Origin of the sequence: Blautia pseudococcoides (assembly GCF_001689125.2) — a bacterium.
Classification (GTDB): Bacteria; Bacillota; Clostridia; order Lachnospirales; family Lachnospiraceae; genus Blautia; species Blautia pseudococcoides.
Genome location: NZ_CP015405.2, coordinates 3,717,843 through 3,775,513, shown reverse-complemented (window position 1 = coordinate 3,775,513; position 57,671 = coordinate 3,717,843). Strand labels below are relative to the sequence as shown.

General features: G+C 47.8%; 43 protein-coding genes (1 of these 43 only partly in view). 30 read left to right on the top strand and 13 right to left on the bottom strand.

Annotation, left to right across the window (positions count from 1 at the left end):
* A protein-coding gene (locus A4V09_RS17785) for a GNAT family N-acetyltransferase (RefSeq protein ID WP_065543514.1) crosses the window boundary here: on the top strand, positions 1-314 show its 3' portion. 139 nt of this gene lie to the left of the window's left edge; the window shows 314 of its 453 coding nt (coding positions 140-453); its start codon lies off the left edge, out of view; the stop codon is at positions 312-314.
* A 190-nt stretch (positions 315-504) separates the two neighbouring features.
* The gene (locus tag A4V09_RS17780; RefSeq protein ID WP_065543513.1) at positions 505-1,599 is read left to right on the top strand and encodes a KamA family radical SAM protein; all 1,095 of its coding nucleotides are present in this window, start codon (positions 505-507) and stop codon (positions 1,597-1,599) included.
* Positions 1,600-1,666: 67 nt separating this feature from the next.
* On the opposite strand, the gene A4V09_RS17775 is transcribed toward A4V09_RS17780, so the two are convergent.
* Entirely contained in the window at positions 1,667-2,329 is a 663-nt protein-coding gene (locus A4V09_RS17775; protein WP_065543512.1) for a Crp/Fnr family transcriptional regulator, read from the bottom strand.
* Between the two features lie 101 nt (positions 2,330-2,430).
* On the opposite strand from A4V09_RS17775, the gene A4V09_RS17770 reads away from it, so the two are divergent.
* The 5 genes from A4V09_RS17770 (at position 2,431) to A4V09_RS17750 (ending at position 7,714) form a co-directional block, all read left to right on the top strand.
* Positions 2,431-2,982 carry an ATP-binding protein gene (locus A4V09_RS17770; protein ID WP_065543511.1) on the top strand — a complete coding sequence of 184 codons (552 nt, stop codon included), beginning with the start codon at positions 2,431-2,433 and terminating at the stop codon, positions 2,980-2,982.
* Between the two features lie 84 nt (positions 2,983-3,066).
* Entirely contained in the window at positions 3,067-4,659 is a 1,593-nt protein-coding gene (gene hcp, locus A4V09_RS17765; protein WP_171286889.1) for a hydroxylamine reductase, read from the top strand.
* A 47-nt stretch (positions 4,660-4,706) separates the two neighbouring features.
* Positions 4,707-5,162 carry a pyridoxamine 5'-phosphate oxidase family protein gene (locus A4V09_RS17760; RefSeq protein WP_065543510.1) on the top strand — a complete coding sequence of 152 codons (456 nt, stop codon included), beginning with the start codon at positions 4,707-4,709 and terminating at the stop codon, positions 5,160-5,162.
* Between the two features lie 282 nt (positions 5,163-5,444).
* The gene (locus A4V09_RS17755; RefSeq protein WP_065543509.1) at positions 5,445-5,972 is read left to right on the top strand and encodes a DUF8052 family protein; all 528 of its coding nucleotides are present in this window, start codon (positions 5,445-5,447) and stop codon (positions 5,970-5,972) included.
* 65 nt (positions 5,973-6,037) lie between these two features.
* Positions 6,038-7,714, top strand: coding sequence for a carbon starvation CstA family protein (locus A4V09_RS17750; protein WP_065543508.1), 1,677 nt, complete (start codon positions 6,038-6,040; stop codon positions 7,712-7,714).
* 90 nt (positions 7,715-7,804) lie between these two features.
* On the opposite strand, the gene A4V09_RS17745 is transcribed toward A4V09_RS17750, so the two are convergent.
* A complete protein-coding gene (locus A4V09_RS17745) occupies positions 7,805-11,080 on the bottom strand; it encodes a DUF5107 domain-containing protein (RefSeq protein WP_065543507.1) in 3,276 nt (1,091 codons plus the stop codon).
* A 205-nt stretch (positions 11,081-11,285) separates the two neighbouring features.
* Here A4V09_RS17745 and A4V09_RS17740 point away from each other — a divergent pair, with 205 nt between their 5' ends.
* Both A4V09_RS17740 and A4V09_RS17735 read left to right on the top strand, forming a co-directional pair.
* The gene (locus A4V09_RS17740) at positions 11,286-12,194 is read left to right on the top strand and encodes an AraC family transcriptional regulator (RefSeq protein ID WP_242963861.1); all 909 of its coding nucleotides are present in this window, start codon (positions 11,286-11,288) and stop codon (positions 12,192-12,194) included.
* Between the two features lie 245 nt (positions 12,195-12,439).
* The gene (locus A4V09_RS17735; protein WP_065543506.1) at positions 12,440-14,488 is read left to right on the top strand and encodes a beta-galactosidase; all 2,049 of its coding nucleotides are present in this window, start codon (positions 12,440-12,442) and stop codon (positions 14,486-14,488) included.
* Between the two features lie 3 nt (positions 14,489-14,491).
* On the opposite strand, the gene A4V09_RS17730 is transcribed toward A4V09_RS17735, so the two are convergent.
* Positions 14,492-15,550 (bottom strand): aldose epimerase family protein, encoded by a 1,059-nt coding sequence (locus A4V09_RS17730; protein ID WP_065543505.1) that lies wholly within the window; start codon positions 15,548-15,550, stop codon positions 14,492-14,494.
* Between the two features lie 247 nt (positions 15,551-15,797).
* Between A4V09_RS17730 and A4V09_RS17725 the strand changes: the two genes are divergently transcribed.
* The 3 genes from A4V09_RS17725 to A4V09_RS24600 all read left to right on the top strand — a co-directional run bounded on the left by A4V09_RS17725 (position 15,798) and on the right by A4V09_RS24600 (position 20,808).
* Positions 15,798-17,159, top strand: a complete 1,362-nt coding sequence (locus A4V09_RS17725; RefSeq protein WP_065543504.1) for an ABC transporter substrate-binding protein — start codon at positions 15,798-15,800, stop codon at positions 17,157-17,159.
* A gap of 198 nt (positions 17,160-17,357) precedes the next feature.
* Positions 17,358-20,627: a carboxypeptidase regulatory-like domain-containing protein gene (locus A4V09_RS17720; protein ID WP_065543503.1), complete on the top strand. Its 3,270-nt coding sequence runs from the start codon at positions 17,358-17,360 to the stop codon at positions 20,625-20,627.
* A 28-nt stretch (positions 20,628-20,655) separates the two neighbouring features.
* Complete coding sequence (locus A4V09_RS24600; RefSeq protein ID WP_157123522.1) at positions 20,656-20,808, top strand: hypothetical protein; 153 nt, start codon at positions 20,656-20,658, stop codon at positions 20,806-20,808.
* 99 nt (positions 20,809-20,907) lie between these two features.
* Here A4V09_RS24600 and A4V09_RS17715 read toward each other — a convergent pair whose 3' ends face one another.
* Entirely contained in the window at positions 20,908-21,546 is a 639-nt protein-coding gene (locus A4V09_RS17715; RefSeq protein ID WP_065543502.1) for a DUF305 domain-containing protein, read from the bottom strand.
* A gap of 143 nt (positions 21,547-21,689) precedes the next feature.
* Between A4V09_RS17715 and A4V09_RS17710 the strand changes: the two genes are divergently transcribed.
* The 5 genes from A4V09_RS17710 (at position 21,690) to A4V09_RS17690 (ending at position 26,418) form a co-directional block, all read left to right on the top strand.
* A complete protein-coding gene (locus A4V09_RS17710; protein WP_084043654.1) occupies positions 21,690-22,676 on the top strand; it encodes an alpha/beta hydrolase in 987 nt (328 codons plus the stop codon).
* A 132-nt stretch (positions 22,677-22,808) separates the two neighbouring features.
* A complete protein-coding gene (locus A4V09_RS17705) occupies positions 22,809-24,086 on the top strand; it encodes a hypothetical protein (RefSeq protein ID WP_065543501.1) in 1,278 nt (425 codons plus the stop codon).
* A 2-nt stretch (positions 24,087-24,088) separates the two neighbouring features.
* On the top strand, positions 24,089-24,754 hold the full coding sequence (locus A4V09_RS17700; protein ID WP_065543500.1) for a DUF6320 domain-containing protein: 666 nt from the start codon (positions 24,089-24,091) through the stop codon (positions 24,752-24,754).
* Between the two features lie 18 nt (positions 24,755-24,772).
* Entirely contained in the window at positions 24,773-25,882 is a 1,110-nt protein-coding gene (buk, locus tag A4V09_RS17695; RefSeq protein ID WP_242963860.1) for a butyrate kinase, read from the top strand.
* 17 nt (positions 25,883-25,899) lie between these two features.
* A complete protein-coding gene (locus tag A4V09_RS17690; RefSeq protein WP_065543499.1) occupies positions 25,900-26,418 on the top strand; it encodes a cysteine hydrolase family protein in 519 nt (172 codons plus the stop codon).
* 129 nt (positions 26,419-26,547) lie between these two features.
* Here the strand turns inward: A4V09_RS17690 and A4V09_RS17685 are convergent, their stop codons facing one another.
* From A4V09_RS17685 to aroC, 6 genes are all read right to left on the bottom strand, one after another.
* Positions 26,548-27,456 (bottom strand): AEC family transporter, encoded by a 909-nt coding sequence (locus tag A4V09_RS17685; RefSeq protein WP_065543498.1) that lies wholly within the window; start codon positions 27,454-27,456, stop codon positions 26,548-26,550.
* 185 nt (positions 27,457-27,641) lie between these two features.
* A complete protein-coding gene (locus tag A4V09_RS17680; protein ID WP_065543497.1) occupies positions 27,642-29,237 on the bottom strand; it encodes a response regulator transcription factor in 1,596 nt (531 codons plus the stop codon).
* Positions 29,215-29,406: a histidine kinase gene (locus A4V09_RS17675; protein WP_084043653.1), complete on the bottom strand. Its 192-nt coding sequence runs from the start codon at positions 29,404-29,406 to the stop codon at positions 29,215-29,217. The genes A4V09_RS17680 and A4V09_RS17675 overlap by 23 nt, the downstream gene beginning before the upstream one ends.
* Before the next feature lie 321 nt (positions 29,407-29,727).
* A complete protein-coding gene (locus A4V09_RS17665) occupies positions 29,728-32,052 on the bottom strand; it encodes a sensor histidine kinase (RefSeq protein ID WP_065543495.1) in 2,325 nt (774 codons plus the stop codon).
* Entirely contained in the window at positions 32,024-32,737 is a 714-nt protein-coding gene (locus tag A4V09_RS17660; RefSeq protein WP_065543494.1) for a response regulator transcription factor, read from the bottom strand. The genes A4V09_RS17665 and A4V09_RS17660 overlap by 29 nt, the downstream gene beginning before the upstream one ends.
* 130 nt (positions 32,738-32,867) lie before the next feature.
* Positions 32,868-33,974, bottom strand: a complete 1,107-nt coding sequence (aroC, locus tag A4V09_RS17655) for a chorismate synthase (RefSeq protein ID WP_065544849.1) — start codon at positions 33,972-33,974, stop codon at positions 32,868-32,870.
* A gap of 242 nt (positions 33,975-34,216) precedes the next feature.
* Here aroC and A4V09_RS17650 point away from each other — a divergent pair, with 242 nt between their 5' ends.
* The 5 genes from A4V09_RS17650 (at position 34,217) to A4V09_RS17630 (ending at position 38,451) form a co-directional block, all read left to right on the top strand.
* Positions 34,217-35,230, top strand: a complete 1,014-nt coding sequence (locus A4V09_RS17650; RefSeq protein WP_065543493.1) for an asparaginase — start codon at positions 34,217-34,219, stop codon at positions 35,228-35,230.
* Positions 35,227-35,499, top strand: a complete 273-nt coding sequence (locus tag A4V09_RS17645; RefSeq protein ID WP_065543492.1) for a DUF1294 domain-containing protein — start codon at positions 35,227-35,229, stop codon at positions 35,497-35,499. The genes A4V09_RS17650 and A4V09_RS17645 overlap by 4 nt, the downstream gene beginning before the upstream one ends.
* A gap of 58 nt (positions 35,500-35,557) precedes the next feature.
* A complete protein-coding gene (locus tag A4V09_RS17640; protein ID WP_065543491.1) occupies positions 35,558-36,232 on the top strand; it encodes a response regulator transcription factor in 675 nt (224 codons plus the stop codon).
* Positions 36,229-37,590 carry a sensor histidine kinase gene (locus tag A4V09_RS17635; protein ID WP_065543490.1) on the top strand — a complete coding sequence of 454 codons (1,362 nt, stop codon included), beginning with the start codon at positions 36,229-36,231 and terminating at the stop codon, positions 37,588-37,590. The genes A4V09_RS17640 and A4V09_RS17635 overlap by 4 nt, the downstream gene beginning before the upstream one ends.
* A gap of 144 nt (positions 37,591-37,734) precedes the next feature.
* Positions 37,735-38,451, top strand: a complete 717-nt coding sequence (locus A4V09_RS17630) for a PepSY domain-containing protein (RefSeq protein WP_065543489.1) — start codon at positions 37,735-37,737, stop codon at positions 38,449-38,451.
* A 221-nt stretch (positions 38,452-38,672) separates the two neighbouring features.
* Here A4V09_RS17630 and A4V09_RS17625 read toward each other — a convergent pair whose 3' ends face one another.
* Complete coding sequence (locus tag A4V09_RS17625) at positions 38,673-39,539, bottom strand: class I SAM-dependent methyltransferase (protein WP_065543488.1); 867 nt, start codon at positions 39,537-39,539, stop codon at positions 38,673-38,675.
* A 310-nt stretch (positions 39,540-39,849) separates the two neighbouring features.
* Between A4V09_RS17625 and A4V09_RS17620 the strand changes: the two genes are divergently transcribed.
* The 3 genes from A4V09_RS17620 (at position 39,850) to A4V09_RS17610 (ending at position 45,780) form a co-directional block, all read left to right on the top strand.
* Positions 39,850-42,435 (top strand): cation-translocating P-type ATPase, encoded by a 2,586-nt coding sequence (locus A4V09_RS17620; RefSeq protein ID WP_065543487.1) that lies wholly within the window; start codon positions 39,850-39,852, stop codon positions 42,433-42,435.
* 259 nt (positions 42,436-42,694) lie between these two features.
* Positions 42,695-43,975 (top strand): aspartate aminotransferase type Ic, encoded by a 1,281-nt coding sequence (locus A4V09_RS17615; protein ID WP_065543486.1) that lies wholly within the window; start codon positions 42,695-42,697, stop codon positions 43,973-43,975.
* A 401-nt stretch (positions 43,976-44,376) separates the two neighbouring features.
* Positions 44,377-45,780 (top strand): L,D-transpeptidase family protein, encoded by a 1,404-nt coding sequence (locus A4V09_RS17610; RefSeq protein ID WP_065543485.1) that lies wholly within the window; start codon positions 44,377-44,379, stop codon positions 45,778-45,780.
* Between the two features lie 51 nt (positions 45,781-45,831).
* Here A4V09_RS17610 and A4V09_RS17605 read toward each other — a convergent pair whose 3' ends face one another.
* A complete protein-coding gene (locus A4V09_RS17605) occupies positions 45,832-47,283 on the bottom strand; it encodes an FIVAR domain-containing protein (RefSeq protein ID WP_065543484.1) in 1,452 nt (483 codons plus the stop codon).
* Positions 47,280-50,420, bottom strand: a complete 3,141-nt coding sequence (locus tag A4V09_RS17600) for a family 16 glycosylhydrolase (RefSeq protein WP_065543483.1) — start codon at positions 50,418-50,420, stop codon at positions 47,280-47,282. The genes A4V09_RS17605 and A4V09_RS17600 overlap by 4 nt, the downstream gene beginning before the upstream one ends.
* 248 nt (positions 50,421-50,668) lie before the next feature.
* Here A4V09_RS17600 and A4V09_RS17595 point away from each other — a divergent pair, with 248 nt between their 5' ends.
* From A4V09_RS17595 to A4V09_RS17570, 5 genes are all read left to right on the top strand, one after another.
* The gene (locus A4V09_RS17595; protein WP_162291119.1) at positions 50,669-51,577 is read left to right on the top strand and encodes an AraC family transcriptional regulator; all 909 of its coding nucleotides are present in this window, start codon (positions 50,669-50,671) and stop codon (positions 51,575-51,577) included.
* Between the two features lie 417 nt (positions 51,578-51,994).
* Complete coding sequence (locus A4V09_RS17585; RefSeq protein ID WP_065543481.1) at positions 51,995-53,026, top strand: D-alanine--D-alanine ligase family protein; 1,032 nt, start codon at positions 51,995-51,997, stop codon at positions 53,024-53,026.
* A 31-nt stretch (positions 53,027-53,057) separates the two neighbouring features.
* The gene (locus A4V09_RS17580; RefSeq protein ID WP_065543480.1) at positions 53,058-54,437 is read left to right on the top strand and encodes a UDP-N-acetylmuramoyl-tripeptide--D-alanyl-D-alanine ligase; all 1,380 of its coding nucleotides are present in this window, start codon (positions 53,058-53,060) and stop codon (positions 54,435-54,437) included.
* 626 nt (positions 54,438-55,063) lie between these two features.
* A complete protein-coding gene (locus A4V09_RS17575) occupies positions 55,064-56,200 on the top strand; it encodes a site-specific integrase (protein ID WP_065543479.1) in 1,137 nt (378 codons plus the stop codon).
* 119 nt (positions 56,201-56,319) lie between these two features.
* Positions 56,320-57,525: a zinc ribbon domain-containing protein gene (locus A4V09_RS17570; RefSeq protein WP_065543478.1), complete on the top strand. Its 1,206-nt coding sequence runs from the start codon at positions 56,320-56,322 to the stop codon at positions 57,523-57,525.
* The last annotated feature ends 146 nt before the right edge of the window (positions 57,526-57,671 follow it).

Sequence of the window (57,671 nt, the reverse complement as noted above, 5' to 3'; positions counted from 1 at the left end):
CTGTGGGGATCTACCATGGGGAGGAACTGGTGGGATTCGCTATGTACGGATTTTTCTGGGAGTATTTTCCGGCCGGGCGGGTCTGGATGGACAGGCTTTTGATTGATGAGAAATATCAGGGAAAAGGATACGGCAAAGCAGCGCTGCACCTGTTACTGGAACGGCTCACAAAGGAATACGGCAGAAAGAAAATATACCTGAGTGTTATCGGGGGAAACGATGTGGCTGCCGGTATGTATAAAAATGCCGGTTTCCGATTTACGGGAGGCAGGGACCTACATGGGGAGTATATCATGGTTTGTGAACAGAAATAGGCCGCAAAAAAAACAATTTATTTGTCATAATCATACACGAAAATATAAACATTTTGTAAATATTGGATAAAAATTAAAGGAAAAATGATGAAATCTCCAAGGAAATTTAGTACAATACTTTTATACAGTGTTTACGATGTGAAAAAAGACAGCATTCGGCTGTCAGGAAGAAGAAAGGGGAGACATGATTATGGCAGATTGGAAAGAGTTATTAAAAAACGGATACGATGATGTCAGGGAGCTTGCAGGACGCCTGCATATTACAGAGGAGGAGCTTCCTGCGCTTTGTAAGATCCAGGATATGTTTCCCATGTTTGTGAATCCTTATTATTTGTCTCTTGTGGACGAAAATGACCCGGAGGATCCCATAAGAAAACTCTGTATCCCGGCAGATGCGGAACTGAAGGCCGGAGGCGAGATGGATACCAGCGGTGAGCATGACAACACAGTTATGACGGGAATGCAGCATAAGTATGATGCCACAGTGCTGATACTCTCCACAAACCAGTGCGCCATGTACTGCCGTCACTGCTTCCGCAAGCGTCTGGTAGGGCTGTCAGGTGATGAAATCGCGGAGTATATCAGCGAAATGGCCCAGTATGTGCGGCAGCATGAGGAGATTAATAATGTGCTGGTGTCCGGCGGCGACGCGTTTCTCAACAGCAACCGGACCATTAGAAAGTATTTGGAGGAATTTTCAGGGATCGAACATCTGAACCTGATCCGCTTCGGCAGCAGAACCCCTGTGGTGCTTCCGCAGAGGATCACCACAGATCCGGAATTGGTGGATATGCTTACCGCGTATGGAAAGAAAAAACAGATTTACGTTGTCACCCAGTTTAACCATCCCAGGGAGCTGACGGAAGAGGCGGCAGAAGCTGTACATACCCTGATGCGGGCCGGAATCGTAGTGAAGAACCAAACAGTGCTGTTAAAGGGGGTAAATGACAGGCCCGAAATCCTGGGCAAACTTCTGCAGGAGACTACAGCCATGGGCATTATTCCCTATTATGTGTTCCAGTGCAGGCCTGTGACCGGGGTACACAGCCAGTTCCAGGTGCCTCTGCATGAGGCCTTCCGCATTGTGGAGCGCGCAAAACAGATGCAGAGCGGCCAGGGAAAATGTTTCCGCTATGTCCTCTCCCATGTAACCGGCAAGATTGAGATTTTAGGTGAGATGGGGGACGGTAATATGTTGTTTAAATATCACCAGGCAAAAGATGAGAAAGACAAAGGACGTATCTTTTCCAGTAAGATCGGGGAGAAACAGTGCTGGCTGGAGTAAAAAGAGGCTGCCATAAAAAGGACATTTCGCATGAGGAAGTGTCCTTTTTAGTTTACATAAATTGTTTTCAGCAGACTGTGAACTGATTCTTCTGAAATTCGATCAGTCCCTCATCCTTCATTTTATACAATTCCACAGTCATGGAGCTTCTGTCAACAGACAGATAGTCGGCGAGCTGCTGCCTGTTAAAGGGAATGGTAAAAGTTCTGGTGCCCTGAAGCCTTGTCTGCTGGGAAAAGTATTCCATCAGTTTGGCACGGATGGTGTGAGGCGCCAGGCAGTCTATTTTTCTGGAAAAATGGAGGTTTTTTTCTGCCAGCACACCAAGCAGATTTTGGATCAGTCTGGTATGAAAGCGGCAGGCTGAGGAACAGGTAGTCAGCACGCGTTTCAGATCCAGAAACAGGATTTCCGTATCAGCCGCGGCCAGAGCTGTGCCGTCAAAAGCGGCCTGAGGAACACAGGCATAAGTTTCCCCGAACAGGTCCCCCGGACCCAGCCGGGCGAGAAGGGATTCTTTTCCCCAATAGCTTTCCCTTACAATATGGACGTTGCCTTTCAATATAAGCCCAATCTGGGAAATCCGGTCTCCCCATCGGAAGATGGAGGCGTCCTTTTTATATTTTCGTATATTTCCTGACAGACAGTCCAGCATGGTGCCAAGTTCATCCTCAGTGATTCCCCGAAATAAAGGGGAGTGTTTTAAATCTTTTATGGGATATGCGCGCATAAATATTAGGATCCTTTCTTGTTTGTTGCATCTACAACAGAATTATTGTTTTTATTATAGTATATTATCCATGAAAAGACAAGAACAGAGGAGGAAATGCAATGGCAAGAAAACTGGTTCAGATAGATGAAAGTAAATGCAGCGGCTGCGGCCTGTGTGCCGGTGCCTGCCATGAGGGTGCCATAGGCATGGTGAACGGCAAGGCAAAGCTTTTGAAAAAAGAATTGTGTGACGGTATGGGAGACTGCCTTCCGGTATGTCCCACAGGGGCCATAGCTTTTGAGGAGAGTGGTTCCCGCCCTTGGCCGGTGCAGATAAAACTGGTATCTCCGGCAGCACGCTTTTTTCAAGAGGCAGACCTGCTGATCGCAGCGGACTGCACAGCATATGCCTATGGGGGATTTCATGGGGAGTTTATGAAAGACAGGGTGGTGCTTATCGGCTGTCCGAAGCTGGACAGTGTGGATTATTCTGAGAAACTGTCGGAGGTCCTGGGCATAAATGAGGTAAAAAGCGTGACGGTCCTGCGTATGGAGGTTCCGTGCTGCGGCGGCATAGAGCGTGCGGTGAAAGCAGCTCTTTCAAAATCCGGAAAAGAAATACCCCTTCAGGTGGTAACGGTATCTACCCAAGGGGATCTGCTGGAGAGATAGTGTCTCCATTTAATATAGGCTGTATCGTAAAAAAGGAGCATGGCACAATAGATGTGCCCCACAGAAAAGGAGAGGAAAACAAGGATGGAAGAAAAAATGTTTTGTTATCAATGCGAACAGACTGCAGGATGCAGCGGATGCAAAGGGAACAGAGGAGTGTGCGGGAAACAGGATACCACCGCAAAACTTCAGGATGAGCTGACAGGGGCTTTGATCGGACTTGCCCAAGCGGTGGGAGAGGATAAAGCGGAACCGGTGACAGACCGCCTCATGATGGAAGGCCTGTTTGCAACTTTGACAAATGTGAATTTTGATGATGAATCCCTGAAAAAGCAGATTGAGGCGGTGCATCAGGAGACTGCAAAGTATGTACCTGGATGTACGGCCTGTCAGGAACCCTGCGGACGGACTGCTGATTATCCCATGGAAAAACTTTGGCAGGACCAGGAAGATATCCGTTCCCTGAAATCGCTTCTGCTGTTTGGACTGAGAGGTACCGCGGCCTATGCTTACCATGCCATGGTCCTGGGATATACCCATGATGAGGTAAACGCATTTTTCTATAAAGGGATGGCAGCCATCGGCCAGGACAGAGCCATGGAGGATCTGCTTCCTCTGGTCATGGAAGAGGGGGCAGTGAATTTTAAATGTATGGAACTGCTGGATAAAGCCAACACAGAGACTTATGGGATTCCTGCGCCGGCCAAGGTGGAGATGAAAGTGGAAAAAGGGCCGTTCATTGTCATTTCAGGCCATGACCTGAGAGACTTGAAACTGCTTCTTGCACAGACAGAGGGGAAAGGCATCAATATTTATACACACGGGGAGATGCTGCCTGCACATGCTTATCCGGAACTTAGGAAATATGCACATCTGAAAGGAAACTTCGGCACTGCATGGCAGAACCAGCAAAAAGAGTTTGCCGGGCTTCCGGCTCCAATCCTTTTTACCACCAACTGCATTATGCCTCCCAAAGACAGTTACAGGGACAGGGTATTCACCACAGGTGTTGTCAGCTATCCGGGCATGACCCATGTGGGGGAAGACAGGGATTTCTCCGCGGTCATTGAGAAAGCAATAGAACTGAAAGGATATTCAGAGGACAGGACTTTTTCCGGCATCAATGGAGGAAGCACTCTGACAACGGGCTTTGGGCACAACACCATTTTGAGCGCTGCAGACCAGGTGGTTGAGGCTGTCAAAGCAGGCCAGATCAGCCACTTTTTCCTGGTAGGGGGATGTGACGGTGCCAGAACAGGGAGAAATTACTATACGGAATTTGTTCAGAAGGCGCCAAAGGATTCCATCATCCTCACGCTGGCCTGCGGAAAATACCGTTTCAATGACCTGGATCTGGGGGAGACCGGGGGCCTTCCCAGACTTATGGACATGGGTCAGTGTAATGACGCTTTTGGTGCCGTTAAGGTGGCGTCTGCTCTGGCAGAAGCCTTTCACTGTGGTGTCAATGAACTGCCGCTGACCCTGGTACTCTCCTGGTACGAGCAGAAAGCCGTAAGTATCCTGCTGACACTTCTGCATCTGGGGATAAAAAATATTTATCTCGGACCAACATTACCTGCCTTTGTATCCAAAAATGTGTTAAACTATCTGGTAGATAATTTCCAGATTTCACCTGTCAGCACACCGGATGAGGATTTGAAAAAAATCCTCGGATAGACATTTGGCTGGTTTGCGGACAGGGCTGACAGAACAGGAGGATATGTATGAGAAGAAAAGACAGGGAAATGTCACGGGAGTTTGCTTTGGAAGTATCAGACAAATGTGAGTGGGCTGTGCTGTCTATGACAGACCGGGAGGGGATGCCCTATGCGGTACCCATAACCATAGTCAGAGACGGGGATGCCATCTATTTTCACACGGCAAAGGCGGGCAGGAAACTAGATATTTTAAAGCAGAACCCAGAGGTCTGCCTGGTATGTGTGGGAGATACAAAACGGCTTGAGTATCAGTTTACCACAAAGTTTGAATCAGCCATTATCAGCGGACACGCAGAGGAAGTGACAGATGACCGGGAGAAGATCAAAGCCCTCAGGATTCTGTGTGAGCGCCACACCCCTGCAAATATGGGTGAATTTGAAGATGCGGTCAGAAAAAGTCTGGAAGTGACAGGTATCTGGAAAATCCGGATAAAAGAAGTCACGGGGAAAGCCAAAAAATAATATGGAATATAGGGAAAACACGTATGGACATAAAATCTGTGCGTGTTTTTTTCTGTCCGGAAAAAGGGGTGCGCAAGCAGTTTCGGGCCAGGCATGGAAATCCTGTAAGAGACGGTACGGAGGGACGCACTATAACTGTAAGTTATGGCAGATATGAAAAATGAAACCAAGGGGTTGTAATATTTATAATATAATGGTATATTTTATATAAATTTTATAATTACTTTATAAAGTCAATAGATTACTACTGAAACCTAATACAGCTTTTATGTGGAGAATAAAATGAATAGTGAGAACATACTGGATAAAATAGTCGATACATACAGGTCAAATTTTGATGTGGAGGAGCCGTATGAGTTTCATGGAGAGGTTTATGATGCCTATGCCGGATTCTGTATGACCAGTGCCAAATATGTACTGGTTAAACGGGCTGAGCTGTGGCGTGCCCACTGTTTTGAACACGCTTTTTTTCAATGCAGGGATGTGGTTCAGAATGGGGATATCCTGCGCTTTCAGAAGCAGCTCTTAGAGTATATGGAACCTGAGCTGGTCAGAGGCGGGGAGAAGGAGCCGGTTAAGGATCACATGTATACTTATCTGACAGGCGTGTTTATCTCTGAGAAGGCGGTCTCTGACGAGGCGGTAAGCTCACTGAAAAAACTGAGATTCAGAAAAAATTACCGGTTTGCCGTACGGGGATTTTCGGAGGAGCGTGTGGTACTTTTTGATGTGGAGAGCCACAGGGTATATGGCAATGCTGCGGCAAAGGATTTGGTAAAAGGATATAAAAAGATGTTTCCATCTTTTTAAATATCACCGTAACTGTATAGCACCTTTACAGTTACATATCATCTATAAAGAGGAGGAAAAGAGTTATGAGTGGAGTTGTGATTCTGGGTGTGGCAATTTTGATTTTCGTGATCGCCTATGTGACCTACGGTTCCTGGCTGGCAAAACAGTGGGGCGTAGATCCGAAACGTGAGACACCGGCACATACGGAGGAGGACGGCGTGGATTTTGTGCCTGCCAAAGCACCTGTACTGCTGGGACATCATTTTTCATCCATCGCGGGAGCGGGTCCTATCAACGGACCTATTCAGGCTGCTATTTTTGGATGGGTGCCTGTGCTTTTGTGGATCGTTATCGGAGGTATCTTTTTCGGTGCAGTCCAGGATTTTTCCGCATTGTTTGCATCCATCCGCCACAAGGGAAAATCTCTGGGTGAAGTTATTGAGGAGAATATTTCCCATAAATCAAAGGTATGTTTTACAGTGTTTGCCTGGCTGGTGCTGATTCTGGTTGTAGCGGCATTTGCGGATATTGTGGCGGGAACCTTTGCCGGATTCACGGCCAATGCAGACGGGGATATGGTTAAAAATGCTGCCAATGGTTCTGTAGCTATGGCATCCATGCTGTTCATTCCCCTGGCTGTGGGATTTGGTTTTCTCAACCGGAAAAACGTAAATCTGGGTATCACAACCGTTGCAGGTGTCCTTCTTCTGGCACTGTGCATCTTTGTGGGACTGAAATGCCCTATTTATTTTTCTAAGACAGCATGGCTTGTGGTTATCTTTATTTACATATTCATTGCCTCTGTAGCTCCTGTGTGGATCTTGCTGCAGCCCCGTGATTATCTGAATAGCTTTCTGCTGTATTTCATGATGATCGCCGCTGCCATTGGTATCTTCTTTACCAACCCTAATGTGCAGCTCAAAGCATTTACCGGATGGAATATCGGCGGACAGACCTTGTTCCCGTTTCTGTTCATCACAGTTGCCTGTGGTGCAGTGTCAGGATTCCACAGCCTGATCGGGTCAGGTACCACCTCAAAACAGCTCAACAGCGAGAAGGACGCCAAGCTCATAGGATATGGTTCCATGCTCATTGAGTGTGTGCTTGCAGTTATCGCTCTGATCGCTGTGGGATATCTGACTTCTGACGGTGCCTATGCGGAGATTGGTACACCACCGGTGGTTTTTGCTACGGCGATCAGTACCTTCTTTGCAAATTTGGGAATGGGGGATATGGCAGTTACAACCATGAAGACAATCATTCTTCTGGCTATTTCCGCATTCGCTCTCACATCTCTGGATACAGCCACACGTCTGGGACGTTTCCTGTTCCAGGAGCTGTTTGCGTTCAAAAAGGACGGAGGGAAGAATATCCTCAGCAACATGTATGTGGCAACCGTGATCACCATTGCCTGCGCAGCACTTTTGACAATTGCCGGATATCAAAAGATATGGGCCTTGTTCGGAGCCTGCAACCAGCTTGTATCTGTCCCAGCATTTTTGGCAGTTTCCTGCTGGCTGAAAAGGATTGGGAAAAACAACAAGATGTTCTACTTCCCTATGTTCTTCATGCTCGCAGCAACGCTCAGTACTCTGGTTCTCACATTTAAGAACAATGTGCTGAAGTTGGCGGGAGGAACCGGGCAGGCGCTCGTGGAGGGACTCCAGTGTGCGCTGATCGTTCCTATTGTAGTATTGGCTGTGATCATGGCGGTTGATGGGATTAAGACTTTATTCAGTAAAAATGTAAAGACGGCCTGACGGCTGATAAGAGAAGGACCAGAACCCTTAAAAGAGGTTTTGGTCCTTCTTCTTGGATAGAAATAAGGGCTGAACCCTTCTCTATTACTACTATAGTAATTCTCGCAGAAGCGCTTCGGCTTTAAAATGATCATTTTGTTTCCCCAGAATTTCATTCAGCAGTAATATGGCTTTTTCTTTTTCACCAAGTCCGGCTGCGCCCAATGCTCTTAAGTAGCAGCAGTATTGGGTATTCCTAAGCGGCAGGTCATCCTGGAAGACCTCGATCTCCGGCAGGGAGACGGCAAAGAAATCATAGGATACCTTATCAAAGAGATGCTTTTCCCCGTATGTGATAAGCTGATGGAAGGATTTTCTTGCCGCATTTTCCTCCCCCAGTTCCCGGTATGCAAGCCCCTGATAGTAGATATAATCAGATGGCTGGTCATTGTAATAGAGGACAGAGGAGGGTTCCTGGGAGCCTGAGGCAGCCAGGCGGAAATATTTTACGGATTCTTCTTCCTGTCCCATCAAACGGCAGGCTTTTCCCATGAAGTAGAAGGCTTCATTATCCGGTACGTTAGGCAGTTTTCCCTCTCCCAGATTTTCCGGATAGGTGAGAGAGGCTTCCAGGAGGGAAAAGGCATACTCCGGTTCATTCTCTTCCAGTCTTTCCTCCGCCAGACGTATCAGGGCAAAACGGTACTGGGCGCTTACCTTTCCTTCCCCGCCTTCCCACGGATGGAACTGCCGGGAAGTGAGGGCGGCAAGGGCATCCCTGTAACGTCCGGTACCATTCAGGAGAGTGATATATCGCAGGTATAAGTCGTCTCTCTGTGCCGTGATCTTTGGGTGGGATTCCATGGTTTCAAGGCGCTCTTTTACCGGAATACAAAGTTTTGCTGCCAATTGGTCGTATTCAAGCCACAGCCTTGGGTAAGTGCTGTCCAGGCGGCAGGCTTTTTCCATCATCTCCAGAGCCTTTTCAGGCAGATTTTTCTTATTATAGTAGGCAATGGCAAGATTGCGGCATGTCATGGCAAAATCCGGTTTTTCCGCTGCGGATATTTCCCAGTGGACAATGGCTTCCTCATACTGCTTTTTATCATACAGAAGGTTACCAAGATAGTAGTGTGCCATGGGGGCGGATTCCAGCAGGTTCACCGCATCCGTCAGAATGCCGTATTCCTGGGTCCGGTTAGGGAAACAGTAGTCAGAAGGTGCTGCCTCGGCCCTTTTTGCACAGGCAAGGGCAGCCTCCCGGTTGTCTGTCAGCAGATGGATGCTGGACCGGTAATAAAACAGCATGGGATATTCGGCCTCGCAGGCTTTCAGGATCCTCAGTGCATCTTCATACAGCCCCGCGTTTTTATACAGACAGGAAAGTTCCAGGTAATTCTGGGCTTCCCTGCGCATTATCTCTTTCCAGAACAGGAACATGCCGGAAGAGGCGGCTTTTTCATACAGACACCCCATATATAACGGGTCAATGGAAAGGCTTTCCTCCACCAGGATGGTGTTGTCCCTGCCGAGTTTTCTCATGAGAGCTGCTTTCAGGGTGCGGACTTTCATGCTGTGCCAGTTGCGCAGCAGAGCCTTTCCGGCAAATTCCAGGGCCTCCTCATATTTTCCCTTTCGGGCGGACAGGCAGGCAAGCCAGTAAAAGCCTGTACTCTGTGTCTCGGCGCTCCATGTGGATTTGTAGAAGGCATCGAATGCCGGTGCCTCCTGTCCGTCAGCTTCCAGAGCCAGCCCCAGATTAAAATAACATTCCCCGGTATAGGGGTTAGGATTTTTCCAGGTCTGTTTTTCCACGGCGGCCTGAAAGTGGCGGATGCTGTCTTTTATATGCCCTCTTCTAAAAAGCAGGAGGCCGTATCCATTGTTCAGTCGGATATCCGTGGCGTCCCGTCTGAGACCTTCCAGATAATAGGCAGCCGGTTCATAGGTGGCATGGCGGTACTGTTCCAGGTGGGAAGCCGCCAGGTAAAGTTCTTCCAGGGATCTCATATCCTGAGGAGCTTTCATAGGACTGGCAGGTTCAGGGATGGGTTTCAGCTTTTCTTCATAAACCGCATATGCAACCAGGACTCTGCCGCTGTGGGATACCGTCACCTTACAGTCCGGCATATGGACGGGTGCCGGAAATGAAACTTCATAGCATTTTTCAGGTGTCAGGTCCGCAGATGTCTCAAAGAGAGTCTGATCCTTTTCCATAACATGGATGGAGGCATGTTCATAAACTCCCGTGGTATAGACTTTTAAGGTGACGGTGCCGTCGGCGGCGGGGGTGCTGATGCTGACCATGGCCTCCTTTGTGGCGTTGCCAACTCTTCCCACACCTTTGTAAGGCATAAAATACTGGACAAAAGTCTTCTCTTCCTGGGGCTTCAGCCAGGTGAAATCCGGCTGGTTGTCTGTGAAAACCCCGGTCATCAGCTCTATGTAGGGACCGTCCCCGTCTGTCAGATTTCTGTCCCAGGTACGGCCAAAGTCCCCATTTCCCCAGGTCCACTGCTTTTTGCCGGGGGAAATGTGGTGGTCAGCCACGTGCAGCAGCCCGGCCTCCTCTTTCTCATCGTAGTTTCCGATAAAATCATAATCTGAGTGGGCAGCCATATAGGAGGTGGGAACCTTTACATTTTTATAACGGGAAATGTCCACACCTGCGGAATAGTCACATTTATAATATTCCCCTGTGGCAATGGGAAAGGTGGAGACAGCTCGTTTTCCATGGTCCATGACAGCGTTCACATCGGGTGGAAAAACGGAATAGGTATGGTCATTTACCGGGACAGCAGGGTTGGCCCACCACAGGAAAGTCTGGGGGAGGTCTGTATTGTTGTAGAGCTGTCCCTTGATCTCAATATAGGCCTTTTGGGGATACAGAGTAATGGATGCCATGCCTTTTGTACCATACATTTTATCAATCTCACTGACAAATACGGTGCAGGAGCCGTCCGGATTCTCCTTTGTGGTATATTCCACCGGGGAGTATGTGGAGGGGCGGTGGTGCTGAGGCCAGTTAAATTCGATCCCCCCTGAAATCCATGGCCCGGTAAGCCCTACCAGCGCAGGTTTGATCACATGGTTGTAATAGACAAAATCGTACCCATTGGTCTTGTCATAGGCTCTCTGGATACGTCCTCCCAGTTCGGGGAGTATCATCACCTTTAGATATTCATTTTCCAGGCAGACGGCATGGTAGGTTACGTCCTCTTTTGTGTCAGAGATTTTTTCCGTTACCGGAAGCGGATATACTTTTCCGGTGCTTCCCTGATAAGCCCGTTTTTCAATAAAAAGAGGGCTTTTTTCCGGGGGATAGACTTTGTAGGTGGGAATAACCCAGGGTTCTTCCCAGATTCTTACCGGCTTTGTTTGTGACATATGCTTAGCTCCTTTTATCGTAACGATCCAGCAGGTCTTCTTATTGACTGAACGGTTACCTTTTATTTTTTATGAGGCGGAGGTGTGTAAATCTGTCCGCCGTTCCATTTGTTCTGCAATTATTTTACTATTCTGTTCGCAGAATAGGAATATCATATTCTGGCTATTCATGGACAATATTACACTGGTGTGATACTATATTTTCATGAATATATTTGGACAGGAAATCGCAGAAGAAAGAAAAAGAGACGGATTTAAGGGGGAGCGCATGGTGGTGCTTCCCACAGAGGCTTTTCAGGATTATGTGGAGCATCCTCTTGTTCGGAGGCTGTTCCTGACAGATGTGGGTTTTTTCCCCTGTGCAACGCATCATTACAGAGAAAGAAGGGATGGAATTGAGGAATACATTTTTATTTACTGCACAGCGGGAAGCGGATTCGTATATGTAAATAACAGAAAGTATATGATCCATGAGAATGAGGCCTTCTGCATACCCAAATACTGCGGACACAGATACCATGCCTGCGAGGATGACCCCTGGAGTATTTTGTGGGTCCATTTTAAAGGGGAGGATGTGAAATATTTTCCGCTTGAAGAGTGTAAAACAGTGACATTTAATTCGGATAACGCCACCAACCGTATGATGTTTTTGTTTGAGCTGCTGTTCCGTGTGCTGGACGGAAACTATACCCTTGGGAATTTTATCTACATATCCCAAGTGCTCTCCCTGATCCTTGCTGAGACGTATAACAGGGAAAAGCACCACACCACGCTGGAGCAGAACCGCCATGTGACCAATGTGGTGCGTTATATGTACAAACATCTGCATGAGGAGCTGACCCTTCAGCAGATCGCAGAGGAATTTGAGTTGTCTAAAAGTTATCTGAATGTAATATTCCGGAAATATACCCAGCACGCGCCTATGGATTTTTATATCAGCCTTAAAATGAAGGAGGCCTGCAAACTGCTGCGTTCCACTAACCTCTATATTTATGAAGTGGCGCAGCAGCTTGGGTATCAGGACCAGTATTATTTTTCGAGAATTTTCAAAAAAGTAGTGGGAATATCCCCAAAGGAGTACAAAAACAGCGAATTTTTTCATTACAAGGATTAAGGACTATGTAAAAATACCGGATTTTGACTGCAGGAGCGCAGCGAAATCCGGTTTTTTGCTCTGTAAATGGAAAATAGTCCATCAAATAGCAGAATACAGCATTTTACCCTTGGGCATTACCGTATATACTATAACCAACATAAATCCTCCGGCGGCCAGAACAGGAAAGGATTGCAGTATATACAGTGCAGGCTATGGCACCTGTAGTGCGGCAAGTGCCCTGGAGTATACCTGAGGATGGAAGGATGGGATTTTATTTGGGATATACATATAACAAAAATTATCTGATAAAAGACGAAAATCCATGGTTTCCGGTAATGGGTGAGATCCATTACAGCCGCTTCCGGGAGGAGTTCTGGGAGGAATCCCTGCGGAAAATGAAAGCAGGCGGAATTACCGTAGCAGCTACATATGTTTTCTGGATACATCATGAGGAGGAGGAGGGGACCTTTGTCTTTGAGGGGTGCCGGAATCTGAAGAAGTTTGTGGAACTCTGCCGGAAAACCCATATGAAATTGTTTCTCCGTATTGGACCCTGGTGTCATGGTGAGGTGAGAAACGGTGGTTTTCCGGACTGGCTGATGCAGAAAGGATTCACGCTCAGGTGCGACGACGAGAGGTATCTCGCCTATGTAGAGCGGTTTTGGACGCAGATCTATGAGCAGGTCAGGGGACAGATGTACGAAGACGGCGGTCCCGTGATCGGTATACAGATTGAAAACGAGTATGGACATGTGGGAGGATTCTCCGGTGAAGCCGGGGAACAACACATGAGGACCCTGAAAGGGCTGGCTGAAAAAACAGGCTTCCGGGTGCCGCTTTATACGGCTACCGGGTGGGGCGGCGCCGTGACCGGCGGTATGCTGCCGGTAATGGCAGGCTACTGTGAAGCTCCCTGGGATCCACGGCTTACGGAGATAGAGGCAAATGAGAATTACGTTTTCAGCGGCAAAAGGAATGATGCCTTGGTAGCCAACGACCATCATGTGTGTTCTGAGCTGACATTTTCCCCCGAGGATTTTCCTTATCTGACGGCAGAGCTGGGCGGTGGTCTGCAGCCCACGGAACACAGAAGGCCTGTGCCCACGGGAACGGATATCGGAGCCATGTCTCTTGCAAAACTTGGCTCCGGTGTGGCTATGCTCGGTTATTATATGTATCATGGGGGGAGCAATCCTAAAGGAAAGTTTTCTACCCTGCAGGAGAGCAAAGAGAGTGGGTATCCCAACAATGTTCCTGTGGTAAATTATGATTTTTTTGCCCCGATCCGCCAATACGGACAGATATCGGAGTCATATAAAGAGATCAAACTGCTTGCCATGTTTCTGGCTGATTTTGGGGATGACATGGCGAAACTTCCGGAGGAGATAGCGCCTGCGGATATCAGCCCTGAGGATACCCATTCACTCAGGACTTCGTGGAGACATGATGACAAGCACGGATATGTATTTTTTAATAATTATCAGAGAAAAAGAACCATGGATGCCCACAGAGGGGTAAAGCTTACAGGAAGGTGCAGAGACACTGTGGAATTCCATGAAATGGACATACCTTCCGGAGCTTATGGGTTCTTCCCTTATCACATGAAACTGGGGGACAAGGAACTGGCCTCGGCAGCCGCAATACCTCTTTGCAGATTGGAAGGTTCGGAGACTTGTTATGTATTTTACGGTGACTATGAGCCGTTTTACTGCTGGAAGGGGGAAGACGCGGCATGGACGCTGCATCTTTCCAGGGCGGATGCTCTGAACGCATGGAAAATCACACTGGACAGAGACTATCTGATACTCTCCGATAATTATGTGTGGGAAGAGGACGGGGAGGTAAAGGTAACCGGGGCACTGCATACAAAGATAAAATGTTATCCTGACCTATCGTCCGGAATTCCCGGCTTTGCCAGATGCGGCAGGGACGGCATCTTCACTGTTTATGAGAGAAACCAGGAGAGCAGTAAGACCTCCGCAAAATTCCGTCTGATCTCTGAGGATGAAGAAAGCAGGACGTATGAAACAGAGATACAGTATGCGCAAGATATACTGGATTGTATCCTTACATTTGCATATGGAGGAGATAAGCTTGAAATATATCAGGAAGATGAGCTGCTCAATGATTATTACTATACCGGGGAGCCGGCAGAATTAAGCCTGCGGTATTTTGATTTTCCTGAAAAACTTTTGGTGAAAATTTACGCACTGCGTGAAGGCCATAAAAGGTTTCTGGAAAAATGGCCCGAAATGCGGAACGGCACAGCCTGTGAGCTAAGTGTCGTATCTGCAAGGGACGAGATAAGATAGATTTTAAAAAGAAAAGGCATAGGTGAAAGTTCTTAGATAGAGCGCACCGGGCTTTAGGATATGCATGGGAGCCAGGCCGCAGTTTGGAGTATCGGGGATATCCTGTGGCTCAAGGGCTATGGCACAGTGCGGGGATGAGAGGCATCCCCCATTGATTTTATAAGTATTTTCAATAAAGCCTCCCGAATAGACCACGATGGAAGGGGTATCCGTATAGAGCTTCAGGCTTCGTCCGGATGGAGGATCTTCCAGTACCAGGGATGGATCGGAAGGGTTGTGTCCTTTGTTTAACAAAAAGGCATGGTTCAATCCTCTGGCCCTCTGTATCTGCACATTCTGCGGGTATCTGTCCATGTTTTCCTGTATGGAGACAGGGGTGGAAAAATCAAAGGGGGTTCCGTCGGTATGGGATATTCCCACAGGTATATGTGTTTCGTCATTTTCCGCAAACGCGTTTCCCCGGACAGACAGCCTGTGAGTATGGACATTTTTGGTAAAATCCCCGGACAGATTAAAGTAAGCGTGGCTGGACAGATTGAGATAAGTCTCCCGGTCACTGGATGCACGGAAACTGACGGTCAGACGGTTGTCAGAGAACAGCCGGTAGGTGATATGAATACATCGGCTGCCGGGATAGCCGTCCAGACCATGGGGAAGCACAGCCTGAAAGGTAAGCGCTGCAGATTCCCTGTGGGTTTCCCTGCTGACCAAAACGGCGTTCTGAAAAGAAAGATTGTGAAAGCCGCCGTGGATGTGATTGGCACCATCGTTTTGGGATAATTGATAATGTCTGCCGTCAATGCCCAGGGTTCCGCATGAAATACGGCCCGCATTGGGGCCAAGGGCAGCACCGCAGTACAGAGGATTGTGCAGATAGGACGTAAGATCGTCAAAGGATAACAGAATGTTGACTCTTTTCCCTGTCCTTTTGTCAGGCACATAGATGCCGGTTAAAGCGCAGCCGTAGGAGAGGACATGGACGGACATGATGCCATTATCCATACAATATTCCTCCAGCTCCATCTGGTCTGCAGAGATAGTTTGAAGCAGTGAGATTTTCATAAAGGCCTCCTTTTTAGGCTTGCCCCGGTTAGGGGAAAGATAAATTGAGACCAATTATAACAGATAAAAACAGAAATTACCAGAAAAAATAGGTTTACATAAAATTAGAAGAAATTCAGCTGTCACTGAACAAAAGCTGTGGTTTAAGCAAATTGTGGGCAGTAATATCCGGCTGGATCAATATAATCTTCAAAATGCGCGCAAACATGTAACATGTAAACAGTAATCAGGATTGAGAGGTTAAGTTATGAGAAGAAAAGTAGTAGCAGTATTCCTGGCTTCCGCAATGGTATTTTCACTGGCAGCCTGCGGAGGAAGTGACGGAAGTACAGAGACAAAAGGGAATGCGGGAACAGAGACAAAAAAGGATGCAGGTACAGAAAAAGATAACGCGGAAGCCGCATCAGGTGATGACAATACCCTGACCGCATGGTGCTGGGACCCTAATTTTAATATCTATGCCATTGAAAAGGCAGCGGAACTTTATGCCAAGGACCATCCCGGGTTCCAGGTTAAAGTTACGGAGATGCAGTCCGATGATATTGAGACAAAGGTTACAACAGCCGTTTCAGCGGGGGATTTGAGCACACTGCCTGATATCTTTCTGATGCAGGATAATTCCTTCCAGAAATATGCCACCAATTATCCGGATGTATTTACAGACCTGTCGGATTCAGGAGTTGATTTTACACAGTTTTCAAGTGCAAAGGCAGCATACTCCACAGTAGACGGCAAAAATCTGGGGGTTCCCTTTGACAACGGCGCTGTGATCAATTGTCTGCGCACGGATTATCTGGAGCAGGCAGGATTCACCATTGATGATTTCACAGATATTTCCTGGTCTGAATTTATGGAGAAAGCGAAAGTGGTAAAAGAAAAGACAGGACAGCCGATGATAACCGCACAGGCCGGCTCCCCGGACCAGATCATGATGATGCTCCAGTCCTGTGGTGCCTCCATGTTTAACGAGGACGGTTCAATCAATATAGTAGGCAATGACGCCCTGAAAGAATGTATGGAGATCTATACACAGATGGTAAAAGACGGGACACTTGTGGAAGTGACAGACTGGGATCAGTATGTTGCATCTATCAATAATGGTACCGTTGCAGGAGCTATGAACGGCTGCTGGATCATGGCCACCGTAACAGGAAAAGAGGACCAGTCCGGAAATTGGGCGATCACAGATATGCCGAAACTGGACAAATCTGAGGGGGCAACCAACTATTCCAACAGCGGCGGCTCCTCCTGGGTTATCACCTCCAACTGTAAAAACAAGGAACTGGCAAAAGATTTCTTCAAATCCACATTTGCCGGAAGCACAGAACTGTATGACGATTTGATCAGCAAGGGAGCTCTTTCCACATGGGCACCGGCAGCGGAATCTGATATTTATAACCAGGACGTTGCCTTTTTCGGGAACGACGCGGTCTATGCTAAGATCGTAGATTTTGCCACCAAGACACCGTCAAACATTACAGGACCATTTTACTATGATGCACGAGATGCCATTGGCGTTGCCCTTTCTAATATTACACAGCAGAATGCGGACATGGATGCTGAGATAGAAAAGGCCCAGGCGACTGTAGAGTTCAATATGGGAGGCTGAGAAGAACAAAATATTTCATAGAGAGGTTTGCTGCTGCTGAGTAAAGGCAGCAGCAAATTTTGTATAAAGCGGATATAAAAGGAGGACGTACCATTCCGACGGCAGTGGTATTTTTCTGCCTGCAGAAGAGTATTGCGGAAGGTATTACGGGAGCGGTGAAGTAATGGCAGTAATATATAATGACTTAGGAGGAAAAGAATGAAAAAACGTTTATTGCTTTGCGGGATCATGGCCTTTGCCATGGCATCTGCATCAGGTGCGGCTGCACCAAAGACTGTGCAGGCCCAGTCACAGAATATAAAAAATGATATATTCTGGCATGATGTTGACGGAGATCCGATTTATTCCCAGGGGGGCGGAATTTTTAAATTCAAAAATCCGGATACGGGAAAGGACACGTATTACTGGTATGGAGTAAAGTATAAAGAGGCAGAAGCTTTTTATAAAAATCCAGCCAAAAGCTACAGCGCGACCACATTTGAAGCAGTCACATGTTATACTTCGGATGATCTGACAAACTGGAAGTTTGAGGGCAATGTGCTGACAGAGTCTGAGGTGAGCGGCGTAGAACAGACCAACGGTAATCCGGCAACATGGCTGGGCAGAATGGGCGTGGCTTACATGGAGGAGAGCGGAACTTATGTGATGGCCATCCAGCATGAGTTTGCAGACCCTGGTGATGTCATTGACAATGCGGGAGGGGATACCTCAAAAGACGGTGTAACAAAACAGGTTCTACTTCTCAGATCAGACAGTCCTGCCGGCCAGTTTAAGTGGGACCGGAGAGTAAATATGGCATCTTATACAGGCGGAACCTCCAATACCGGCGACCAGACGGTATTTACAGATGAAGACACAGGAAAAGATTACCTGCTGTATTCCTACGGCAGAGGACGGAACAGGATCTTCCTGTCAGAGATCAGGGAGAACGCGGATGGTAAAATAGAAATCGGAGAGCCTTACAAAGTATTCCAGGGGGATGGCAGGGAAGGCAATTGTATGTTCAAATACAACGGCAAATACTACATCTGCGCGTCGGATCTGTACGGCTGGAATGCATCCCATGCATACTATATGGTTTTGGACAGTCTGGAACCGGATTACCTGGAACAAAAAGGTACGGAATCTAAAATGCAGGTGATGCCGGGATGCAGTGATGACTTCTGCCATGTATCACAGACAGGATTTTTCTATACAGTCCAGGGCGGTGCTCAGGATACCGTTCTTTTCTGTGGTGACCGATGGTCTGACTTTGCAAATAACGGACTGGGCTATAACCAGTGGTGTCCATTATCCTTTGATGGTGATGTACCCTATTTCAACTCTTTAAGTTCCTGGGATCTGGATATGGCAGCCGGGCAATGGCGTGCTGCGGAGGATAATAATTACATTAAAAACGGAAGTTTTGACGCGGACCGTGTGTCGGCAGCATCCCTGGCTGGATGGAAGAATACTGTGGAAAAAGGCAGCTCTCCCATTAAAAACAGCGGGAATGTAGTAACCGGAAAATATGGGCTTGCCCTTACAGATACTGTAGATTTTGTCGGAAGTATCTCCCAGGAGGTCAAGACAACCCCCTATGTGGAACTGCCTGATGGTGAATACAACATGACGGCATATGTAAAAGGCAGCGGTGATTTCCATGTGCTGCAGATGTATGCAAAAAGCGGAAGCATGACATTTGCCTGTGATATCTCTGATATGGAAGCGGAATGGAGGCAGGTCTCTTTGGAAAATGTTCCTGTATCCGGGGGCGCCGTGGAAGTGGGATTTCTGGCTGACGGCAAGGAAAAAGCGGCCTGCTACATAGATGATATTACTTTTGTAAAGGCAGATACCACAGCAGAGCGCGGAGCAGTATCCGGAACCATACATTCGGATGCTGTGGGCAAAAATGCTTCCATACACGCTGTAAGGGAAGACGGAACCGATGTATATACCTGTCAGGTCCCCATAACGGAGGAGGAACAGAGTTTTTCCGTAAATATGCTGAAACCGGGAACTTATCTGATCTCTGCATCCTGTGACGGGTATGCACTGCAGGAGGAACCTCAGAGAGTTACGGTACTTCCAAATGATACTACGGAAGGCATTCAGTTCACACTTGCCATCAACACCGGCGATGTATCGGGGAAAGTTACGGATGAAAGCGGCGGTGCGCTTTCATCCGTAAAAGTTATTTTGAAAAATAATGATTCTGCGTTTACCCAGACTACAGACGGAGAAGGCAAATACAGCTTCAGCGCCATCGAAGCAGGCATATACAAACTGTATTTTGAGAAAAAGGGATATGCGGATCAGGGGCCTGTCCAGGTAGAGGTGAAAAAGGGTGAAACCGTTTTTGCGGCTGATACGGTTATGGAAATAAACGCAGGTACGCTTACCGGAACTGTGACGGATATAAATGGTGATCCGGCAGGAAAGGCAAAGATTTCACTGAGAGGCTGCAATACCAAAGACGATATGACAAGATATCAGCTTGAGACAGAAGCGGACGGCACATTCCGTCTTGAAAATGTGACGGGCGGGGTTTATCAGGTGATCGCGTCCGCCGATCACGCGGTGAGCGCGGTAAAGCAGAATGTTCAGGTGACAAAAGGTGCGGAGGAGACAGTTGATCTGGTGATCCCCGAACAGACAGAGATCGTGAACGGAGATTTTGAGCAGGCACTTTCTGTCGGATGGGTTAATGAGTATACCTATTCTCCTTATGGCTGTTATATTACCGCCAGAGCAAAAGAAATATACGAAGGAAAGGGAAGTTTATCTTATTACAGGTCCTCTCCATATCTGGGACATACATATCAGACATTGCATGATATCCCAAATGGCACCTACACGGTTCATGTGATGGTAAATGCGGGCGTTAAGGATACGGATGATTTCTATATGTATGCTAAAGACGGAACAGACCAGATCATTGCAAAAGAAAATATTCCTACCAATAATGTATATGAGATGATCGGCCTGGAAGCAGAAGTTACAGACAACACGCTGACCATTGGATTTTACGGTAACATGGGGGCTGATACATGGTGCCGCATGGACAATATCAGAGTTGGATGTATTGCAGCGGAAGAGCCGGATCAACCGGTAGAAAAAGAGGAGTTAAACAATCTTCTGGAAGAAGCGGGAACCCTGAAACCGGAAGATTATACCCAGAGCAGCTATGCGGCCCTTATGCAGGTAAAAGAGACAGCAGAAGGTGTGGCTGAAAATCCGGAGGCAGCACAGGAAGATGTGATGGAAGCCGTCAAAGCCTTGAACGACGCAAAAGATGCCCTGGTATCCGTTCAAGTTTTACAGGCAGCGGTAGAGCAGAAGGCAGAGCTGGCTCCGGATGGATATACCACGGAAAGCTGGAAGGATTTTGCGGATGCATTGGACCATGCACAGGGTGTTTTGGACAACCCGGATGCGTCTCAGAAAGATGTGGATGAGGCATATAAAGATTTGATCCTGAAATGAGGATGTCTTGTTCCGGGAGTCATCACTGTTGTGGCAGAGGTTTGCTCCGGAAGGCAGCCTTTTGGATATGACTTTTCAGAATACAGGACTGCAGCCGGGTGACAGCACGGATGAGCCATTGCCGCCGGACGAACCGGGCAGGAATTCGGGTGAGGCTCCCGGAGTGATTTTTTCAGGGTGAGAAAATAAAAGATATCTGCCCGGTTTGTGGAATCCGGGGCAGATATCTTTTTTCTGTGGATTATTTCCGGTGTGGCAGCACGTAAGTTTCCGGAATATCCTAATGTTTATGGCTGCCGCTGTCCGTGTTATCATCCAGATAAGACCGCATTTCTTTAATTTCTTTTTTCTGCTGTGTGATGATGTTGTCAGCAAACGCTGTAAGCTCCTCATCATCTGTATATTTAAGGACTATCTCTGCCATATCCACTGCCATCTGATGATGCATGGACATGCCCTGCGCAAAGGCTGTCTCCAGGTCGGAGGTTTCTGCCCCAGTGTGGGAACTGTGATGGTTATCCATCATGGCACGATAATCCTCCAAATAGGCAGCTTCTTTTTCGTTATCCGGGTTTTCCACTTTCTGAAAACGTTCTATCATAGTGTTCATCTGGTCAATTTCCGTATTCTGGGCACTGATTATATTCTCTGCCAGACCTTTGAATTCACCATCTTTTCCGGCATATTCCAGATAACTTTTGGACATATCTACAGCTGACTGATGATGGGGGATCATGCCGTTGAGAAAATCAAGCTCCGCACTGCCGGTATTCTGGGCGCGGTCCATTTCATCCATCATTTTATCCATAATGGCATTTTCTTCTTTCAGGTAATCTTCCGTATTGGATTTTCCGGAACCGCATCCGGTCATGAGGATAAGAGCGGCAAGGGATATGGGAATAAGTTTACATAATTTCATCTTTGGCCTCCAAATGTTGATTTTACGGATAGTGTTGCCGGAAACAGAGAAAATAATGCAGCGGCCCTTTCCTTTTTATTTCGCATTGACACCAGACCAAATATCTGCAACAATCAATATAAGAAAATAAGGAGAATCTGCTCATGAATAAAGCAATGCACCTGGTACTGAAAGCGTTGTCCGAGCCGGAGACGAAACTGGATCTCCAAAAATCCAGACGGATCATGAATCTGAAGATCTTGGATCCCTTCAAGCCTTTTTACCGGACACTGGACACAAAGATTTACAATGAAGGCAGGGAAGTGCCTGTGCGAATTTATTTTCCTAATGAGGAGTCTTACGATACGGTGGATATTGAAGCCTTCCAGGAGAAAAATAAATCTCTTGATACAGGGAAAATGTCGGATAATATATATCCGGTCATCCTCTACATACACGGAGGCGGATTTGTGACCGAAAGCGTGGAATCTTATAACCGGGTATGCTGGAACTTGGCAAAGAATACGGCGCATGTGGTAGTTTCTGTGGATTATCCATTAGCACCTGAACATAGATTCCCCACCCAGATAGAGGATTGTTATGCTGCAGCCAAGGCTGTGTTTCTGGACCGGACCATTTTAAACGCGGAGCCTGACCAGATTACCCTTATGGGAGACAGCGCAGGGGGAAATATTGTTGCGGCTGTCTGCCAGATGGCCAGGGACAGGAAGGAATTTATGCCAAAAAGGCAGATATTAATCTATCCCTGTGTTAATAATTATTATAGTGAGGAAAACGCCTATCCTTCTGTTCTGGAAAACGGCAGGGATTATCTTCTGACCAGGCAGAACATGGCAGACTATCTGGACTTTTACCAGAGCTGTGAGGAGGACAGGCACAATCCTTATTTTGCGCCTCTGCTGGCAAAAGATTTTTCCGGTCTGCCCAGGGCCCTGGTGATCACAGGGGAACTGGACCCTCTTAGGGATGAGGGGGAGGATTACGCGGAGAAAATGAAAGCGGCAGGCGTGGACGTGACAGCGCACCGCATCGCAGACGGTATACATGGATTTTTTCTTTTGGAGCCTGTATATCCGGCAGTGCGGGAAACTTATGATTACGTCAATAGATTTTTAAAAATATCTGTTTGAGATTAAAGTGTGTCTGAAATTCATTCCGGCGGTCTGCATACCCGGCTATAGGGTGGATTTGGTCCCATAAAGTGTAACGTACCGATTGCCATAAATGTGTTTCATGCACATTCCGGAAAGTGAAGTGAGAGAATGGCCCATTTCAGCAGAAAAAAATGGAGGACTCTGGAGAATACAGCAAAGATTTTTCCTGCCACCAGCGGGAAGAAGGATGAGCGTGTCTTTCGGCTTTCCTGTCAGCTTACAGAGGAGATAAACCCTGAAAAGCTGCAGAAGGCCCTTGATCTGTGTATGGAGGATTACAGCCTTTTCCTCTGTGTCCTGCGCTGCGGTATATTTTGGAATTATCTGGAGGAGTCAGAACTGAGGCCTGTGGTCAGGGAGGAGTACCGTCCGCCCTGCAGTCAGATTTACGTGAGAGACCAGAAAAACCTTCTTTTTGAGGTTACTTATTATAAAAAGCGTATCAGTTTTGAGACGTATCACGCTCTCACGGACGGGACCGGGGCGCTTCAGTTTTTGAAAAGCCTTATATATTATTACCTGATGGAAGCGTACCCCCATTGTGTAAAAGGCCCGGTTTCCCAGGTGCAGGCGGATGCCACGGATGAGGAGATGGCTGAGGACAGCTTTGATAAATACTATTCCAACAAAGAGGCTGCTGAGGATATTCCAAAATACAAATCCCATCAGCTTAAATATCACCGCCTGGAATACGGGCAGATGAGACTGGTGGAAGGCATTGTGCCCACAGATGCGCTGATAAGCACAGCGCGCAGTTTTCAGACAACAGCAACGGTATATCTCACGGCTGTACTTCTCTGTGCCATTGCAAGGGATATGAGTCCGAGACAGAAGAAGCGGCCTGTGGCCCTGATGATCCCCGTGAACCTGAGGAGTTATTTTCCCTCCTCATCCGTCAGAAATTTTTTCGGGTGGATTGATATTGGTTATAATTTTTCAAAACAGAGCGAAAAGCTGGAGGATGTCATTGCTTTTACAGCAGAGTTCTTCAAAAAGGAGCTGACACCTAAGCGGATCGCAGCGCGTATGAATGGATTTATGCGGATGGAGAAAAATCCTTTTATGCGCATTCTGCCTCTCCCGCTCAAATTGTGGGGGATGCAGGCAGGAGCCGCTTTTTCCACCTCTGCGGACACGGCTGTCTTTTCCAATATTGGGAGGATTCAAATGCCCGTAGAGTGTGAACCTTATATTGACTGGTTTGATTTTTACACCAGTACGCCTAAAATGGAGCTATGTATGTGCTCCTGGAAAAATAAACTGACGGTCAGCTTTACTTCCGGGTATGCAAATACAAGGATTGAACGAAATTTCTTCCGTATGCTGACTGAGCAGGGGATTTTGGTGGAGATCATAGCCCTTGGCGGGGAAAAAGGAGGGGATTGAGGATGCAGTATTGTAAACGGTGCAAAATTACAGTCAGAAATCCCCGCAGAAAATGTCCCCTCTGCCAGGGGAATCTGGAGGGGACTCCGGAGGAGGAGAGCCAGATGTTTCCTGACCTGAGAAGGGAAAGCTCCCGCATGGCCATGGGATTCCGAATATTTTCCTTTGTATGTATTGCAGCCTGTGTCGCTGCGGTTTCTGTAAATTGGATCTTAGGATTCCGTAGCTTTTGGTCTGGATATGTATTGGCGGGAGTGGGATGTATGTGGATTCTATCCGCGGTCGCAATTGTAAAACGGAGGAATCTGTTTAAAAATGCGGTTTGGGAGGCAGTGCTTCTGTGGGCGGTTTTTTTATTCTGGGATTATATTACGGGATGGAGAGGATGGTCTGTAGATTTTGGAATTCCCATTGTGCTGCTGGCTGTCTATGTGATTTTGTGGGTAATTGTGTTCGTTACCAGGGCACCGGTGCCGCATTATATGATTTATATGGTCATGGTGTCTGTGGGAAGTCTTGTTCCCCTGGTCCTTCTGCTGTGCGGTGCCGTCAGTGTCAGAATGCCGTCAGTGCTCTGCGTGGCAGGGGCAGTGCTGATGCTTTCTGCCTTAGCTATTTTTAAGGGGAGAGCCCTGGGTGAGGAGCTGAGGAAAAAGACACATTTATAATAGAAGGGAGACGTAAGGATGAAGGCAGTGGGCAATTACCGTGAGACCATGGGATACGATATTCTTGCAGTAAATCCGGGCTCTACGTCTACGAAGATAGCAGTATTCAGGGACAGGGAAGAACTGTTCCGGGAAGAGATTGAGCATGATGCCATTTTCCTGGACAGTCATCAGGAGATAAAGGAACAGTTTCCGCTCAGAAGGGATATGGTTCTGACCTGCCTGAAAAAGAATTTATATAAGGTGGAGCGATTGAGCGCGGTTGTGGGCAGAGGCGGCCTTCTGCCGCCTGTAAAAGCCGGAGGCTATACGGTGAATCAGGCAATGAAGGACAGGATCCTGGAGGGGCCCATCAGCCCGCATGCTTCCAATATGGGGGCGCTGATCGCAGATGCCGTTGCCGCGCCTCTTGGCATACCTGCCTATATTTACGACGCGGTGTCATCTGACGAGTTTATGGAGATCTCACGTATTACCGGGATACCGGAGGTGGTGCGGCAGAGCTTCTGCCATGTACTGAACAGCAAAGCAATGGCCCGGAGAGCAGCGGAGGAAGCAGGAAAATCTTACGGGGAAATGAATTTTCTGGTGGCGCATATGGGTGGAGGAATCTCGTTTTCCGCCCACAGGAACGGGAAGATAGTGGATGCTTTAAGTGATGACGGGGGAGCCTTTTCTCCCCAGCGTTCGGGAAGTGTGCCGATTATTTATATTGTTGATATGTGTTACAGCGGGAAGTATACAAAGGCAGAACTCATGCGGAAAATTCGGGGGGACGGAGGTCTGAAGGCGTATTTGGGAACCTATGACTGCCGGGAGATTGAGGAAATGATACGCCGGGGAAACCAAAAGGCGGAGCTGTTGTACGAAGCGCAGGCCTATCAGGTGGCAAAGGGGATTGGACAGCTTGCTCCGGCCCTGAAGGGAAATGTGGATGCCATAATTCTCACCGGGGCTATGGCTCATTCTAAGATGCTGACAGACTGGATCATGGATTATATTAAATTTTTGGGACCTGTCAGGATCATGCCCGGGGAGATGGAGCTGGAAGCATTGGCCTATGGCGCGCTGCGGATCCTGCAGGGACGGGAAAAGGCTCATATCTATCAGGACGAGCTGTATCAATAAAAATGGAGGATAAAACAATGAAGCAGTTATTAGTAGTAGTTGACATGCAGGTTGATTTCGTGACAGGCGCTCTTGGTTCCAAAGAGGCCAAAGCCATTGTGGAAAATGTGGTTAAGAAGGTCCGGGAAGCCAAAGCAGTGGGGAAAACAGTTGTGTTTACCCTTGATACCCATGAGACCAATTATATGGAGACCCAGGAGGGCAGGAACCTGCCAGTGGCCCATTGCATCAGAGGGACTGAGGGGTGGGAACTGGTACCTGAACTGAGAAAACTGGCAGACGGCTGCAGGTTGGCGGAAAAACCTACATTTGGAAGTACAATGCTGGCTCATCTGGCGGGAAAAGATGGATATGAGGAGATAGAGCTTGTAGGATTGTGCACAGATATCTGTGTTATTTCCAATGCTATGATATTGAAGGCAGCACTTCCGGAGGCGGTGATCTCTGTGGATGCATCCTGCTGCGCGGGCGTTACGGAGGAGAGACATAGAAATGCACTGGAGGCTATGAGGGCTTGCCAGATACAGATAAAATAGTTTGGATAGCTTTTTTTCATTCTAGCACACCAATTCCCAAACAGCACCAGATTTTCAGATTCACATCTAAAATCTGGTGCTGTTCCGTTGAGGGGCTAAATGGCCCCCGCAATGACGGATAGGGATTTGTTATAGAATAATGAAAAGCAGTGTCATACATATAATGCTTATGATTATGCTGATGGAATTAATTTCACTGGAAAGCCCCACATCTCCTCCGCATTTCTCTGTAAAAATAGGGTCAAAGGATGCCAGGGGTGAGAAGAGCAGGATGACCAGTGTTTTTATCAGTGTCCTGTCAAAAGGGAGAAGGAACCAGGCTGCCAGGGAAAAAGCCAGGGCTGTCAGATAACGGACACTGAGGATGCGGGTGATGGCTGAGAAGTGCCTGCGGTTTAAGGTTAGTTCCATGCCGATTCCAAGCATTGCCATTGCCAGAAATGCATTTGCATCCGCTCCGATCTCTGTAAGGGTGAGGATGCCATCGGGAAGCCTGATATGCAGAAGGCTTAAAAGTGTCATAAGCAGATAGGTCAAGGTGGGGATGGATGAAAACGTCTTTTTTAACAGGGAACCAATGGTTGGCCTGTTATGTGGGTCCTGCACACTTGAAGCCAGCGCGTAGGTTCCGCCGGTGCAGAGCAGGGCGTTGCCGATGTCAAACATTGATGCCGCGATCACACCGGAGGGTCCCACAAAACTGTGCAGATAAGGAATGGCAAAGGTACCGATGTTAAATCCGGAATGGTTTATCATCTGAAACGCTTTTTCATCCGGGCTTTTCTTTCTTGCCATAAAATATCCGATCCCGATCAAAAACAGGGTTCCGCAGAAACCAATGGGAACCAAAAAGAATAGGGAAGCGTCAAAATCCATCCGGCTGAAATTAATGATGATAGCACAGGGCAGTGTGATTTTCACCACCAGGGCGGATACCACACGGAAATCCTCTTTTTTCAGGATATGTATTTTTTTCAATGTAAAGGCCAGGGCGACCATGCATATAAGCGAAGCGGCCCTGGTTAAGATCTCTGTCATGTTCTGCAGTCCTGTAACCGTTCAGAGTCCTTACGGCAGCCGTATCGTAATGCATTCATCTGCCATAACAGTGGACATGGAACCGTTACATAGTCCTTTCTTTTTTCAATACTACTTAAATTAGCACAAAAGGAAGGTTTTGGCAATAAGCATCTGTTTTATGCAGCTAAATTCCGCAGACACCATCAGGAGGAACGTAGTGCCAAAAAGTTTTTAGGCGAGATTCCGTAAAATTTTTTGAAACATTTGCTGAAATACCCGGCATCTGTAAAACCGCACAGAGCTGCTGTGTTCTGGATGGATGGCGACTGCTGCAGCAGAAATTCTTTGGCTTTGTGCATCCTGTAGATGTTGATATAGCTGCTCAGTGTAGTATGGCTTTCCTGGCTGAAAAGTGTACTGAGATATTGAGGGCTCACAAAGAAATAGGAGGCAATAGATTCCAGTCTCAATTCAGGGTCCATATAGTGCTGTTCAATATAAAGCTGGATATCCGCAATAAGGGAGGTTTTGCCGGAGACTGTATTTTTTCCAAGGTATTCCAGTACAGAGGCATATGTATCTGTAAGCAGTTTTTTGAGCTGTTCTATGTTTTCACAGTTTTTGTATGAGTCCAGGGCATTCTGCAATCCTGTAAATTCTAAATCCGAACAGCCGCACTCAGTAATAAAGTCGTCCAGCGTTGTGATAAAAAGGGCTGCAGTCAGATAGATTTTACGGATATGGCAGTTGGATTCCTGCATTTTGTCAAAGGTGGCACAAATATATTGGACCATCTGTTCTTCCTGCTTCCTGCGCAATAACAGCAGGATTTCCTGGCAGATATCAGAGGTGATATCAATTTCAGGGGACAGGGATTCAGGGTTATAATACTTAAATACCGTCAGGTTTTTGTAGCTGCTGGTGTGCTGGACGGAAAGGGCCTCCTCGTAAGAAGCCTTTATTCCCTGTGCACCGTGTTTTGGAGTTCCGCTGAAAATACTTACAGGAATATGTACTGTTTCTTTCAGCAGTTTTATCAGGTGCTCACAAAGGTTTTCCAGATGTGTAACCTCACAGAAATTGTTCTTTAGTCCAAGGATAATATACTGGTGGAAGAGGGAATAATCCACATAGAGCAGATTTTCATATGTTTGATGAAGGACTTCTGTACAAATGTTTTCCATAATGGAATGACAGAGGGAAAGGTCAGTTTCCCAGTTCCACACAGCAGTATTGGTATTGTTCAGCTTTAAAGACAGGACCATGAACCAGTCGGTACTTTCCAGTTCAGCCTGTTTTTTTAACACAGCAAATTCCTCCGGCGGACAGTCACCGGAAATGGCTTTGCCAAAGAAATTTAGTGCCATATGTTTTTGGTAAAGGCTCCGTGTCTGATAATAATCAGATATCACACCCTGCCTGCGGCGTTCCCCGTCAATTTCCTGGCTCAGTTTATCAAGACAGTCAAGTAGTTCCCGGTTGTCGACTGGCTTTAAAAGATATTCCTTTACCCCCAGGATAATTGCCTGTTTTGCATAGGCAAAGTCATTGTAACCTGTGGAGAGGATAAATTTTGTCCGGCAGTCTGATACAAGGGAGCGGATCATTTCCAGGCCGTCCATAACCGGCATGGAGATATCCACAAGTGCAATGTCCGGTTTTAATTCCCGTATCATTTCAGCACCGGAGGCCCCGTTATTGGCTTCGCCGATGATTTCATAGTTCTCTTGTTTCTTTATGAGGCTGCATATGGATTTACGAAAAAACAGCTCATCATCAATGATTATCAAGGTTTTCATTTTTTACTCCTCCTTTGGGCAGCTCCATATACCGGAGGCTCTGTATGTAAAGGTACTGCTCTGTCAGCTCCAGTTCCTGCTTTAAAGGAATGATGAACCGGCCTTTGGATAGGGAGTTCCGGTAGAACACAGACATGGCGGCAACCGCTTTTACTGCGGTATCATTCATTTCCAGTTCAATTAAGGACTTAATGGTGCTTAAGGTTTCAGTGAAAGAAGCTGTCCATTTTAGGGATGGTTATGGAGAAGGGCAGAGATGGGATCTGTATGTTAGTATTACCGGCAAAGATGGAAACTGTATTGCGCAAAATTCCTACAGAGATATCTTTGCACTTTCATCCAGAGTCAAAGGCCATCCGGAGCGCATGAGCCACGAGACAGGAATGAGAATCTATTGGGCGTAATGAAAAAAGATAACCCCGGTACTGCAATCCGTATGCAGTACCGGGGCTGTTTGCGTTCATGGTATCAAACGTTGTTTTTTCTTATATCACGGTTTCGGGAATACAATCTCCACAGTGAACAAGTCCGCGTCCACCATGATCTGCAGGTTTCCGCCCTGAAGTTCTACAAAGCTCTTGGCAATGGCCAGGCCCAGTCCGCTTCCCTCTGTATTCCGGGAAACATCTCCCCGGACAAAACGCTCGGTGATCTCCGAAGGATTAAAGTTCAGCTCAGAGGCTGAGATATTCTTCATGGAAATACGAACCCGCTTCTCATCATTTTCCATATCCACATACACTCTGGTACGCGGCATGGCGTATTTGGTGATATTGACCAGAAGGTTCTCAAACACCCGGTAGGTTTTCTGGCTGTCAAGGGGAAGGACCACTTTATCCTCAGGCAGACGCCAGCGGAAATAAAGATTGGAAGCCTCGATCTTATCCTGAAGCTCCAGTTTCGCCTGCTGCATCAGGCTTACAATGTCTACATCCATAATGTTCAGCGTCACATTTCTGCTGGTCGCTTTGCTGATCTCAAACAGATCCTCGATCAGAAGCTTCAGCCGTGTGGATTTCTGTTCCAGCACTTCAATGTAGCGGCGTCTCTCCTCATCCGGCAGATTCTCATCCTTCAGCAGATCTACATAAGTGATGATGGCTGTCAGAGGTGTCTTCAGGTCATGGGATACATTGGTGATCAGGTCTGTTTTCATTTTCTGGCTCTTAACCTCTTCGTCCACAGCCATCTTGAAACCGCTCTGTATCTTGACGATCTCCTCCCGGAAGGGTTCAAACACCCCCAGCTCCTCAGGGATAGTTCCGTTTAGGTTGCCGTCGGCAAGCTGGTTGGTTGCATCCAGCAGCTTGTGATACTGTTTCTGCAGGTCATTGCAGTATTTTCGCATAAGGAAGAACAGTGCGATGGAGTAAATGATCAGCGCCCCGATTCCCCAGACCCACATGAGACTGATAAAGCCCAGAATGATAAAGTTGATCAGTACAACCTTGATCAGTACCTTTGTGGTATCATCCTTCAAATTTACATGAAGCATGCTGTTGTATACATTTTTAATAAAACTTTTTGCCCATGGCCAGATACGGTAGATGATAACCCGTTCCTGGATGTAACGTTTCGGTCCAATGACAAAAACACATCTCAGACAACCGGCAGCCCAATAGCACACCGCGAAGATAAATGCCCATCCGATGAATCCCCAGAAATACTGAAGTATAGAGGCAAGTTCCTGGGGAACGCCAATACTGTGCAGGACATTATAAATAGGTTCTTTGTTCATGGCGTTGCCGTCCACGGACAAGGACAGGGAGAATCCCAGTATAAAGCTGGCTATGATACAGACCAGTTCAAAAGGCGCCTGGAAGATTTTTTCATCCCCCATCTGCAGTTGTTTCATAAACGGCAGCAGTAAAGCAGCTGCGGCTACCATAGCCAGCAGGGTCAAAAAGACGATGGACAGATCATCCGTTGCCTGGTAAGTGTTGACCCCAAGATATTCCAGATATCCGCTGCCGGGTGAGCCTGATAAAAAAGTAGCCAAATTTTCGGCTGTCATCAGGTAAAGGTAGGTGCGGCCCTGTGGTTTCTGGAAAGGGGCATCCATACCGTACTGGCTGTCAAACTCAGAACATGGGTTCTGACGGACCTGTTCGTTGAGAAGCTGTGTGGCATTGCTGGCTTTTCCGGAAAAAAATTCGGCCTGTGATACATTTCCGCTCCCGTCGTACTTGACGACAGCACCGAAGGCGTACTTTTTATCCAGGGCGTCCGCTTTTTCGCCGGAGAGGAGAGGTTCCAGCTCCTCGGTGGCGTTGGAGTCCACTACCTTTCCGTCTTCGTCCCTTACCTCGTACTGCAGATAGGAGCGCAGAGTGGAGAAGTTATCTTCCCATATGGAGAATTTGCTGGAAATCTCATTGGCAGATGCGATGATGGCTTCCTCAGAAGTATAGGACTCATAGGCATCTCCGAAGGTATCTTTGTATTTGGAAGAGGGGAAATTTTCTTCGTCCAGAGTTTCCTGTGATATTTCCTGTGAGGAAGTATTGGACTTGGATCCGGAGTTACTGCTCTCTTCATTCTTTTTCGTTTGTGTGTTGTTTAAGGCAGAAGGGAAAAAGATGTCAAACGGGATCATAGCCGCCTGGTTTTCCCTCTGCTTTTCTTCCGCATAAAGCACATAGTTGGAGTGTGTAAGTGTGCTCATGAATGAGGAAGTGTTAAAATTCGGCTCAGAGTTACCCTGGCCTTTGATATAGTGCGGGCGGATGATCATCATAGCCAAAGAAGGCAGCAATATGACGAGCACCACCAGCACCAGAGCAAGTTTACGAGAATTTTTCAATTTTATATCCAACTCCCCACACCACCTTTAAATATTTTGGCTCCTTTGGGTTGATCTCAATCTTTTCGCGGATGTTGCGGACGTGTACCATGACCGTCTCCGTGTTCACGGCACGTTCATTCCACACACGTTCGTAAATTTCATCCGCGGAGAATACCCTTCCAGGATTTTTGATCAACAGCAGGAGAATTTTGAATTCCATGGGTGTCATTTTTACAGGGGCTCCGTCTACCCGCACCTCGAAGGTGCTCTCGTTTAATTCAAGCCCGCCCATAGTGTAAATACTGTCCGTATTTTCCTGTTCTTTTTGCTGTAGTTTTTCCATGAATCTTTTGTACCGACGCATTTGAGAGTTCACCCTTGCCATAAGCTCCATTGGGGTAAATGGTTTGGTGACATAGTCATCGGCGCCGATGTTCAGCCCCATAACCTTATCCACCTCCTCGGATTTGGCTGAGAGCATGATAACCGGGAAATCGTGTTTTTCCCTGAGTTTCATGGTCATGGTGATGCCGTCCATGCGGGGCATCATGATATCCACGATTGCAAGATGGATCTCCTCCCGCTCCAGCATCTCCAGCCCTTCTACGCCGTCGCCTGCCTGGAACACTTCATATCCCTGGCTTTTCAGATAAATGGCAACTGCCTCCCGGATGTCCTTGTCGTCTTCTACAATTAAAATGTGATTCATTTCCATGGTATCTCTTCTCCTGTGTTCAGGAAACCACGCATCAGGCAGCTGCCTGCCGTGTCGTTGCTCCTGCTGTTACTATACTGAGTATAGGAATTAAAATTAAAAAGTGACGTGGTATAAAACGAAAAAAATTCTAAAGATTTTTAAAGAAATCTTTGACAGCATCCATACGTGTTGTCATACTTCCAAGCATAGCGTCCAGTATCACAAAGGCAGCCATAGATTCCACTACAACAACAGCTCTGGGCACGATAATGGGGTCATGCCGGCCTTTGATGGATATTTCAATATTTTCACCCCGGCGGTTTACCGTTTCCTGGACCGCCGCTACAGAAGGGGTGGGCTTGAAGGCGGCACGCAGCACAATGGGAGCGCCGTCGCTGATCCCTCCGGTAATGCCGCCGGAATGATTGGTCTTTTTCCTTACATTTCCCTCTTCGTCCATCCGGTATGCATCATTATTATGTAAACCGTCAGAGGAGGCTGCGGCGATTCCGTCACCGACTTCAAAGGATTTCACTGCACCGATGGAAAAGATGGCTTTTGCCAGAGCGGCATCCAGCTTTTCAAAGGCAGGTTCACCGATTCCCGCGGGAACACCTTTGATGACACATTCCACCATGCCGCCGGAGGAGTTTTTCTCTTTCATGCAGTCTTCCAGATAAGCCTGGGCTTTTTTTGCCGCGTCAGCGTCAGGCATATAGAGGGCGTTGCGGCCCATCTCTTCTTTGTCAAATTTACTTTTATCAATGGTGACAGGTCCGATGGAAAGGGTGTAGGCAGTGACCTCCACACCCAGTTCCTTCAGTATTTTAGCGGCCACGGCTCCTGCGGCCACACGCCCGATGGTTTCACGTCCGGAGGATCGCCCGCCGCCTCTGTAATCCCGGAAGCCGTATTTTATATCATAGTTTCGGTCCGCGTGTCCGGGACGGTAGCAGTCTGCGATCTGGCTGTAGTCATGAGAGCGCTGGTCCGTGTTCCGCACCATGAGGGAAATGGGAGTTCCCGTGGTTTTTCCCTCAAAGACACCGGAGAGGATGTCCACAGTGTCCGCTTCCTTTCTCTGCGTGGTAAAACGTGACTGGCCCGGTTTTCTGCGGTCCAGATAAGCCTGGATATCCTCCAAAGAGAGAGGAAGCCCTGCAGGGCAGCCGTCAATGACCACGCCGATCCCGGCGCCGTGGGACTCGCCCCAGGTTGATATTTTTAATATATTTCCAAATGTGGAACCATACATAAGATACACCTCGTTTTCTTTCTTTTTTCTGCCGGTTACTAGCAGCATCCATTCTGCCACGGCGAATATACTTTTTTCCTATCTTAGCACGGTTTTTATATAAAATCCATTGAAAACTGCCATGGGTTACGTTACACTAAAATAAAATTGTATTCCCGGTGCCGGACAGGAGGGGCATGCAGATGCAGGCCGTATATAATGGCGCGTACCGGGGACAGTATAAAATATAGAGGAAGAAAATAATGAAGAAGAAAATTTTGATCATAACAACAGGCGGAACCCTGGCCTGCGTCAGCAGTGAAAACGGCCTGCTGCCCGGGCTGAACAGCAAAGATATCCTGTCATACATTTCTGATATCACAAGTCTTTACGATGTGGATTTTTACGAATTGTTCCAGCTTGACAGCGCCAATATCCAGCCGGAGAACTGGCAGGCCATGGCGGAGGCTGTCTACGAAAAGTATAAAGAATACCATGGGATCGTGATTTTCCATGGCACGGATACCATGGCATACACCTCGTCCGTGCTGTCTTTTATGCTGCTGAATATTCCTATCCCTGTTGTCATCACAGGCAGCCAGCTGTCCATCACCAACCCTCTGGCGGACGCGGTGGAGAACTGCAGATGCGCTATCCATATGGCGGGAAGCGGTATGCCCGGCGTATTTCTGGCTTTTGACAGAAAAATCATGCTGGGGACCAGGGCCAGCAAGGTGCGGACCAGAAGCTTCCATGCATTTGAGAGCATTAATTATCCGTATGTGGGCGAGGTGGATTCCAGAGGGCTGGAAATCTATAAAGATTTCATACCGGCCCCGTCAGGTCCCTGCGTGCTGGAGCGGAGACTGGAGAAGAAAGTCTTTCTCATAAAACTGGTACCCGGGTTTGACGGAAAGATATTCCAGCTTTTGTACGAGCAGGGGTACCGGGGGCTGATCATAGAAGCCTTTGGTATGGGCGGCATCCCCACCATGTCCTCTGAGGTTCTGGATGAGCTGCGCCATGTGATCGACAAGGGTATGATCGTGGTCGTGAAGAGCCAGTGTCCTTATGAGGGGAGTAACCTCTCTGTGTATGAGACAGGTAAGGCAGCCCTTATGGCGGGTGCGTTCCAGGGATACGACATGAGCACAGAGGCCATTGTCACCAAGGTGATGTGGATCCTGGGAAAACACTGGGAGAGAAAGAAAATCGAGGAAATGTTCTATAAAAATCTGGCAGGTGAGATCAAGATACCTGAGAAAGAGAAGGAATGATCAAGATAATAGCGGCCTGGCTGCTTGTGATCAATGTGGCGGCATTTGCCATGTTCGGAATAGACAAGTGGAAGGCAAAACATAAAAAGTACCGGATACCGGAATCCTGGCTTATGCTGTCAGCTATTCTGGGCGGTTCCGTGGGCGCTGTCTGCGGAATGGATTTTTTCCGTCATAAGACTCTGCATAAAAAGTTTAAACTGGGTCTTCCGCTGATCCTGGCCGTTCAGGTCCTGCTTGCGGCAGGATGGATGTGGTACAGCCGGTGACAGAACAGCGAGATCCTATCCGGAGATTGAGATTTACTGTGTGAAGGGAGGTGGCAGCATGCGCATATTGATTGCCGAGGATGAACGTGATCTGAACCGCCTGCTGGTGAAAAAGCTGACTGCTGAAAGCTACAGCGTGGATGCCTGCGCCAATGGGGAGGAGGCCCTGGACTGTCTGGCCTGCGCCCGGTATGATGCGGTGATCTTGGATATTATGATGCCTAAGACGGACGGTCTGGAGGTCCTTAAATTTATGCGGAGGAAAAAGGACACTACGCCGGTACTGCTTCTCACTGCCAGGGACAGTGTGGAGGACCGGGTGAGGGGGCTGGATCTGGGGGCTGATGATTACCTGGTGAAGCCTTTTGCCTTTGAAGAGCTTTCTGCCAGGATACGTGTCATGCTGAGGAAGCCGAAAAAGGAGAAAAGCAGTGTGTGTACTGTGGCAGACCTGCATGTCCATCTGGATACCCGCCGTGTTTTCAGGGGAGAGCAGGAGATTATTTTATCTTCCAGGGAATTTGCGGTGCTCCGGTATCTGATACAGAATGCCGGGATGGTTTTATCCAGGGAGAAGCTGGAGCAGCATATCTGGAATTATGACTATGCAGGAGGCTCCAATGTGATAGATGTCTATATCCGATATCTGCGGAAGAAGATTGATGAGGGATTTGAGCCGAAACTCATCCACACGGTGCGGGGCGCCGGATACGTTCTGAGGGAACCCATATGAAAAATCTGTCTTTGAAACAAAAGCTGACAATCCTTTATACCATTCTCATGACGATCAATATCTGTACTGTGTTTGCGGTTCTTTTTTCTCTCAGCAACAGGGAAATCCTCAGCTCTGTCCAGAATCGGCTGCGTGAGAGCGTGGCAGGGTCTTTTGATGACATTGAGTGGGAGGATGGGAGGCTTAATTTCGACACCGACCTTCTGGAACTGGAAAACGGCGTGTATCTCTCTGTATATGATGAGGAGGGTGTACTCCTATACGGTAAGATCCCTTACGGCTTTGACCAGTCCATGGCCTTTCAGGACGGCTTGGTGCGGAGGCAGAAGGCAGAGCGTGTGGAGTATTATGTATTTGATATGTCCTATGCCCCAAAAGAAGACAGGAATCTGATGGTAAGGGGGATCATATCCATAACAGACGCGGAGGAGAGCTTTCGGATAACCCTTCGTCTGGCCTTGGTTTTTCTTCCCCTTCTGGTGGTTCTCACTGCTGTTCTGGGATATTTCATGACCAGAAGGACCCTGCGCCCGGTGTCTCATATCACAGAGACAGTGCGCTCCATTCAGGAGGAGGAAGATTTGTCCAGAAGGATAGACCTGGGAGAAGGAAGGGACGAGATTTACCGCCTTGCCTCCACATTTGACAATATGCTGGAACAGATTGAGGGGAGCATGAAACGTGAGAAACAGTTTACTTCAGATGTTTCACACGAACTGCGCACGCCCCTGGCAGTTATATTGATGCAGTGTGATTCCCTTCTTTCACAGGACGGACAGACAGATGAGGCCCGGGAGGAAATTACGGTCATCCGGAAAAAAGCGGAAGGTCTTTCCAGGATGATCGCCCAGCTCCTTCTTTTGTCCAGAGCAGACCAGGGACGTGAGAAGGTGACAAAGGAAACACTGGATTTCAGTGAGCTGTCAGAGATGGCAGCGGCAGAGATGACAGCCCTTGCCGAGGTAAAAGAGATACGGCTGGAAACAGAGATCACGCCGCATCTGATGGTGTGCGGGGATGAAACCCTGCTTATCCGTCTTTGGCTGAATCTGCTCCAGAATGCGGTCACATATGGAAAAAAAGGCGGCTGCATCCGTATGAGCCTGCAGGATAAGGATGAGATGGTTGCCGGATGTGTTGAGGACGACGGAATCGGTATAAGCGCAGAAGACCTGCCTCACATCTGGGAAAGGTTCTACCGGGCAGACAGCGCACGCAGTGACAGCGGAAGTTCCGGACTGGGACTTTCCATGGTGCAGTGGATCGTCAGTGTCCACAACGGTACCATACAGGCCGCAAGCCAGCCGGGCAGGGGGAGCAGATTTACGTTTCAGATCCCAAAAGAGAAAAAAAGTTAAGACTTTTAATGTGATTTTAATCTTTCCCTGATAAACTTACCGTATACAAAGAATAATAAGTATTGCGTGTATCCGCTGCAGTATATTATGAAAGTATCGGATGGATATACGCAAGATAAAAAATGTATGGAAGGAGTTTATCTTATGAGAAAAAAATATTTTGCATTTATTATGGCAGCAGCCATCTCCGCAGCGCTTCTGACAGCCTGCGGAGGCACAGGAACAGACCAGAATGCGGGGAACGGCGGCAAGACACAAAACGGCGCCGCCCAGGATTCAGGCAGCGGAAGTACCGCACAGAATGCTGCGGGACAGGAATCCGGTAATGGAGGTACAGCGCAGAATGCTGCGGGACAGGAATCCGGTAATGGAGGTACGGCGCAGAATGCCGCAGGCCAGGATTCTGCGTCTTCTGTCTCCGAGGAGCAGGCCAGAAGCACAGCGTTAGCTGATGCGGGAGTGACGGAGGAGGAGATCACGGGGATCCGGGTGAAAAAAGACCATGAGGATGGACGCCAGGTATATGATGTGGAATTTTATTCCGGAAATAAGGAATATGATTACGAAATTGACGCTTCCACAGGCAGCATTCTGAGTTCGGATTTTGATATTGATGATGATTTTAAACAAGACGGAGAAAATGCATCCGGCCTGACTCCGGCAGTAAGCCGGGAGGATGCATCCGCGGCAGCCCTTGCAAAGGTTCCGGGGGCAGAGGAAAAGGACCTGCGCATAAAGCTGGATGATGATGACGGCAAGCTGGTTTATGAAGGCGATATCTATTATAACGGTACGGAATATGAATTTGAGATAGACGCTGCCACCGGTGATCTTCTGGAATGGAGCCAGGAGCGCCATTAAAGAACAAAGACAGGGGAGGATTTCCTGATACAGGAGTCCTCCCTTGTCTTTGCGTGTATCTATAGTTTTCTTACCGCATCATAAGCTTCATGGAAGGCATTGAAAACCTTTCTTGCCTTTTGGACAACAATTCCGTCCGGTTCTATTTTCAGCAGTTAGTGCTGGTCTGTGATGGCATCTGATATTTCTGCATTAAACCCAAGGCTGTCACTCATAACCCTTTATTTATCATCACATTCCCAGCGGCCGGAAGCACCACAGGGCAGCACAAGTCCGCTTTCCCTTACGGGCAGTCCGATTTCCTGGGAATCCACCTTCCCGTGAAAGCCCTTCAGCTCTGTAGCCAGCATATAAGTCAGCACTGCCGGCGCAAGCCCGGTGGTATAAGAATTCACCAGAAAGAAAAGCGGTTTATCACTGAGAAGCTGTGCACACAGTTTGATCAGCGGATGGATCGCTTCTTCAATCTTCCAGATCTCACCTTTAGGCCCCCTGCCATAAGAAGGCGGGTCCATAATAATGGCATCATAATGATTCCCCCTGCGGATCTCCCGTTCCACAAACTTTACACAGTCATCCACCAGCCACCGGATCGGTGCCTCCCCTAGACCTGAGGACACAGCATTCTCCTTAGCCCAGGAAACCATCCCCTTAGAAGCATCCACATGCGTGACCGCCGCTCCTGCAGCCGCAGCCGCCAAAGTAGCCCCGCCCGTATAGGCAAACAGATTCAGCACCTTAACCGGCCTTCCGGCCCCTTTGATCTTATCCGAAAACCAATCCCAGTTCACCGCCTGCTCCGGAAAAAGCCCTGTATGCTTAAAACTAAAAGGTTTCAGGTTAAATGTAAGCCTCCCATACCGGATACACCACTGCTCCGGCAGATCAAAAAACTCCCATTCCCCTCCTCCTTTCTTACTCCTGTGATAATGCCCGTTCATCTTCTTCCACCCGGCATTTTTCCTGGGCGTATCCCAAATCACCTGCGGATCCGGCCGAACCAACAAATAATCCCCCCACCGCTCCAGTTTCTCCCCATCAGAGGTATCAATAATCTCATAATCCTTCCACCCATCAGCGATCCACATACATTAAATTCCTCTCAATCCTTAATTTCTTAATCAATGAACACTTAATCCTATAAGTTTTTTGTTCCCAGTATCCAGCGGCACAGCCCTCAAACCATCCTGATTTCTTCACCCTCAGTTTCCTAATACAGCCAACCGCCCTCAAAATCTGTATCCACTTCCGTTTATCTTAGCCAGGGAGTTTGTACGCGGGAGGGGCGGGGATGGTGTTTGCATCCCCGCCCCTCCCGCGTACAAGCTCCCGTCCCATATAACTATAACTAGTCTAACCCCCAAAAGTCAAGCATACATTATCCAAGGAGGTGAAGCCATGTACGAAGCATTCACAACCCCCCAATTAGAAGAAACCTTCCACACCCACCAATCCACCGGTCTCCCCTCCGCCGAGGCCGCCGAAAGACTCCGTAAAACCGGAGAAAACATACTAGAAAAAGGCAAAGACCAGACAATTCTGGACATGGTCATGGAACAGCTCAACGACCCTATGATCTTCATCCTGTTCATGGCCGCTGCAATCTCCATGCTTCTGCGCCAGTTCAGCGATACCGCGATCATTTTTGTTGTCATAGCCCTGAACACTACCGTAGGCGTCATCCAGGAGGGCAGAGCTAAAAAAGCCATGGATGCCTTAAAGAAAATGACTGCCCCGTCCGCAGTAGTCAAACGTGACGGTATCTACAAGAAAATCCCCGCCTCCGGCGTAGTTCCCGGAGACCTGGTCAAGATAGAGGCAGGAGACCAGGTACCGGCAGATATCCGCCTGATAAGAGTACAAGGTTTCCAGACCAATGAGTCCGCCCTCACCGGCGAATCCATGCCGGTCCGGAAGACAGACACTGTGCTGCCCCAGGGAATCCCCATGGCAGAGTGGAAAAACATTGCATTTATGTCAACCGAAGCCATGAAGGGAAGCGCCGAGGGAATCGTGGTGGCCACCGGCATGGAGACAGAGCTTGGCAAAATAGCCGGAATGATCAACGACACCCCCACAGAGCTGACGCCCCTGCAGAAACGTTTGGGCGATCTTGGAAAAATGCTGAGCGTGGTGGCTGTAGTCCTCTGCGCTGCCCTTTTCCTTCTGGGCGTTGTCCAGCACCGCAACATTCTGCAGATGCTTCTGGTTGCCATTTCTCTGGCAGTTGCGGCTATACCCGAAGGTCTGCCTGCAGTGGTGACCATTGTCCTTGCCCTGGGTGTTGCCCGCATGGTTAAAGTCAACACCATTATAAGGAAGCTTCCCGCAGTGGAAACCCTCGGGTCCGTGGGCATCATCTGCTCCGACAAAACAGGCACTCTAACGGAAAACAAGATGAAGGTGGTGGAGATTTACGGTGATGACCGCAAACTTCCCCTGTCAAAAATCCGCCGCAGGGAATTTCCACGGTTGATGGAAGGGTTTCTCCTGTGCAACAACAGTATGCTGGGAAAACAGGAGATTGGTGACTCCACAGAGCTTGCGCTTCTCCACATGGGAGAGGAAATGGGGTATAACCGGGAGAAATTAAAGGAACAATATCCACGTACCCATGAAATCCCCTTTGATTCTGAACGAAAATACATGGCAACCGTACACAAAGACGGCGGCAACGAAACCGTCTACGTGAAAGGAGCCTGTGATTATCTGCTGGAGCGCTGCGCGTTTGTATCAATCCGTGGAAATGCGGTCCCTATGACAGAAGTGCAGCGCATGAAAATCCGCATGGCAATGGAGGCAATGGCCCAGGACGGACTTCGTGTGCTGGCTCTGGCGTTTAAGGAACACGTGAAAGATAAAAGCGAGTCCGCCCTCACAGGCAATCTGGTATTTGCAGGAATGGCAGGCATGATGGACCCGCCCAGAAAAGAAGTCACCCAGTCTATCCGCATCCTGAAAAAGGCAGGGGTACAGGTGGCTATGATCACAGGGGATTACAAAGACACGGCATTAGCTGTTGCAAAAAAAATCGGCATAGCAGACTCCATGGACCAGTGCGTCACCGGCGCAGAGCTGGATAACATGAGCGAGGAGCGTTTTGCAAGGAAGATGAAAGACCTGCGGGTATTCGCCCGTGTCACCCCTGCACATAAAGTAAAGATTGTCAGCCGTTTCCGGAAAAACGGGCAGATTGTAGCCATGACCGGGGACGGAGTCAACGACGCGCCCTCCCTGCAGGCCGCCGACATTGGGATCGCCATGGGCAAAAACGGAACGGATGTGGCAAAGAATGCTGCGGATATGGTGCTGACAGATGATAACTTTTCCACCATTGAGAAGGCCATGGAAGAGGGCAGAGGCATTTACGTGAACATCAAGAAATCCATTCTGTTCCTGCTGTCCTCCAATTTCGGAGAGATCATTACCATGTTTGTGGCTGTGTTGCTTTCCCTGGAAACGCCTTTGAAAGCAAGTCATATTCTGTGGGTAAACCTGATCACAGATTCCCTGCCTGCCCTGGCCCTGGGCGTGGACAAAAATGACCCGGCATCCCTCATGAGGAAAAAGCCCAGGGACCCCAATGAAGGGCTGTTTGCCCACGGAGGGTGGCTGTTCACCGTATTTTACGGAATGCTGATCAGCGCGATCACCCTCTACGCCTTTCACAAAGGAGGCCAGACCTACGCCTTTACCGTGCTGGGTGTGTCGCAGCTTTTCCACGCCATTGGAATGCGGGACAGGGATAAGTCGGTACTTCGGATGAACCATCTGGATAACCCGTTTATGATACTGGCGTTTTTCCTGGGGCTGGCCCTTCAGGTTATGGTCACAGAGGTGCCGTATTTTGTCCGGGCATTTCAGACGGTGCAGCTGTCCTTTGGAGAATGGCGCTGGCTGCTGGGGATTTCCGCAATTCCGCTTCTTATGCATGAGATTCTGCTGCTTCCGAGGCTTATCAGCGGGAATAGAAAAAAACAGTGAGGAAAATGCAGGATTCCATTTGTTAAATTGCATATAAAAAGCTATAAACCCGGTAAAAAGGGGAAAAAATTACCAAAAATGCAAGAGGGTATTGACATAAAGTCATATTCTATCATACAATACCACATAACGAAGCATAATTGTTAAGAAGCTGCACGGCATGCTTTACCGTGGCAGTAAGTATTCGCAGCCCGACTGAAAAGTTACCCGCGAAGGAACAAAACAGTTACAAATTATGAAAATCACCAGGAGGAGAGCCATGACGCCGTACAAAGAACTGAGCAGAGAGCAGCTGCAGGCTATGAAAGCCGATTTGGAAAAACAATTTGAGGAAGTAAAAGCAAAAGGACTGAATCTGGATATGTCCAGAGGAAAGCCGTCCAAGAAGCAGCTTGAGCTGGCAATGGATATGCTGGAAGAGTTAAAAAGCACTGACAAACTGAAATGTGAAACAGGTATTGACTGCCGTAACTATGGCCTGCTGGACGGTATTCCTGAAGCAAGAAGACTTCTGGGAGCCATGACTGAGGTATCTGCAGACCAGATTGTGATCTTCGGCAACTCCAGCCTGAACGTTATGTTTGACACAGTTTCACGTTCCATGACACATGGTGTCTGCGGCAGCACTCCGTGGTGTAAATTAGATAAAGTAAAATTTCTGTGTCCGTCACCGGGATATGACCGTCACTTTAAGATCACCGAATACTTTGGTATTGAGATGGTCACTGTTCCCATGACTCCTGCCGGACCGGACATGGATATGATAGAAGAGCTGGTAAGCTCTGATCCGGCGATCAAGGGCGTGTGGTGTGTTCCGAAATACTCCAACCCACAGGGCATCACCTACTCTGAGGAGACAGTGAAACGCTTTGCCAGACTGAAACCGGCGGCAGAGGATTTCCGTATTTTCTGGGATAATGCTTACTGCATCCATCATTTATATGAGGAACAGGATTTCCTGCTGGAGATTCTGGAGGAATGTGAAAAAGCGGGCAATCCGGATCTGGCTTACAAATTCATCTCCACTTCAAAAGTAAGCTTCCCGGGTTCCGGTATCGCTGCTGTTGCGTCCTCACCCAGAAACCTGGCTGATTTCAGGAAACATATGGCGATCCAGACCATTGGTCATGACAAGATCAACCAGCTAAGGCATGTGCGTTTCTTCAAGGATATTGAAGGTATGCATGAGCATATGAGAAAACATGCAGAGATCCTCCGTCCGAAATTCGAGGCAGTGGAGAATACACTGGAAAAAGAGATCGGCGGAGCGGGCATCGGAACATGGACCACACCGAAGGGCGGATATTTCATTTCCTTTGACTCCATGGAAGGCTGTGCAAAGGATATTGTTGCCAAGGCAGCGGAGGCCGGCGTGAAGATGACAGAGGCGGGCGCTACCTTCCCATATGGTATTGATCCTTATGACAGCAACATCCGTATTGCACCCAGTTTCCCCACACCGGAGGAACTGCAGCTTGCAACCGAGATTTTTGTACTCAGTGTGAAACTGGTAAGTATCGACAAGCTTCTGGCAGAGTAATGGCCCTTTAAAGGTGCAGACCTGCCAAATAGCTGCGGGAAACCACATAAGTGAGATAACAAGGCAGAACTTTTGCAGAAAAGCAGAAGGTCTGCCTTATTGTATAACGCCTTATTTCTATTTGGTTACGGAATTATCGGATAATTATCGGATGAATTACAGAAATGTGATATTTTAATGAATTTTGCATAAAACACTTTACTTCGACAATCAAAATGAAATAGAATAGAAAACGAAGGATAGGTGTAACTGCCCGGCTTACTGCGTTGAACGTACAAAAGAGCAGCGGCAGCAGGTATTTGCCCCATTGCAAAGCGATTTATAATGGGCGAATACACGTAGCGATACAGGCGACCGGATCGTTACCGATAAACAAAGTTATAACATAAGGGGTAGAGGTTATGAAAAAAAAGAAAGGGAAGAAAGGAAAGTATACGAAGGCAAAAAAGATAGTACTGGGTATTTTGATCGGATATATAGCGCTCATGGTGCTTGGGTACATAGCCGGTGTCGTATACTTTACCAAACATTTCTATCTGGGTTCCCAGATCAACGGAATGAATGCCTCCGGCAAGAGCGTGGAGGATGTGGAAGACAACATAGTGGATGAGATTGCGTCCTACACGCTGCATCTGAAGGAGCGGGACGGTAAGACGGAATCCATAGTGGCATCACAGATGAATATGCAGTATGTGGATGACGGCAAGATCCAGGAGCTGAAAGACAAGCAGAACCCGTTTCTCTGGTTCCTGTCATTTGCACATCAGAATGACTACGATATGTCAGCCACGACCACCTATGACAAAGACATGCTGTATAGTGCTATAGATGCCCTGGATGCGTTCCAGGAAGCAAATATAACACAGCCGGCGGATGCTTATCTGGGTGATACAGACACCGGATACGAGATCGTGCCTGAAGTTATGGGAAATGCCCTGGATAAGGACAAGGTAAAAGAACAGATCCTGAAAGCCATTGATGAGGGAAAGACAGAGCTGGACCTGGAAGCGGAAGAGTGTTATTTGAAGCCTACAGTATACAGCACGGATGAGAATCTGATCAAGCAGCGTGACCAGAGCAATGTATTTCTGGGTGTTACCGTGACCTTTGACTTCTCGGACAGACAGGAAGCGGTGAACAAGGATGTTATCAAGAACTGGCTTACCACAGATGAGAACGGGGACGTGGTCCTGGACGAGGAAAAAGCAAAAGAGTACGTGGTGGAAATGGCCAAGAAATATGATACCTTTGGTTATCCCCGCCAGTTTGTAACCTCCACGGGAGAGACCATCACGGTCAGCGGCGGAGACTATGGATGGCTGATAGCCAGAAACGACACTACCACAAAGCTTGTTGAGGCCATAAAGAGCGGCCAGTCCCAGACCATGGAGCCTGAGTATACTTACAGAGGCTATGTGCGGGATACCAATGATATTGGAAATACATACGTGGAGATCAGTCTGCAGGCGCAGCATATGTGGTTCTACAAGGATGGACAGCTTTTGGTGAGCACGGATGTTGTAACAGGCAACCATAACCAGGGTTGGGATACCCATACGGGAATCTACGGTATTATGTATAAAGAGAGAAATGCCACACTGGTTGGCGAGAATTATTCCTCACCGGTTCAGTACTGGATGCCGTTTTATGCGAATACGGGCATCCACGATGCAGACTGGAGAGAAAGTTTTGGAGGCTCTGAGTACATTAACAACGGTTCCCACGGCTGCGTGAATACGCCTCCGGCCAATGCGGAGAAGATTTATAATAATATAGAAAAAGGTGTGCCGGTAGTGGTGTACTGATATGTTTCATAATTTTGTGGGGCCGGCATTTTGTGGATACCGGCCCCTTTTCTATAGTGAGTGTGTGCTGTCTGAAATGAATGAACGTGTTTGTGTCCAGGCACCACTTGAGTTGACATAATAATTGTCAATCCATGTGTTTTGGGCCATAGCGCCTGAAGCGGTCAGGTAGTACCATTTGCTGCTGTCATTGATCCAGCCTGTAGCCATAGCACCTGAGTTTGTCAGGTAGTACCAGCTATTTCCAAGTTTGAGCCATCCGGCAGCCATGCGGCCTGAAGCGGTGAGGTAATACCAGCTATTGCCGTCTTTCAACCATCCTGTAGCCATAGCGCCTGAGTTTGTCAGGTAGTACCAGCTGCTTCCCAGCCGGATCCATCCGGTAGCCATGCGGCCTGATGCATTGAGGTAATACCAGTTATTGCCCAGGCGAAGCCATCCGGCAGCCATAGTGCCTGAAGCGTTCAGATAATACCAGCTGCTGTCCAGTTTGATCCATCCGGCAGTCATAGCGCCGGAGGAAGTCATATAATACCAGTCATTGCCCGGTTTGATCCATCCGGTGGCCATAGCGCCTGAAGTGTTCAGGTAATACCAGGTTTGGCCAAGTTTCACCCATCCGGTGAGCATGGCGCCTGAACCGGAGAGATAATACCAGGTACCGCCTACATTCATCCAACCGGTAGCCATGCTGCCGTTATCTCTGAGATAATACCAGTTGTCTCCGACTCTGATCCATCCGGTAGCCATAGCGCCTGAACCTGTGAGATAATACCAGGTATTTCCGTCCCGGAACCATTCGGTCCGCATATAGCCGTCCCCGTCAAACGCATACCATTTCCCTTCGATAAGCTCCCATTTTCCTGCCGGCCACTTTCCGCTGCCGTAGTCATACCACCAGCCCTTGGCATTTTTCTGCCATGTGCCTTTTACTTCCTTTTTCAGGTCAGAGACAGCTTTTGTGATGCTTTTGGCAGCTTGGTCAATGTCCTTCTGGGAAGCGTTTTTGTTGCTAAGTAATTTTTTACCTGCGTCCACTGCTTTTGTGAGATTCTTCCATGTGGATGCGGTATAGTCGTCTTGTTTCAGTTCAGATGCCTTGTCAAGGGCATTTTTTAATGCTGTTTTATTTGTTTTTGTTATCTTTCTCAGCCCGTCTATTGCCTTTTGAATAACCTCTGCAGCTTTTTTGATATCACTGTCAGATGCTTTTTTGTCATCAAATACCTTTTGGCCCGCGCTGACTGCTTCCGTCAGAGTTTTCCAGGAGGATGAGGTATAATCGCTTTCGATGAGCTTTGCTGCTTTATCAAGTGCGGATTTCAGCGCTGTTTTGTCTGCTTCCGGTGCCGCCTCCAGGCTGTCGATGGCATTTCGGATGGCTGTGGCAGCATTCGCCATATCCTGTGCAATGGCGGTCTCATCGTTCATGACAGCTGTGCCTGCATCCACCGCTTCCCTTAATACGTTCCAGCTCTCCGCCGTATAATCATGGGCAGTCAATGCTCCGCTTCTGCAATGACTGCTTCCAGTTGGGATTTGTCTGCAGTTTCCTGCTGATCCTGAAGGAAGGTCACTTTTGCAAGCTGGATATCTGTGTTCTGAACCTCTTTCACATCCCCTGATTTAAGAGCGTAGCTGACACCTTTATAGTCCGGGAACGCAACTTTCACATAATTTGTGCCTTCCGGAAGTCCGTAAGCGTCAAATGTGATCCTGGCATAGCTTGGATATGCCTCAGGGAAATTATCTACAGTCTTAATATTTTCAAACCTTGTCCAGTTCTTTCCGTCAGGTGAGGAAAATACCTGGAAATCAATATTTGCATTATCCTTCAGCGTGGTTCTGATGGATGCGCCTTTGTAGGAACCTGCCCCGCCGTCCCACTGGGCCGCATCGCTGAGGGTCTGGTAATAGGCGGTCAGATGCACATCATTTACGCCCGGGATTTTGTATACTAAGGACTGGTCCTCAGCATTTTCCTTTACAGCGATTCTGCTGTCCTCATATCTGGGCTGCCCGCCGTAATAGAAATTGTCCTTGTCCTCATAAGGTTCTTCTCCGTTTGTGAGTGCCATAAGCCCGTCTGTTGCCGAGGAAGCACTGATAAAGTAATCGTCATTGGTTCCCCCTGAAATTTTGGTCAGGTCGTCAAAACGGGTAACTGCCTGATCTTCGGTCTGGTATACGCGAACCCAGTCAACCAGGAAATCGCTGTCCTGTTTTGTGTTTTGTTTGCTGTAGTCCACATCACCGACCCAGCCGTCGCCCACCTGTGTTTCCAGAATGGGGAACATGGGGCGGGTGTGCATGCCGTCTCTGCCGTCATCCCTGGCCTGGCTGGTTTTGTGTACTTGATTGCCGTCAATAAAGAAGGTGATAGCCTCAGGGTCCCATTCTACTTCAAATACGTGGAAGTCCTGGCACCATGCCTCATAATTGTTGGTGGCAATACCGTGTGAGCCTTTATTGTAGCTCAGAATACCGAAATGATTGGTGGTCCAGGCCGACCAGGAATCCTGACCAAGATATTCCAGTACGTCGATCTCATCATGTCCGGTCTCATCCTGGCACAGCATCCAGATCGCAGGCCAGATACCCTGGGAATCGTTGGGTTTTGCACGGACTGCCATGCGTCCGAACTGGAAGGAAAACTTATTTTTGGATTCCAGGCGGCCGGATGACCATGTGACCTTGGAGGCGAGCTGCTGTGAACCGTACTGATCCCAGCCTACCGCATCAATAAGGGCCTTTGTGGATTCGTAGTTCTTGGAGTTGATGGCAAGGTAGCTTTCCTCTCCATCCTTTACTATGCTGACAGCGTCTCTGTTGTAGATGGCGGCGTGGTTTGCCATACCGTCAATAATATTCCATCTTGTCTCGTCAATGCTGTCGCCGTCAAACTCATCTGCCCATACCAGGGTGTCATATTTGGAATCCGGTGCCACGTATTCGGGCTTGGACTCATCGTAAGATTTGCCTGTGGCCCAGATTTCCACCTCTGAATATTTGGTGGGGCTGTTGTTATCCTTGTTTACAGTAAAACGTACATATCTTCCCGTAACAGGCTGGTCAAGGGTTATTGTCTGCATGTCAGCACCCTGTGTCCAGTTCTTCTGCTGGAATACAGTCTGTCCCCCATTGGTGGGGGAGGAGGAAACGGAAACCTTTACGGACTGGTATGTGCCCTCCTCGAGTTTGAAGCGGATTTCTTTCATCTGGTAATTATTTCTGTACTCAAACTGAAGCCAGCGCTCTCCGGTGCTGTTGTGTACCGCATAGTTGTCGTCAACATTGCCGTCTGTGATGGCCTCAATATTGGTTGGGGTCAGACCGCGCACGTATGGGATTTTTCCCAAGGCAATATTCTGTGACTCCTCCTCCGGCGGCGGAGCGGGAACTTCTGATTTTGGAATGCTGGCAATTACTTCGATTTCATTAAAGAGGATGCCGTTGCTGTAACCTTTCCAGGCGCTGTTGGTGTTCTGGATGTAGTGTCCTCTCTCCCAGATCCTGATGTACCGGGCAGATACGGGTTCCTCCAGAACAAGTGTCTGGGGCTGTCCTTTATTGTCGGTGGTCTCCTCATGATCAGCAGTATCGTATACGATGGTGTTCTCTGAGAAATCCTCATCTGCGGACAGTTCCACTTTGACATCTTTGAAGGTGGAGACTGCGTTGGGATAAGTGTTCCGGTACAGGTCAATTTCTTTTACGTCACGGAGCTTGCCGAAATCATACTGCAGGTACACATGGTCCCATCCGGAATAGCCGTTGTCAGCGCCTCCGGTTTCTTCTCCTGCGATTATTTTGGTGTTGTTGGAGTCATCGTCACTGCCGGATTTGACACCATCTGTTGCAGCTTCCGGATTCTTGATCTGAACCTGGGGCACGGTGGCGTCACCGCTTACAATCTGGTGCGGTGAGTTGGAGGTGGGAAGAAGACCTGTCATGATGTTGGCGTCCACCATCTCCTCATCGCCGCCGGGGTCTGTAGATTCCTCCTCAACAGAGGCAATAACCTCGATCTCATTGAAAAGGACGCCGTTGCTGTAGCCCTTCCAGGAACCCACGGTATTTTCAATGTAATGTCCTTTTCCCCATACACGAAGGTAGCGGGCATCCACTGTGTTCTCTGTCTCCAGGTACTGGGAGGTGCCTTTGGTGTCCATGGTTTCCCCTATATCTTCGCCGTCAGGTTCACCGTAAAGGACAATACTTTCAGAAAAATCCTCGGTCGTTGACAGCTCCACTTTAACGTCCTTGAAGGTGGAGACTGCGATATCATAGGTGTTGCGGTATATATCCACAGCTTTTACACTGTATACATCACCAAAATCATACTGCAGATACACCTGGTTCCACTGAGAGTAGCCATTGTCGTCCCCGCCGGTTTCTTCCCCGGCGTCGATGCGGGTATTGTTCATGTCTACATTGCTGTCAGTTTTGATACCATCTGTTGCTGCCTCAGGATTGGCAATACCTCCGGCAGCATTTGTGGTGGGAACCAGTCCTTCAAGGATGTTCTTATCCACGATTACGGGTTCTGCCTTGACTGTGGCAGGGGATAGATTTCCTGCGGTCAGGGCCAGAGCCATGAGCAGTGACAGGGACTTACGGATTTTCTTGTTTCTTTTCATACATTTACTCCTTCCTTGTTATGGATGGCTGCTGTTCACGGCATGTTAAAGTATAGCTCCGCCCCTCAGGGTGCAAAAGGCGCAGCATCCCCCGGAGAAAATAACTTACGGGACAGTAGTCTGTGAACAGTAACTATGGATGTTCGGCACATCCGTTGGTATTACATTTTCCTTTTCACCGGATAAGCATAATGCTATAATACTTATAGCTGATCTTATGGATGAGGGTGAAAAGGAGGAGATTCAAAATGGACAGCCTACATAAGGACACCGAGGTGAAATACACGGAATCCCCCAAGTATCAATGCCTGGAATTTCTCAGAAAAAACTCTGTGGAGCTTTATCTGGCTTACTGCGGCAGGGAAATCTGCGAGGCAGGGCATACTTATGGCCCTGCCGCCCGGAAGGAATATCTTCTGCATTATGTAGTAAGCGGAAAAGGCACCTTTACAGCAAATGGAAAGACCAGAGAACTGAGCGCTCATGATGCGTTTCTCATTATGCCGGAGGAGACCACTGTGTACCGGGCGGATATGGAAACGCCCTGGTCCTATGTCTGGGTGGCATTTGACGGCATCCGGGCATACGAGTGTTTGGAACACGCCGGGTTTTCTGACAGCCAGCGGGTGGTACGTTTCGAGCAGGAGGAGAAACTTACCGCCTGTGTGGATGCCATGCTGGCAGCCCACCAGCTTACTTATGCCAATGACCTGGTGCGCCAGAGCCAGCTTACCCTGTTTCTGGCAAATATTATCTGTGAGTATCAAAGTACGCACGTCTCACGGGAGCCTTTCGGAGAATATCACCAGCAGGAATATGTGGACTATGCGGTTGCCTACATTGAACAGAATTATCACAGAGATATAAAGGTCAATGACATGTGCACTTATATCGGGATCACCCGCAGCTACCTGACTAAGATATTCAAGCAGGTTCTTCACGTTTCGCCCTATGAATATCTGCTGGGTGTCCGTATGAACAAAGCATCCCTGCTTCTCCAGGACACAACACTGCCGGTCAGGCAGATCGCGGAAATGGTGGGATATAAAGACGCACTGGTATTTTCCAAGGCATTTAAGCAGAAAATAGGCATCAGTCCCAAGGCGTTCCGCGCCTCCTCCGGGACGCTTGTTCTATCTGATACAAAGAACGCATAAAAGGGTAAAATGGGGTGCCATTGGGAATCTCGTCCAATTAGCGCCTGACTTGTTGGAATGTGATAATTTTACTGTAAAATGTGCACAAAACATATGATTTTTTATGCTGTTTGTATGTCAAATTGTATTTTGTATTGAAAGTATATGTCATAAAGATCAGAAATATGGATAAAAGAGCTGGAAAAAACTGCGGGATGAAAGTTATTCTGACGGCGGGGAACTGCCCGGAATTGTTTTTTGGCAGCAGAGAAGAAGCCCAGGAGATCAGGATACGAGGAAAAAATCTGAACCGGAGGTGTCTTTTTTATTGCAGATTATGTTGTGAGACAGCAACAGCGTTGACAAAAAAGTTTAAATTGATTAGTATAAAAAGAGCAGGTTAATGAAACCAAATGGCTGTGAAAAGGGAGAAAGAGCATGAATATAGTTGTTTTAGCAGGCGGCAGCAGTACGGAGAGGGAAGTTTCCATTGTGTCCGGACAGGGTATCTGCACAGCTTTGCGCAAAAGAAATCATAAGGCAGTATTGGTGGACGCGTATTTTGGAAAAGAGGAGTGGGGTAAGGAGATGTTTCCCCTTACCTATGATATAGATGCGGAGACTGCTTATATGCAGGCAAAAAGCAGGGAACTGGAAGAGACCATGAAGAGCAGGAAAGAATTCTTCGGGCCGAATGTACTGGACATCTGCAAGGCCGCAGATATGGTTTTCCTGGCCCTGCACGGCTCCAATGGGGAGGACGGCAAGGTTCAGTCAGTATTTGACCTGATGGGCATTCCATACACCGGTTCCGGGCCGCTGAGCAGCGGGATGGCTATGGATAAAGGCATCACAAAAATGGTATTTGAAGCAAAAGGAGTACCCACACCCAAGGGTGTGACCCTGCAGAAGGGAAAATGCAGCAGTGAACTGGCTGACTATGATATGGATTTCCCGGTTATCGTCAAACCATGCTGCGGCGGTTCCAGTGTGGGCGTGTGTATTGCTAAGAACCAGGAAGAGTATGAGGCAGCCCTTGAGGAATCTTTTTCTTATGAAAACGAAGCAGTTGTGGAACAGTTCATTGAGGGGCGTGAGTTCTCTGTAGCTGTAGTGGACGGCAAGGCATATCCGGTTATTGAGATTGCGCCGCTTCAGGGATTCTACGATTATAAGAACAAATACGAGGCAGGTTCTACCATAGAGACGTGTCCCGCTGAACTGCCCGAAACACTGACCAGGGAGATGCAGAAATACGCTGAACTGGGATATAAGGCACTGGCCCTGCAGGCATATGCAAGACTGGACTTCATTTTGGACAAAGAAGGAAATATGTACTGTCTGGAGGCCAATACGCTGCCGGGGATGACACCTACCAGCCTTATCCCCCAGGAGGCAAAGGTATTGGGCATGGATTACCCGGAACTGTGCGAGAAACTGATCGAGGTTTCCCTGAAAAAATATAAATAGCCGGAAAAATATAACGGATCAGAGGTGTGCCATGAAAAATCTTACGTTGAAAAATATAGCAAAAGTCTGTGGCGGTGTCTATGTGGGCAGCCCGGAGAAGAAGGAACAGGAAGTACAGGGGATTGTCACGGACAGCAGAAAGGTGGAGGAAGGTTTTCTGTTTGTGCCTATTAAAGGCGCCAGGGTAGATGCCCATGATTTTATTGACGGTGTGATGGAAAAAGGAGCGCTGTGTACCCTCACAGAAAGGGGGCTGGGTGAAAAAAGCTTTCCTTATATAAAGGTGAATTCTTCGCTGCAGGCTGTAAAGGATATTGCAGAGTTTTATCTGAAGCAATTGTCCATCCCGGTAGTAGGAATTACCGGCAGTGTTGGTAAGACCAGTACCAAAGAAATGATTGCTGCGGTTCTGGAAGAAAAATACAATGTACTGAAGACAAAAGGGAATTTCAACAATGAACTAGGAGTTCCGCTGACTGTATTTGGGCTACGCCCGGATCACGAGATCGCGGTGCTGGAAATGGGGATCAGTGATTTCGGTGAGATGCACAGACTGGCTAAGATCGCACGGCCGGATACCTGTTTGATCACGAATATCGGGTTGTGTCATCTGGAATTGCTGAAATCCCGTGATGGGATCTTGAAGGCAAAGACAGAGATATTTGATTTCCTGGAAAGTGACGGGCATGTGATCCTGAATGGGGATGACGATAAGCTGATCACGGTCAGGGATGTGAAAGGGATCAAACCGTTATTCTTTGGTATTGATAACCATCAGGGAGTGTGGGCGGATGAGATTGAGAGTAAGGGGCTGAAAGGCATTTCCTGCCGGATCCATGCGGGAGAAGAGAACTTTAAGGTGCTGATTCCCATACCTGGGCGGCATATGGTGTATAATGCGCTGGCAGGAACGGCTGTTGGGCTGACCTATGGAATGAATATGGAGGAGATAAAGAAAGGGATTGAGAGTCTGCAGTCTTTGAGCGGTCGCTTCCATATTATAGAGACGGGGAACAGGACAATCGTGGATGACTGTTATAATGCCAATCCGGTTTCTATGAAAGCGTCTCTGGATGTGCTGCAAGATGCGCTGGGGAGAAGAGTTGCCATATTGGGAGATATGGGGGAGCTTGGTAAAGAGGAAGTGGAGATGCACCGGGAAGTTGGGGTGTATGCCGCTGCCAGGGATATTGATAAGATCATCTGCGTTGGTGAACTGGCAGGGGATATGGCTGAGGCAGCCAGGCTGGCAGCGCCAACAAAAGATATTGTATATTTTGCGGAAAAGGAAAGCCTGCTGGAGGCTCTGCCGGAGATGATCCGGGATGGGGATACCATTTTGGTGAAGGCTTCGCACTTTATGGAGTTTGAGAAAGTGGTGGAGACGTTGAAGAATTTTCCCTGTAACTGATTGACAAAGTGTTTGAATTTTGAGATACTGAATCTGATAATAAGAATAATTATAAAAGTGGAAACCCCTGCCGGTGAAGGATACGGCGGGGGTTTTCACTTTTATGATGTGATGATAAAGAGATAGAGGGGGCCGTGTGGTGCGGGGCCTTTTTTTATGTGACAAAGAAGCCCTCCGGGCGGGCTGATTTCTGCTTTGATTTACGGATTTATGGAAAGTTTTTAGGAATATTCTGTGTAAGAAAAAGCTTTTTGGGGAAGATGTATGAATAGGGGGGCTGGCGGATAACGGCAGAAGGTATGCCTCTGTGCAAGCTTTGGGGGCTGGTATATCTTTAACCATATTATTTTAGAAATACGACATCAAAAGACAAGAAAAAGTATTAACAAATATGATTTTCCGGTCTTTAGTCAAAACTAAGTTTAACGCCAAAAGCCCTTAAAGTCAATATGCCAAAAAATAATGGCAATTTTTTGTCTATTTTTAGTATATCCGGAACCACTGGAAAACTTTACGGGATATAAAATGAAAACCGAGATATTTTGGCACCATTAATAGAAAACCATTAGTGGTCAGAAAAGTGGTCTGAATTTGTGCAATAAATTCATAATTTTTAGGAGGTCAATATGTCCAGAAGAGGTGAAAATATCAGAAAAAGAAAAGATGGTCGTTGGGAAGCACGGTATGTAAAAGGACGTGACATAGACGGTAAAATCCGATACGGCTATCTGTATGGCAGGTCCTACACGGAGGTAAAAGATAAAAAAGCCAAGATCATATCCGAAAATCCAAATTTGTATCTGTACGGCAGTCAGTCCTCTACGCCACCCCTTGATGACCAGATCCGTACCGTAAGCATACAGTGGAAATCCCATATCCGCTATACTGTGAAAGAAAGCACGTATTCCAACTATGAGGAGATTCTTGACAATCACATTCTGCCCCTCCTGGGCCAAATGCAGGTTAAAAAGTTTACTAACCACACCCTCACAGGTTTTGTGCAAAAGAAACTGGAGCAGGGAATGGCATTCGGAAGTATCCATGTGATCCTAAGTGTACTCAAAAATATTCTCCGGTATGCTCAGGAATTCGGCTACTTCCCGGCTGAGCCGCTTAAATTCCCCCGTATCCCCTCAAGCAGCAGTGATATACAGATTATGAGCAGTGAAGATTACAAGAAGCTCGATTCCTACCTGTTCAACAATATAGATCCTTTTTCTTTTGGCATCCTCTTATGCATGTACACCGGAATCCGTGTAGGCGAACTGAGCGGCCTGAAGTGGGAAGACATTGATTTTACGCAATGCAAAATTCACATTCGCCGCACTGTGACACGTGTAAAAAACCTGAATATGCTCATAACAGACGGAAAAAGTCAATGCTCCCGCACACATTTGAATATCGGCACTCCGAAAACACCGACATCCATACGTTCCATTCCTTTGCCTGACAGACTTCTGGCACTGGCTGCACCTTTAAAAAAGGACAGCAGCTTTTTTGTCCTAACCGGAACAGAAAAATGCATGGAACCAAGGACAATACAACGGAGATACGCCGCTCTTTTAAAAAAATGCCGGATCCGCCACATAAAAATCCATGCGCTCCGCCATCAGTTCTCATGCCGCTGGATAGAACAAGGTTTTGATACAAAATCCCTGTCCGAAATCCTGGGCCACACTTCGGTAAAGACAACGCTTGACCTATATGTGCATATACAGCCGGATACCAAGCGCAGATATATGAACCAGCTCACAATACTATGAACCAGAATTATTAATGGTCACCAAAATGGTCAGAAGCCGCCAAACGCGCCTTCTGACTTGTCTTTTTTATCTCATGTCGTATTTCTAAAAAAATATGTCCCATTTATTGGAATAAGTGAATGAAAACAGGATACTGCATTAAGACAATTAAATACAAACTTCGCTGTTCTCACCCGGAATGGCTGACAGAAACAGAGAAATATTACAGGCAGGTGTTGGATTTTTATTTTCGGCTGCTTTTGGAGCACGAAGAAATCTGGGAATTGAATCTCCTTCAGATGCAGGGGGCGTTAGAACGCCTGACTATTGCAGGGAGAGACGGGAGAGTGCCTGAGAGGCCGCTGCCCTTTGACAAGGTTCCGGTTTATTTCAGGCGGTCCGCTATTAATAAGGCATCTGCCAGTTTGAAGAGTTATACGGAAAAGTATAAAAATTCGGGTGATGACCTGGTCTATACCATACCGGATACCATTGATGCGTCTGTGACCTACTTTAAGGGGATGTATAAGGATTTTCGGGAGAATAAGATTTCTCTGAAGGTATGGGATGGGAAGAAGTGGAACTGGATGGACTGCAGGTTAAAGGGGCAGTCGATGCCTGAAGATGGTATGATGCTTTCTCCCACAGTTGTTTTCCGGGAGAAGGAGTTTTGGCTGCATGTGCCTGTGAAACAGCAGACGGAGGATGCCAGGAACGCAAAAGAGCGGATGATGAGTAGAGAGAATGTCTGCAGCGTGCAGTTTACCAATACGGACATTTTTGCTATGTGCTGTGTGCTGGATGGGGATGGGAAACAAAAGGCTGTGTATTCCTGCAGAGGCGGGGATGCGTATAGAAGCAAATGTAAGGTCCTTTTGGAGAAGATCGAGAAATCCAGAGTTTATACGGATAAAGACAATGCTCCTCATGCGAATCACAAATATTATTTGCGTTTAAAAAACTTGTCCGAGCATTATGCACATCAGGTGAGCAGGGAAATCGTGGATTTCTGTGTGAGGGAAGAAGCCAGCGTTTTGGTATTTCCGTCTTATGATAAGGAGTTTACAAAGGTTGTCCGGTATCGTTCAGGGATGTATTCGCCGTTGTATTTAGGAAGCAGGATAAGAGAGTTTCTGAAGTATAAGGCATGGAGCACCGGTATCGTGGTTCTGGAGCTTAGTGCGGAAGGGACGAGTAGTAAGTGCTTTGTCTGCGGCGGGAAGATCAAGAAAAACGGAGCTATGTTTGAGTGCGAGAATGGGCATCAGGGCAGTCGGTTCCTGAACAGTGCGAGAAATCTTGGGGTGAAATGCCTGAAGGATTTTGAGCGGAAGAGGAAAATTTGATCAGCTAAATGAATGAGATGGATCAATTATTAAGAGAATTTAGATTTTTAAATTGACATAAGTGTGAACATTCACTCTTATATAGATGCCGGGAAACTGGCAAGAGGCTGTGCGCCAGTGACGCATAGTTTCCGGTTGAATATCGC

Excerpts from the sequence above, each read along its gene's own strand:
- A4V09_RS17780 (WP_065543513.1), top strand. The coding sequence starts at position 505 with ATGGCAGATTGGAAAGAGTTATTAAAAAACGGATACGATGATGTCAGG.
- A4V09_RS17775 (WP_065543512.1), bottom strand. The coding sequence starts at position 2,329 with ATGCGCGCATATCCCATAAAAGATTTAAAACACTCCCCTTTATTTCGG.
- A4V09_RS17770 (WP_065543511.1), top strand. The coding sequence starts at position 2,431 with ATGGCAAGAAAACTGGTTCAGATAGATGAAAGTAAATGCAGCGGCTGC.
- hcp (WP_171286889.1), top strand. The coding sequence starts at position 3,067 with ATGGAAGAAAAAATGTTTTGTTATCAATGCGAACAGACTGCAGGATGC.
- A4V09_RS17760 (WP_065543510.1), top strand. The coding sequence starts at position 4,707 with ATGAGAAGAAAAGACAGGGAAATGTCACGGGAGTTTGCTTTGGAAGTA.
- A4V09_RS17755 (WP_065543509.1), top strand. The coding sequence starts at position 5,445 with ATGAATAGTGAGAACATACTGGATAAAATAGTCGATACATACAGGTCA.
- A4V09_RS17750 (WP_065543508.1), top strand. The coding sequence starts at position 6,038 with ATGAGTGGAGTTGTGATTCTGGGTGTGGCAATTTTGATTTTCGTGATC.
- A4V09_RS17745 (WP_065543507.1), bottom strand. The coding sequence starts at position 11,080 with ATGTCACAAACAAAGCCGGTAAGAATCTGGGAAGAACCCTGGGTTATT.
- A4V09_RS17740 (WP_242963861.1), top strand. The coding sequence starts at position 11,286 with ATGAATATATTTGGACAGGAAATCGCAGAAGAAAGAAAAAGAGACGGA.
- A4V09_RS17735 (WP_065543506.1), top strand. The coding sequence starts at position 12,440 with ATGGGATTTTATTTGGGATATACATATAACAAAAATTATCTGATAAAA.
- A4V09_RS17730 (WP_065543505.1), bottom strand. The coding sequence starts at position 15,550 with ATGAAAATCTCACTGCTTCAAACTATCTCTGCAGACCAGATGGAGCTG.
- A4V09_RS17725 (WP_065543504.1), top strand. The coding sequence starts at position 15,798 with ATGAGAAGAAAAGTAGTAGCAGTATTCCTGGCTTCCGCAATGGTATTT.
- A4V09_RS17720 (WP_065543503.1), top strand. The coding sequence starts at position 17,358 with ATGAAAAAACGTTTATTGCTTTGCGGGATCATGGCCTTTGCCATGGCA.
- A4V09_RS17715 (WP_065543502.1), bottom strand. The coding sequence starts at position 21,546 with ATGAAATTATGTAAACTTATTCCCATATCCCTTGCCGCTCTTATCCTC.
- A4V09_RS17710 (WP_084043654.1), top strand. The coding sequence starts at position 21,690 with ATGAATAAAGCAATGCACCTGGTACTGAAAGCGTTGTCCGAGCCGGAG.
- A4V09_RS17705 (WP_065543501.1), top strand. The coding sequence starts at position 22,809 with ATGGCCCATTTCAGCAGAAAAAAATGGAGGACTCTGGAGAATACAGCA.
- A4V09_RS17700 (WP_065543500.1), top strand. The coding sequence starts at position 24,089 with ATGCAGTATTGTAAACGGTGCAAAATTACAGTCAGAAATCCCCGCAGA.
- buk (WP_242963860.1), top strand. The coding sequence starts at position 24,773 with ATGAAGGCAGTGGGCAATTACCGTGAGACCATGGGATACGATATTCTT.
- A4V09_RS17690 (WP_065543499.1), top strand. The coding sequence starts at position 25,900 with ATGAAGCAGTTATTAGTAGTAGTTGACATGCAGGTTGATTTCGTGACA.
- A4V09_RS17685 (WP_065543498.1), bottom strand. The coding sequence starts at position 27,456 with ATGACAGAGATCTTAACCAGGGCCGCTTCGCTTATATGCATGGTCGCC.
- A4V09_RS17680 (WP_065543497.1), bottom strand. The coding sequence starts at position 29,237 with ATGAAAACCTTGATAATCATTGATGATGAGCTGTTTTTTCGTAAATCC.
- A4V09_RS17675 (WP_084043653.1), bottom strand. The coding sequence starts at position 29,406 with ATGAATGATACCGCAGTAAAAGCGGTTGCCGCCATGTCTGTGTTCTAC.
- A4V09_RS17660 (WP_065543494.1), bottom strand. The coding sequence starts at position 32,737 with ATGGAAATGAATCACATTTTAATTGTAGAAGACGACAAGGACATCCGG.
- aroC (WP_065544849.1), bottom strand. The coding sequence starts at position 33,974 with ATGTATGGTTCCACATTTGGAAATATATTAAAAATATCAACCTGGGGC.
- A4V09_RS17650 (WP_065543493.1), top strand. The coding sequence starts at position 34,217 with ATGAAGAAGAAAATTTTGATCATAACAACAGGCGGAACCCTGGCCTGC.
- A4V09_RS17645 (WP_065543492.1), top strand. The coding sequence starts at position 35,227 with ATGATCAAGATAATAGCGGCCTGGCTGCTTGTGATCAATGTGGCGGCA.
- A4V09_RS17640 (WP_065543491.1), top strand. The coding sequence starts at position 35,558 with ATGCGCATATTGATTGCCGAGGATGAACGTGATCTGAACCGCCTGCTG.
- A4V09_RS17635 (WP_065543490.1), top strand. The coding sequence starts at position 36,229 with ATGAAAAATCTGTCTTTGAAACAAAAGCTGACAATCCTTTATACCATT.
- A4V09_RS17630 (WP_065543489.1), top strand. The coding sequence starts at position 37,735 with ATGAGAAAAAAATATTTTGCATTTATTATGGCAGCAGCCATCTCCGCA.
- A4V09_RS17625 (WP_065543488.1), bottom strand. The coding sequence starts at position 39,539 with ATGTGGATCGCTGATGGGTGGAAGGATTATGAGATTATTGATACCTCT.
- A4V09_RS17620 (WP_065543487.1), top strand. The coding sequence starts at position 39,850 with ATGTACGAAGCATTCACAACCCCCCAATTAGAAGAAACCTTCCACACC.
- A4V09_RS17615 (WP_065543486.1), top strand. The coding sequence starts at position 42,695 with ATGACGCCGTACAAAGAACTGAGCAGAGAGCAGCTGCAGGCTATGAAA.
- A4V09_RS17610 (WP_065543485.1), top strand. The coding sequence starts at position 44,377 with ATGAAAAAAAAGAAAGGGAAGAAAGGAAAGTATACGAAGGCAAAAAAG.
- A4V09_RS17600 (WP_065543483.1), bottom strand. The coding sequence starts at position 50,420 with ATGAAAAGAAACAAGAAAATCCGTAAGTCCCTGTCACTGCTCATGGCT.
- A4V09_RS17595 (WP_162291119.1), top strand. The coding sequence starts at position 50,669 with ATGGACAGCCTACATAAGGACACCGAGGTGAAATACACGGAATCCCCC.
- A4V09_RS17585 (WP_065543481.1), top strand. The coding sequence starts at position 51,995 with ATGAATATAGTTGTTTTAGCAGGCGGCAGCAGTACGGAGAGGGAAGTT.
- A4V09_RS17580 (WP_065543480.1), top strand. The coding sequence starts at position 53,058 with ATGAAAAATCTTACGTTGAAAAATATAGCAAAAGTCTGTGGCGGTGTC.
- A4V09_RS17575 (WP_065543479.1), top strand. The coding sequence starts at position 55,064 with ATGTCCAGAAGAGGTGAAAATATCAGAAAAAGAAAAGATGGTCGTTGG.
- A4V09_RS17570 (WP_065543478.1), top strand. The coding sequence starts at position 56,320 with ATGAAAACAGGATACTGCATTAAGACAATTAAATACAAACTTCGCTGT.